Annotated in this window: 47 protein-coding genes; 20 read left to right on the top strand and 27 right to left on the bottom strand. The window is 56.2% G+C overall.

Annotated features, from left to right (window positions below; all coding sequences use genetic code 11):
• Nucleotides 1–358 precede the first annotated feature (358 nt).
• From VH413_08750 to VH413_08730, 5 genes are read right to left on the bottom strand one after another with little or no spacing between them, the layout of a single operon-like run.
• On the bottom strand, nt 359–622 hold the full coding sequence (locus VH413_08750) for an acyl carrier protein (GenBank protein ID HEX3798778.1): 264 nt from the start codon (nt 620–622) through the stop codon (nt 359–361).
• Nucleotides 622–1353, bottom strand: a complete 732-nt coding sequence (locus tag VH413_08745; GenBank protein HEX3798777.1) for an SDR family NAD(P)-dependent oxidoreductase — start codon at nt 1351–1353, stop codon at nt 622–624. The genes VH413_08750 and VH413_08745 overlap by 1 nt, the downstream gene beginning before the upstream one ends.
• A 3-nt stretch (nt 1354–1356) precedes the next feature.
• Entirely contained in the window at nt 1357–2388 is a 1032-nt protein-coding gene (locus tag VH413_08740; GenBank protein ID HEX3798776.1) for a hypothetical protein, read from the bottom strand.
• Nucleotides 2385–3623: a beta-ketoacyl-[acyl-carrier-protein] synthase family protein gene (locus VH413_08735; protein HEX3798775.1), complete on the bottom strand. Its 1239-nt coding sequence runs from the start codon at nt 3621–3623 to the stop codon at nt 2385–2387. Before VH413_08735 ends, VH413_08740 begins: the two co-directional genes overlap by 4 nt.
• A 13-nt stretch (nt 3624–3636) precedes the next feature.
• Nucleotides 3637–4701 carry a radical SAM protein gene (locus VH413_08730; GenBank protein HEX3798774.1) on the bottom strand — a complete coding sequence of 355 codons (1065 nt, stop codon included), beginning with the start codon at nt 4699–4701 and terminating at the stop codon, nt 3637–3639.
• A gap of 46 nt (nt 4702–4747) precedes the next feature.
• Here VH413_08730 and VH413_08725 point away from each other — a divergent pair, with 46 nt between their 5' ends.
• Nucleotides 4748–5494, top strand: coding sequence for a glycosyltransferase family 2 protein (locus VH413_08725; GenBank protein HEX3798773.1), 747 nt, complete (start codon nt 4748–4750; stop codon nt 5492–5494).
• Between the two features lie 2 nt (nt 5495–5496).
• Nucleotides 5497–5892 carry a hypothetical protein gene (locus VH413_08720; GenBank protein ID HEX3798772.1) on the top strand — a complete coding sequence of 132 codons (396 nt, stop codon included), beginning with the start codon at nt 5497–5499 and terminating at the stop codon, nt 5890–5892.
• A gap of 7 nt (nt 5893–5899) precedes the next feature.
• Here VH413_08720 and VH413_08715 read toward each other — a convergent pair whose 3' ends face one another.
• On the bottom strand, nt 5900–6667 hold the full coding sequence (locus tag VH413_08715) for a hypothetical protein (GenBank protein ID HEX3798771.1): 768 nt from the start codon (nt 6665–6667) through the stop codon (nt 5900–5902).
• Nucleotides 6668–6736: 69 nt separating this feature from the next.
• Between VH413_08715 and VH413_08710 the strand changes: the two genes are divergently transcribed.
• Nucleotides 6737–7990 (top strand): fatty acid--CoA ligase family protein, encoded by a 1254-nt coding sequence (locus VH413_08710; GenBank protein ID HEX3798770.1) that lies wholly within the window; start codon nt 6737–6739, stop codon nt 7988–7990.
• Here the strand turns inward: VH413_08710 and VH413_08705 are convergent.
• The 5 genes from VH413_08705 to VH413_08685 form a co-directional block, all read right to left on the bottom strand.
• Nucleotides 7969–8433: a 3-hydroxyacyl-ACP dehydratase FabZ family protein gene (locus tag VH413_08705; protein ID HEX3798769.1), complete on the bottom strand. Its 465-nt coding sequence runs from the start codon at nt 8431–8433 to the stop codon at nt 7969–7971. The two genes, VH413_08710 and VH413_08705, sit on opposite strands and share 22 nt — an antisense overlap.
• Nucleotides 8430–9098, bottom strand: a complete 669-nt coding sequence (locus tag VH413_08700; protein ID HEX3798768.1) for an outer membrane lipoprotein carrier protein LolA — start codon at nt 9096–9098, stop codon at nt 8430–8432. The genes VH413_08705 and VH413_08700 overlap by 4 nt, the downstream gene beginning before the upstream one ends.
• Before the next feature lies 1 nt (nt 9099).
• Nucleotides 9100–12420, bottom strand: a complete 3321-nt coding sequence (locus VH413_08695; protein HEX3798767.1) for an MMPL family transporter — start codon at nt 12418–12420, stop codon at nt 9100–9102.
• Nucleotides 12417–12842, bottom strand: coding sequence for a hypothetical protein (locus VH413_08690; GenBank protein ID HEX3798766.1), 426 nt, complete (start codon nt 12840–12842; stop codon nt 12417–12419). Before VH413_08690 ends, VH413_08695 begins: the two co-directional genes overlap by 4 nt.
• Before the next feature lie 83 nt (nt 12843–12925).
• The gene (locus tag VH413_08685; protein ID HEX3798765.1) at nt 12926–14233 is read right to left on the bottom strand and encodes an NAD(P)/FAD-dependent oxidoreductase; all 1308 of its coding nucleotides are present in this window, start codon (nt 14231–14233) and stop codon (nt 12926–12928) included.
• 346 nt (nt 14234–14579) lie between these two features.
• On the opposite strand from VH413_08685, the gene VH413_08680 reads away from it, so the two are divergent.
• Both VH413_08680 and VH413_08675 read left to right on the top strand, forming a co-directional pair.
• Nucleotides 14580–15353: a class I SAM-dependent methyltransferase gene (locus VH413_08680; GenBank protein ID HEX3798764.1), complete on the top strand. Its 774-nt coding sequence runs from the start codon at nt 14580–14582 to the stop codon at nt 15351–15353.
• Nucleotides 15354–15576: 223 nt separating this feature from the next.
• A complete protein-coding gene (locus tag VH413_08675) occupies nt 15577–16488 on the top strand; it encodes a glycosyltransferase (protein HEX3798763.1) in 912 nt (303 codons plus the stop codon).
• Between the two features lie 61 nt (nt 16489–16549).
• On the opposite strand, the gene VH413_08670 is transcribed toward VH413_08675, so the two are convergent.
• Nucleotides 16550–18013, bottom strand: coding sequence for a hypothetical protein (locus tag VH413_08670; protein ID HEX3798762.1), 1464 nt, complete (start codon nt 18011–18013; stop codon nt 16550–16552).
• A 211-nt stretch (nt 18014–18224) separates the two neighbouring features.
• Entirely contained in the window at nt 18225–18911 is a 687-nt protein-coding gene (locus VH413_08665; protein HEX3798761.1) for a PEP-CTERM sorting domain-containing protein, read from the bottom strand.
• 557 nt (nt 18912–19468) lie between these two features.
• On the opposite strand from VH413_08665, the gene VH413_08660 reads away from it, so the two are divergent.
• Complete coding sequence (locus tag VH413_08660; protein HEX3798760.1) at nt 19469–19984, top strand: glutathione peroxidase; 516 nt, start codon at nt 19469–19471, stop codon at nt 19982–19984.
• Between the two features lie 168 nt (nt 19985–20152).
• Here the strand turns inward: VH413_08660 and VH413_08655 are convergent, their stop codons facing one another.
• Nucleotides 20153–21139 carry a DUF362 domain-containing protein gene (locus tag VH413_08655; protein ID HEX3798759.1) on the bottom strand — a complete coding sequence of 329 codons (987 nt, stop codon included), beginning with the start codon at nt 21137–21139 and terminating at the stop codon, nt 20153–20155.
• A gap of 124 nt (nt 21140–21263) precedes the next feature.
• Here VH413_08655 and VH413_08650 point away from each other — a divergent pair, with 124 nt between their 5' ends.
• From VH413_08650 to dnaG, 3 genes are all read left to right on the top strand, one after another.
• The gene (locus VH413_08650) at nt 21264–23066 is read left to right on the top strand and encodes a tetratricopeptide repeat protein (GenBank protein ID HEX3798758.1); all 1803 of its coding nucleotides are present in this window, start codon (nt 21264–21266) and stop codon (nt 23064–23066) included.
• Nucleotides 23067–23199: 133 nt separating this feature from the next.
• Nucleotides 23200–23811 (top strand): CvpA family protein, encoded by a 612-nt coding sequence (locus VH413_08645; protein HEX3798757.1) that lies wholly within the window; start codon nt 23200–23202, stop codon nt 23809–23811.
• Nucleotides 23812–23866: 55 nt separating this feature from the next.
• The gene (dnaG, locus tag VH413_08640; protein HEX3798756.1) at nt 23867–25717 is read left to right on the top strand and encodes a DNA primase; all 1851 of its coding nucleotides are present in this window, start codon (nt 23867–23869) and stop codon (nt 25715–25717) included.
• A 69-nt stretch (nt 25718–25786) separates the two neighbouring features.
• On the opposite strand, the gene VH413_08635 is transcribed toward dnaG, so the two are convergent.
• From VH413_08635 to VH413_08620, 4 genes are all read right to left on the bottom strand, one after another.
• Nucleotides 25787–26218 (bottom strand): c-type cytochrome domain-containing protein, encoded by a 432-nt coding sequence (locus tag VH413_08635; GenBank protein HEX3798755.1) that lies wholly within the window; start codon nt 26216–26218, stop codon nt 25787–25789.
• A 107-nt stretch (nt 26219–26325) separates the two neighbouring features.
• Nucleotides 26326–27471: a Gfo/Idh/MocA family oxidoreductase gene (locus tag VH413_08630; GenBank protein ID HEX3798754.1), complete on the bottom strand. Its 1146-nt coding sequence runs from the start codon at nt 27469–27471 to the stop codon at nt 26326–26328.
• Between the two features lie 43 nt (nt 27472–27514).
• Nucleotides 27515–28561: a TIM barrel protein gene (locus VH413_08625; protein ID HEX3798753.1), complete on the bottom strand. Its 1047-nt coding sequence runs from the start codon at nt 28559–28561 to the stop codon at nt 27515–27517.
• A gap of 91 nt (nt 28562–28652) precedes the next feature.
• Nucleotides 28653–29651 (bottom strand): dihydrodipicolinate reductase, encoded by a 999-nt coding sequence (locus tag VH413_08620; protein HEX3798752.1) that lies wholly within the window; start codon nt 29649–29651, stop codon nt 28653–28655.
• Nucleotides 29652–29819: 168 nt separating this feature from the next.
• Between VH413_08620 and ggt the strand changes: the two genes are divergently transcribed.
• The 3 genes from ggt to VH413_08605 all read left to right on the top strand — a co-directional run bounded on the left by ggt (nt 29820) and on the right by VH413_08605 (nt 35367).
• The gene (gene ggt, locus VH413_08615) at nt 29820–31547 is read left to right on the top strand and encodes a gamma-glutamyltransferase (GenBank protein HEX3798751.1); all 1728 of its coding nucleotides are present in this window, start codon (nt 29820–29822) and stop codon (nt 31545–31547) included.
• Between the two features lie 21 nt (nt 31548–31568).
• Complete coding sequence (locus VH413_08610; protein ID HEX3798750.1) at nt 31569–32855, top strand: PQQ-binding-like beta-propeller repeat protein; 1287 nt, start codon at nt 31569–31571, stop codon at nt 32853–32855.
• Nucleotides 32856–33003: 148 nt separating this feature from the next.
• On the top strand, nt 33004–35367 hold the full coding sequence (locus VH413_08605) for an exo-beta-N-acetylmuramidase NamZ domain-containing protein (protein HEX3798749.1): 2364 nt from the start codon (nt 33004–33006) through the stop codon (nt 35365–35367).
• On the opposite strand, the gene VH413_08600 is transcribed toward VH413_08605, so the two are convergent.
• The 5 genes from VH413_08600 to VH413_08580 all read right to left on the bottom strand — a co-directional run bounded on the left by VH413_08600 (nt 35333) and on the right by VH413_08580 (nt 41556).
• Nucleotides 35333–35785 carry a hypothetical protein gene (locus VH413_08600; protein HEX3798748.1) on the bottom strand — a complete coding sequence of 151 codons (453 nt, stop codon included), beginning with the start codon at nt 35783–35785 and terminating at the stop codon, nt 35333–35335. The two genes, VH413_08605 and VH413_08600, sit on opposite strands and share 35 nt — an antisense overlap.
• A 78-nt stretch (nt 35786–35863) precedes the next feature.
• Nucleotides 35864–36112 (bottom strand): hypothetical protein, encoded by a 249-nt coding sequence (locus VH413_08595; GenBank protein HEX3798747.1) that lies wholly within the window; start codon nt 36110–36112, stop codon nt 35864–35866.
• 158 nt (nt 36113–36270) lie between these two features.
• Nucleotides 36271–39477 carry an excinuclease ABC subunit UvrA gene (uvrA, locus tag VH413_08590; protein ID HEX3798746.1) on the bottom strand — a complete coding sequence of 1069 codons (3207 nt, stop codon included), beginning with the start codon at nt 39475–39477 and terminating at the stop codon, nt 36271–36273.
• A 132-nt stretch (nt 39478–39609) separates the two neighbouring features.
• The gene (locus tag VH413_08585; GenBank protein ID HEX3798745.1) at nt 39610–40830 is read right to left on the bottom strand and encodes a hypothetical protein; all 1221 of its coding nucleotides are present in this window, start codon (nt 40828–40830) and stop codon (nt 39610–39612) included.
• Between the two features lie 159 nt (nt 40831–40989).
• Nucleotides 40990–41556, bottom strand: a complete 567-nt coding sequence (locus VH413_08580) for a DUF1543 domain-containing protein (GenBank protein ID HEX3798744.1) — start codon at nt 41554–41556, stop codon at nt 40990–40992.
• A gap of 227 nt (nt 41557–41783) precedes the next feature.
• Here VH413_08580 and VH413_08575 point away from each other — a divergent pair, with 227 nt between their 5' ends.
• The 4 genes from VH413_08575 to can all read left to right on the top strand — a co-directional run bounded on the left by VH413_08575 (nt 41784) and on the right by can (nt 45879).
• Entirely contained in the window at nt 41784–43529 is a 1746-nt protein-coding gene (locus tag VH413_08575; GenBank protein ID HEX3798743.1) for a PQQ-dependent sugar dehydrogenase, read from the top strand.
• A gap of 57 nt (nt 43530–43586) precedes the next feature.
• A complete protein-coding gene (locus tag VH413_08570; GenBank protein HEX3798742.1) occupies nt 43587–44102 on the top strand; it encodes a hypothetical protein in 516 nt (171 codons plus the stop codon).
• Between the two features lie 25 nt (nt 44103–44127).
• Nucleotides 44128–45078, top strand: a complete 951-nt coding sequence (locus VH413_08565; GenBank protein ID HEX3798741.1) for an aldo/keto reductase — start codon at nt 44128–44130, stop codon at nt 45076–45078.
• A gap of 156 nt (nt 45079–45234) precedes the next feature.
• Nucleotides 45235–45879 carry a carbonate dehydratase gene (gene can / locus VH413_08560; protein ID HEX3798740.1) on the top strand — a complete coding sequence of 215 codons (645 nt, stop codon included), beginning with the start codon at nt 45235–45237 and terminating at the stop codon, nt 45877–45879.
• Between the two features lie 134 nt (nt 45880–46013).
• Here can and VH413_08555 read toward each other — a convergent pair whose 3' ends face one another.
• The 3 genes from VH413_08555 to VH413_08545 form a co-directional block, all read right to left on the bottom strand.
• A complete protein-coding gene (locus tag VH413_08555; GenBank protein ID HEX3798739.1) occupies nt 46014–46910 on the bottom strand; it encodes a PEP-CTERM sorting domain-containing protein in 897 nt (298 codons plus the stop codon).
• 463 nt (nt 46911–47373) lie between these two features.
• Nucleotides 47374–48147, bottom strand: coding sequence for a hypothetical protein (locus VH413_08550; GenBank protein HEX3798738.1), 774 nt, complete (start codon nt 48145–48147; stop codon nt 47374–47376).
• 192 nt (nt 48148–48339) lie between these two features.
• Nucleotides 48340–49656: a DNA methyltransferase gene (locus tag VH413_08545; GenBank protein ID HEX3798737.1), complete on the bottom strand. Its 1317-nt coding sequence runs from the start codon at nt 49654–49656 to the stop codon at nt 48340–48342.
• 317 nt (nt 49657–49973) lie between these two features.
• On the opposite strand from VH413_08545, the gene VH413_08540 reads away from it, so the two are divergent.
• A complete protein-coding gene (locus VH413_08540) occupies nt 49974–51572 on the top strand; it encodes a redoxin family protein (GenBank protein ID HEX3798736.1) in 1599 nt (532 codons plus the stop codon).
• Nucleotides 51573–51577: 5 nt separating this feature from the next.
• Complete coding sequence (locus VH413_08535) at nt 51578–52351, top strand: prepilin-type N-terminal cleavage/methylation domain-containing protein (protein ID HEX3798735.1); 774 nt, start codon at nt 51578–51580, stop codon at nt 52349–52351.
• Between the two features lie 6 nt (nt 52352–52357).
• On the opposite strand, the gene VH413_08530 is transcribed toward VH413_08535, so the two are convergent.
• A complete protein-coding gene (locus VH413_08530; protein ID HEX3798734.1) occupies nt 52358–52663 on the bottom strand; it encodes a hypothetical protein in 306 nt (101 codons plus the stop codon).
• Between the two features lie 30 nt (nt 52664–52693).
• Between VH413_08530 and rpsP the strand changes: the two genes are divergently transcribed.
• Both rpsP and VH413_08520 read left to right on the top strand, forming a co-directional pair.
• A complete protein-coding gene (rpsP, locus tag VH413_08525) occupies nt 52694–52966 on the top strand; it encodes a 30S ribosomal protein S16 (GenBank protein HEX3798733.1) in 273 nt (90 codons plus the stop codon).
• Between the two features lie 17 nt (nt 52967–52983).
• Complete coding sequence (locus VH413_08520; protein ID HEX3798732.1) at nt 52984–53229, top strand: KH domain-containing protein; 246 nt, start codon at nt 52984–52986, stop codon at nt 53227–53229.
• The last annotated feature ends 23 nt before the right edge of the window (nt 53230–53252 follow it).

Genomic DNA, 53252 nt, shown 5'->3' with positions numbered 1-53252 from the left:
GGAATGGGGGAAAAAGCCCAAAATTTTCAACTCAAACTCCATGTCGGTAACAGCCCCCACCTTCAGCTTGCCCGCATAAAATATGAAGATTATGACCACCCTTTCAATTATAGCTGGACACGAGTGCGCTGCCGCGCAGCCCTACCAGGTTAGAGTAAGGGGTGGAGCGGCGCGGTCGCGCCACGGTGGTTCCGCCTTACCATACCCTAGATTGATTGTCAGTTGTCCTGCGGGACTTTGGATGGCCTGAAAATTTCCGACTCGACGCAGAGGTTCATGGCGTTGTTTGCCACGCATCCGCCGATGGAGGAACGCATCGCGGCGCTGGAACGGCTGCGGGTGAATTAAACTCTTTGCGCTATTTGCGCAGGTCGGCAACGGCGGTGGCCATCGTATTGACGTTGTGGAGAATTTGTTTGGCGGCGGCGGGGTCGGGGACTTTCAGGCCAAAATTTTTATCGAGCGCGACCACGAGTTGCAGCGCATCCACGGAATCGAGGCCGAGGCTGTTCGGGCCGAACAGCGGCTGGTCGTCCTGGATATCAGCGGCGGTCATTTGCAGCATGAGGTTTTCCACCATCATGGTTTTGATCTGGTCTTTCAGTTCTTTGAGTTCGTCCATTAGAGAATTCCTCCGTCAACTTTCAAAATCGAGCCGGTTACGTAGCTGGCGCCGGCACTCGCGAGAAACAGCACCGCCGACGTGACTTCCTCCGGGCGGCCAAAACGGCGCATCGGTATTTTTGCCTGGATGGCTTTGCGTTCCTCGGCGTTCAAACTGGCAAACGCGGCGGTGTCCACATAGCCGGGGCACACTGCGTTTACAGTAATGCCGATGCGCGCGACTTCCTTTGCGAGTGATTGGGTCAAGGCCACTACGCCGGCCTTGGCGGCGGCATAGTTCGTCTGGCCCGGCGGCGCGAGCAGGGCGCTGAGCGAGGAAATATTCACGATGCGTCCGGCGCGTTGATTGATCATGGCCGGCAAGACTGCCTGACAACCGTGAAAAACACCATCCAGATTGACGTTCATCACGTCGCGCCAGGATTCTGGCGACATCTGCGCGAGGAGAACGTCGTCGTGCTTTCCCGCGTTGTTCACGAGCACGTCCACGCGCTGATCTTTAGTTAAAATTTGTTTGATTGCTTCGGCCCATGCGGCGGCATCGGCGACATCCAACGGCAACACGCGGCAGCGATCGGCATGCGCGGTGGCGAGTTCATCGGCCCGAGTACGGTCATTACGGATGGCGAGCCAGATAATATTTCCCGGCGATTCTTCAAGGAAGGCGCGGCCAAAGGCGAGACCCAGTCCACCGTTCGCGCCCGTGATGAGGATGACCCGTGAGTTCATCGCCTAAAAAGCCGTCCGCGCGAATCGCGCGCCGATGGCCTGTTGATTGACGCCGAGCACGCTCACGTTTGCGGCGGAGAAAGCAGCGCATTGGATGGCATCGCACGCGGCGACGCATTGCCACGCGGCGGATGCGGCGAAAGCCTGGCCGAGAACCGTGCGGGTCAGGCGGCGCGGACCTTGCCAATCGAGCCACGCATGGTGTTCGGGCGCATCCAATTTGGAAATTCCCTGCGTGCTCGGACAAAGCACTTCGCGCAAGACGCACGACGGAAGTTGCGCGCGCATATTTCGTGCGGCATCAGCGCGGCTTTGATCGGCGGTAAATAAAAATGAATCGGTGACGCAATTTAATTTTGCGAGCGTCGGTTCGCCCGGCGTGGCCGTTAGATAAAGCGCGCCCGCACCCGCGCCGTGAATAGTCTGTGGATGAAACAGGCGCAAGGCGTCAGCGACGATCCAATCCATTTCCTCCGCGCCAATGACAACGGCGGAATCCACCTGGCCATTCGCAATCCAATCCGCCCCGAGCGCGACACCTTGTAGAAAAGTTCCGTCGTCGCCGACAATGGTGTGCGTGGCCTGGGTGGAATTGAGGCAAGCGGCGAGGTGGCTGGCAGGCGCGTTGAAAACGGTTTCGGGAAAAATCATCGGGCTGGCGCTGGCCGGGTCGCGCAAAGTTTCTTCATAAAATCGCCGCGAGTAGGCGACGTTGCCGGCCATCAGGCAAACGATAATGCCGATGCGAATTTTGCCGGCTTGAATTTTGGCGGCATCTTCGCCCATCGCTTCAAAAGCGGAAGCGACCACATGATGGGTCAGCGCGCCGGTGCGGCGCAAGCGCGGGTAGGACAGGCAAGCGGGGCGAGTGGTGCAGGGCGGGACAGGACGATTGAGCAGGGGTTGAGTCCAGCCGGGGCGCACGATCGGTTGAGTGGGAAGGGCAATTTCTTTTTCGAGCGCATCACGCAAGGCGGGTACGCCCCAGCCAGCGGGAGACACGGCGCCGATTCCGCGAATCAAAATGGCGCTCATGACCACCTCCGCAGAAGGAGTGAGGCGTTAGCGCCACCGAAGCCGAAGGAATTGGTCAGGGCAACATTGATGCGGGCGTCTTTTGGCTCGCGCACGAGGGAGAAAGCGCAGGCGGGGTCGGCAGTTCCCGTTCCAATTTGCGGCGGGAGCCATTGTTCGCGCAACGCCATCAAGCAAACGGCGGCTTCGACTGCGCCCGCGCCGCCGAGCAAATGGCCGATGCTCGCTTTAGTGGAACTTACCGGCAAAGTCGCCGCGCATGCACCGGCCCAGCGGCTGATGGCGAGCGCCTCGGGGCCGTCGTTTTGCACGGTGGCGGTGCCGTGCGCATTGACATAATCCACTTGTTCGGGAGTGGTCGCGGCAGCAGCGCAGGCGGCGGTCATGGCGGCGAAGGCGGCATCGCCCGCGGGATGCGGTTGCGTGAGATGATGGATGTCCGTGGAAGCGCCGTAGCCGGTGATCTCGCCAAGAATTTCGGCGTTGCGGCGGCGCGCGGAATCGAGAGTTTCGAGCGCGAACATCGCCGCGCCTTCGCCGAGTGTGAGGCCGTTGCGATGAGCGTCAAAGGGACGGCAAGGATCTGCCGAAAGGGCTTGCAAGGAATCAAAACCGGAAAAGGTGAGCTGGCAGAGGGCGTCGTATCCACCGGCGAAAACGCGTTCGACGCGTCCACTGCGCAATAATTCCCACGCGTGGCCGAGGGCATTCGCGCCCGAAGCGCAGGCATTGGCGATGATGGTGATGGGGCCGGAAAAACCAAAGGCGTCGCAGACGTTCAAGGCTTCACGCTGGATTTGATAATGGATGACGCGCGTTGGCTGGCGGCGTTTGGAGCGTGGTGATTCCATCGCCTGGCGAAGATAGGCTTCGCCGAGGGACATCGCGCCGCTGGTTGTGCCGAGCATGAGCGGAAGATTTTCGCCGGGTTGCCAACCGGATTGAGTCCAGGCTTCGTGCGCGGCGAACAAAAGCATGCTCGCGGACGGAGAGAGCCGAGCGCGGGCGCTACGTGACAGGCGGGTGGAAGGCGGGTTGGGCGGCAGATCCACCTCGGCGGCGATTTGCGCGCGCTGGCGTGAAACATCAAAGCGCGTGACTTTGCGGAAGGCATTGCGACCGGCGCGAAAACCATCGGCATTCGTTCGCCAGCCGAGGCCAAGCCCGGTGACAATGCCGGCGCCCGTGATGACGACGCGGCAAGGCGAACCTTTTTTTGCGAGGGGAAAAAGCACGAGTTGATTTAATTCAATTCGGCACGGCGGCGGTTTCGACGGACGGAGCGGAGTTGCGGTAATGATCAGCCAGGCTGCGCGAGGAGGGCGACAGTCCCTCGGCGGCGATGGCGTCGAGTACGCGATTTTCCGTCATGATGAAACGGTCGCGTTTATAGATGACATAATCGCCCCGCATATCGTCGGGCGTAAGGTTGATGGTCGTGAGGTTCGCGCCCGCGCGCAGACCGCGACGATAGCCATTTTTCTCGGCGAGATTCAACGCGCTCACGGCGGGAATCACCCAATGCGGACGCATCAGGCGCATGGCGGCCATACAATTAAAAGTCCAATCGGGATTCGAGCGAGCGCTGCCGCTGAGGGGCGTGCTTTCGCCGGGGATGAACGGGCTGACACTGCAACCTTCGAGCGGCAATGCGCGGGCAAGATCCAGCGCGGCGATGAGTTCATCGGTTTCCTGGCCGGGCAATCCCGCGATGAAACCGGAACTGACTTTCCAGCCGGAGTTCACGAGGAGACGGATGTGTTCGAGCCGTTCTTCGAGCCGTCCGGGCGCGTGCATCTGGCGGTAACGCGGTTCGAGGGCGCACTCGAATTTCATGATGTAGATTGAGGCGCCCGCGGAACGCAATTCGCGATAGAGTTCGGGCGTCAAAGTGCCGAGGCAAACGCTGATGCCGAGCGAAGTGGATTGTTGGAGCGTCTTGATGAGCGGCAAAACGACTTCGCGGATCGCGACCGGGTCTTCGCCGGCTTGAATATTGATGTCGGTCACGCTGGCGGGGCGATGATGGATGAGCAATTCGGCGAGTTGCTCGTGGTGCGCGCGAAAACGGTGGAGATTGCGGTTGTCGCGGCGCATTCCGCAATACGCGCAATTCTCGCGGCAGAAATTGGAGACTTCAACGACGGCGCGGACGAAAATTTCCCGGCCAAATTGCGCGCGAGTGGCGGCGGCGGCAGTTTCATGCCAGGCGATTTGGGCGTCGCCGGTCAGCGTGAGGTCGGACGGCGACGGAAAAGAAGGTGGAAATTCAAGCATGGATTCCTCAGTCCCGGCGAGCGCAGGTGGAACCATGCAGTTTTTGCTTTGGCACTCGTAGCCCATTCCGTATCATCGCTACATGGACTGGGTCTGTCAATGCGCGGCGGTGATTCCGTGTTTCAATGAAGAGACGCAAATTGCAAGAGTGGTTGCGGCGGTTCGCGCGCATTTGCCCCACGTGATCGTGGTGGATGACGGTTCGACCGATGCCACGGCGCGGGCGGCGGCGGCGGCGGGGGCGAGGGTGGTGAGGCATAAAGAAAATCGCGGCAAAGGCGCGGCGTTGCAGACGGGTTGGCGAACTGCGCGCGAATGCGGGCTTTCGTGGGCGATTGTGGTGGACGGAGATGGGCAGCACGCGGCGGGGGACATCCCGGGGTTCTTCCGTTGCGCGGAAATGAGCGGGGCGAAATTGGTGGTGGGAAATCGTCTGGGCAATTCGGCGGGGATGCCGTGGGTGCGGCGGTGGGTGAATCGCTGGATGACGCGGAGACTTTCGCGGTTGACGGGGCAAAGGATTGAAGACTCACAATGCGGATTTCGGCTGGTGCATTTGGAGACGCTGGCGCAAGTGCAAATTTCCACGAACCATTTCGAGATCGAATCGGAGATGCTGGTGTCGTTTCTGGCGGCGGGTTGCGCGGTGGAGTTTGTGCCGGTGCAGGTGATTTATAATTCCGGCGGCAGCAAAATACATCCGGTGCGCGACAGCGTGCGGTGGTTTCGCTGGTGGCTGGCGCAGGGGCGACGTTCGCATGTGAAACAGGCGTCGAGTGGCAATCGTGCTGGTGCGTTGCCGAAAAAAACCGCCGGTGTGGTTAGTTGAATATGGCTGAGGACTCAGCAAAAGCATCGGCGTTATGGCGGCGATTGCCCTGGGGTAAGGCGATTAAATTTATTCTGGTCACGGTGTTGTTCGGCTGGTTTTACGGATGGGCTTCGCCGCATTGCTTTCCAGAAAAACAACGGGTCGGATTCTGCTGGGGCATGTTGCACGGCGCGCTGATGCCGATGGCATTGCCGACGCTGGTGATGGACAAGGACGTGGAAATTTTCGATTCCAATAACGACGGACGGTTTTACAAGATCGGTTACATCGTCGGTATTAATTTATGCGGGTTGATATTTTTTGGCTCGATTTTTTGGAACCCGGCAAAGAAAACTTTTGTGCAGGTGGAAGATAATTCGAGCAGCGCGGATGTGAAGGAGCTAAAGGAAGAATAGCGGCGATTTAAAACCACCAGTTGCGGTAAATCTCCAGGGCTTCGAGTTTGCCACCCGGCCAATAGCGGGTCGCGGGGAGAGTGAAAGTTTTTTCGGCGCGATTGAATGAGAGCCACGTGGGCCGCGCGGGATCGTTGGGGTCGTAAGCTTCAAAGGAAGGGCCGGTGGCGGTTTCAATCGCGTTGAAAAGAATCATGCCGTGATTCATCGTGAGCGCGGGAAAACGAAAAAGATGGACGATGGCCGTGGTGCGTTCGCGAATGGATTTGACGAGTCGCGCGGCAGTCTCCACTTGATGATTTCGCGTGATGGGAAAAACCATCCGCCAATGGCTGCGCAAAACGTACGAGCGCCACGCACCGCCGCATTCCGCTTTGAGCAAATGTTCATGCGCGTGGCTGAAATTCCGCAAACCGGTATAGCCAGGAAAAATAATTTGTCTGTCGGGCGAAGAAAATATGCGCGGCTCGCGGGCCAACACTTCGCGGATCAGGCTGCGATATATTTCAGCGCTGGCTTCGCGCTGGTTGGGCTCGAAGCGGGCGTGATTAAAAAATTGCCGCACGGCGCGCGTCACGACGAAGCAGCGGTGGGTGTAATCCGGTTTGGGTTGGCGCGGCGAAAAAGTCGTCTTGCCGGTTGTGGCATCGAACATGTATTCCCAGACCAATTCATTCGCGAAAGCAAACGTATCGCGCTCGAAAATAAATTTGCGGGCGCTGTTGGCGGGCGGCGTGACGCCAGCGGATTGGCCGGGCTTTGGTGCGGTTAACATTTCGTGCGGCTGCGACATTCGACAAATGACACTTGCGCCTGATACTAGGCGTGCGCTACCAATCTGACAATGCTTTACAAACGCTGGTGCGCCGTCGTGGCGGAACGTCCGGGGGAAATCGCCATACGCGATTCCGCCAGCGGCATGCGCTGGACATTTACCCAACTGCGAGCCGCCGCTGAGGCGATTTCGCTGTCTGACGAAAAAATCATTTTTCCGCGCACGACGCTTCCAGAATTTCTGATGGATGTTCTCGCAGGCTGGCGTCACGGGAAAGTTGTTTGTCCGCTTGAGCCGGGAACCATGCGCCCGGATGTGCCCGCGCCGCCGCCAAATATTGCGCATCTGAAACTCACGTCAGCGACGACGGGGCCGTCGCGGTGCGTGGCGTTCACTGCGGCGCAGTTGGAGGCGGACGTTCAGAACATCATCGCGACGATGGGATTGCGGGTTGAATGGCCAAATCTCGCGGTGATTTCGATGGCGCATTCGTACGGGTTTTCAAATCTCGTGCTGCCGCTCTTGTTGCATGGCATTCCCTTGATTCATGTGTCTCATCCGCTGCCGGAAATGGTGCGGCGCGCGGCGGAAGGGGAGATAGCGCTAACCGTGGCGGGAGTGCCGGCGTTATGGCGCGCGTGGCATGAGGCACAGGCATTGCCGGCGAATGTGCGGCTGGCGATTTCCGCGGGCGCACCGTTGCCCATGAATCTTGAGGCGGAAATTTTCAAGAGCACCGGCGTTAAGGTGCATAATTTTTATGGCGCGAGCGAGTGCGGCGGGATTGCTTACGATGCCGCCATCACACCACGCACGGATGATTCGTGTGTTGGCCAGCCGATGCGCAATGTGAAACTGGAATTGAATTCGCGCGGCTGCTTGGTTGTGCGAAGCGCAGCGGCGGGGGAAAGGTATTGGCCAATTTCTGACGATGCGCTCGGCAACGGAAGTTTTCAGACCAGTGATTTGGCTGAGTTGAAGGACGGCGCCGTTTATTTGCGCGGGCGCGCGTCCGACTTGATCAATGTGGCCGGCCGCAAAGTGGGGCCGGAGGTGATTGAGCGGGTGTTGCGATTGAACCTCGCGGTGCGCGATTGCCTGGTGTTCGGCGCGCCGAGCGAAGACGCGGGACGCACTGATGTCATCGTGGCAGTCGTGGTGGCGCAGTCGAACGAAAATGAATTGAAAGCATTTTTGCAGCAGAACCTTCCGGCGTGGCAGGTGCCGCGCAAATGGCTGTTCGTTGAATCGCTGCCGGTCAATGAACGGGGAAAAATTTCGCGCGCGGCGTGGCGTCAGCGTTATGTGGATGGGTTGCGGTGAGCATCGGCAGGGGCGTCGCCGCTCAAGGTGAGTTCGCCGCTCATCACGGTATTTCCCATGACAAAAATTTGCGCGCTCGCCTGCACGAGATTGCCGAGGCGACCGGTGATTTGCGCCTGAAGTTGAAGGGTTTCGCCGGGGTGCGCGCTGCCGAGAATTTTAACGGCGCGCATCGCCGTCAGTTTGAGATTCGCCAGCGGAGGAATTGTGGGATCGCTTTGCGCGATGACCCCGGCAAGCTGCGCGGCGGCTTCAATGAGCAGCACGCCGGGAAATAACGGCTCGCCGGGAAAATGACCGCGCAAAAAATGTTCATCACCGAGCACACGGTATTCGCCTTCACCCTGGCGGCCCGGTTCGAGATAAGTCACGCGATCCACAAAACGAAATTCCGCGCCATGCGGCAGGCGGCGCAAGGCGGCGGCGAGTTGATCGGCGTTCATTTGGAGAAAGGCTCGGTGACTTTGTAATCGGCAGGCGGTTGCCAATCGAACAGGCCATCGCGAAATTTTGAATTCATCACGCCGTTGGTGAAATCATTTCGCATGCGCGAGCCATCAATAAAAACCAGCTCGGTGCTGGTGAGCGAAAAATCGTTGGTGGCCAGCCCGACGCGAATATCGGTGAGCATTTTCTTCACGAACGCGCTATTGGGCAGTAATTCGAGTTGATAAGCGCCGTTGGTTTCGGTAAGCGCGCCGATGTGAAAATGCGAATCGAGGTCGGCGCGGGTGCGCGGGAATCCGGCTTCAAGCAGCGACAACGCCTCGCGCCATTCGCCGGGGACGCTGGCGTTGATGGGATAACGCTCGGCACGCTTGAGTTGGGGATAGATGACATACATGTCGTCGGCCTGCCGCAAGGCGATGGTGTGTGAGGGCTTCAGAAGTTCCCAGCGAAATTGGTTCGGCGCTTGAAACCAGAGATGGCCGGTCGAAGTCAGTGGTTGTGTGAGCGTCTTGAGCGAGCGCGTCTGTGTGAAATCGGCGGTCCAATTTTGCAAGTTGGTTTGCGCGCCGAGCCAGGCGTTGACGATGGCGTTGGTGTCCGCGGCGCGAGCGGAAAGGGCGCCGCAAAAAAAGGCCGCGAGCAAAAATATTTTTTTCATTTTACGGTTGTTTGGGCCAGATGGGAACGAAGTGATACCATTGAGTGAGATGCTGCCGGATGGCCGGTTCAAAGGCACGGAGAATTTCCTGCGTGAGACGGATGCGTGCCGCGCGATTTCCCAGCGCCGCGCGGTCGTAAATAATTTCCGGCAAAATTTGCGCGGCATAATTATTTTCCTTGCGCACAATGTAACCGGGAATGATCGCGCTGCCCGCGGCGCGCGCGAGTTCCGCCGCGGCCAGTGAGGCGAGAAAGGGGCGGCCAAATAATTCCACCTCAGCGGCGTTGGAAGGGGGCGGGCGATCAATCAGGAGCGCAACCGTCGCACCCGCTTGAAGCAGTTTGATAATTTCGACGATGGCGAACGGGTTTTCGCCGATGACGAGCGTCTTGATGCCCTTGCGCGCACGCGAGGCTTCGCGCAGTTTGGTAAGGCTCGCCTCAGGTTCGGGCTGGGTGAGCACGAGGAGATCAATGTTATGCCGGACGAGAAACGCGCCGCCAAACTCCCAATTTCCCAAATGCGGCGTGATGAGCAAAACGCCTTTGCCACGAGCGTGGGCAGCTAAAAATCTGTCCCAGCCGAGCCAATCGCCAAGCCAATGATCAATCGAGCCGCCGGCCTCGAAGTGCCAGAGGTCGGCGAGCTTGAGCGAAAATTGCCGGAAGAGTTCATTGGTGGCGCGGCGGGCGGCGGTTTCGTCATGGTTCACCAGCGGAAGAAGATTTTGGAAAACGATTTCACGGCGTTGCGCCGCAAACGTCCGGTAAAGCACGGCGAACATTGGGGCGATGATCGCACAAACACGCGTGGGAATGATTTTTGCGACTTTGAGTCCAAGCGACCAGAGACCGGTGCGATAGAGCGACGAAGGTTGCGACGTTGAAGAATCCGGCGGGGTTGAATTTGTTTTATGCGTTAGACGCCACCACACGGGCAACAGCAGAACCGAGATGAGCATGTTGCCGGCGATGCCGACGGCGCACACCTGGCCGAGACTGGACATGCCGGCATTGCTTGACAGCGCCAGCGAGCCGAAACCAGCGACGGCGGTGGCTCCGCAGAGCAGCAAGGCGCGACCGACGGAAATATGCGCGAGATGCAAATCGCCGTGGTGGCGTCGCAGCGCGAGTTGCATGAAGATGCTGTAGTCCACGCCGGTACCGAGGATGAGCGGCAGCGCCATGAGGTTGAGCAAATTCCACGACCAACCCATGAACTTCATCGTGGTCAATAAAATCAAGCCGCTTAAAAAAAGAATGGCGAGGCTGAAAAAGATTTCCGTGAAGCGACGAAACGCGAGCCAGAGGGAAAGCAAAACCAGAAAGACCATGGGCGCGACGAGCTTCCATAAATTTTTCCTCACGACACCGAGCAGATTGCCGCCGACCAATTCCCAGCCTGAGAGCCAGACGCCATCGTGTGGAAGCTGCGATTCGAGTTCGTTAAGCGGATGCGGATGCGCAACGGTGTCGGGCGAGGGAAACATAAAACCCGCCGCGTAAAATTCGCCGGGTGCGCGCGCGGTAAGTTTTTCGAAAATCCATTGCGAGAGCTGATTGGTCGGCCAGAAGACATTCGTGGTGGCGACGGCATTTTGCCAGGTGTTGAGAATGCTATCGGTCAAGCCCAGCGCCTCGGCGCTGAAACCACCGGCAAGGGCGTTCGTGTGGAAAATGGAACGCTCAGCGACGAGTTGTTGAATCGTCGCGCGGTTGGCGGCTTGAGCTTCGGGATTCGGCCAAAGCATGGTTGGCAAAGTGAAGCCGGTAAGTAAATGATTGGTGACGGCGGTTTGCAAAATCGGTTCGACTTCGTTGAGACGGCGGCTGACTTCGCTTTCGTTTTTGCCTTCGACGACAAACCAGAGCGGCTCGCGTTGCTGATTGAGATTGGTCTTGATGGTGTCGAGTGTCGCGTATGCCTGGCTGTTGCGAGGCTGAAGCGAGTTGGCGGTGGGATCTAATTTTGGCAGGCCGGTGAATAAGCTGAGAGAGCAAACGGCGATGATCGCGGCGGTAGTGGCGAGAACAAGATTAGCGCGAATGCGATTGAGTGGTGGCGTGGCAATGTTGGCGGCGAGTGGCGGCGATGAATTGACCGGACGTTTTTTTCTGCGTTCGGGAAACAGTGGCGGCAGAAAGGCGAAGATCATCACGCACGCCGAGAGGGCGACGCCGATGCCGACGAGCGAGCCGAGTTGCGCGAGGCCGGGCAAGCCTCCGAAGTTGAGCATGACGAAGGCGGTGATGGTGGTGACGGCCGCCCAAAAGATACTGGGCGCAATCGCTCCGCGCACTTCAGGGATGGATAGATCGGGATGCGCGAGGGCCTCCTGATAATGCACGACGGCGTAATCCACCGCGAGGCCGAGCAGGATTCCCGCGAAGCCCATGCTGACGACATTGATAGTACCGAAGATGAGTCCGCCGATCGCCAATGTGCCGGCCAAGATCAACGCGAGCAAAATCAGCAGCCACAACATCGGTTTCACGCGGCGATGCGCGAGCCAAAATAATATCGCGATGAACAGCGACGTGCCGCCGATGGAAAGCGTCATGTCATGCTGCATGCTCGAAGAAATTTCCGCGACGAAAGCCGGACGACCGGTGTAACCGATTTTTAAAAATTGTCGCGCGGTGGCTTCGGAGGGTGGGACGGCGGTGTTGACGCAATCCTTGATGCGATTGAGCCAGTCGTTGCATTGGCGATAGTCTTTGAGTTCAGTCGCGGCCTTGATGAAGAGCAGATGAAACGTGCCGTTCGCCGAGGCGAACAACTGCTGGCCCTGGCCGAAACCTGCGGCGGCGCCCATGACATTTTCGGGCAGGCGCGTGAAGCCAAATGGATCGTAACTCAACTGCGCGAGGTCGGTGGGCGAAAGCGTGGTGGCGAGTTGCTCGCGCGTGGCGGTGAGCACGGCGGGAAGATTGGTCTCGGCGAGGCGTTCGGCGAATTGGCGAAGGACTTCGGGCGGTTGATTAAGCCAGAGATGCGCGATCAATTCGGAGGTTTGCTCGGGATGTTCAAGCCACGGTGCCTGCCAGGTGACCTGGGCGACGAGATTGGTTTGCGCGCGAAGTTTTTCGGCGATGGATTGCGCAGCGCTTTCGGAAGTGGCGGCATCCGGGCAAGTGACGGTGATGAGCAGTTCGCGGGAATTGGCAAATTCCTGCTGATACAATTTGAGGCCGTGAACTGAAGGGAGATCGCCGGGCAGAAGGTCGAGGACTTCGACGTCAAAGCGCAGCCGCGCGAAGCCGATGACGATCAACACCAGCGCCGGAACCCACCACCATCGCCAGAGACGCGACTTCACGGCGAGAGAAAACCTTCCAGCATTTCCCCGCTGCGGATGTTCGACAATTTCCAGTTGGTGTCGGACGTGCGCTCAAAATGCCAGGGTGGAGAAAGTTTCGCGCCGCCGAGCGCGGGCGCGAGTTTGAACCAGCCAAAATGTTCGGAGGGCTGGCCGATGCCGCCGAAAGAATAATCGCCCGAACCGAATTCGATGTGCCAGCGTTTCTGCGAAGTCTGCGCGGTCACGAGCGCGAAAGGACTTTTGGAAAATTGAATGAAGGAATCGCCGTCGTCATTGGTGGCGAAAAGCAATTCGCCGGAAAGTTCGGGACGCGCGCCGGGCGGTTTCCAGACGGCTTGCCCCTGGCGCACATGCCAGCCCGGTTGCAAAAGATTGACGGGAGCGAGCGGGGCAATAGTGCGGCAGGAAGTTGCGGACAAGGCGAGAAAACAAAAAAGGAGCAGCATGCCGGCGAGGCGGCACGACGAAAAATGTGTTCCCGTGGGTGGAGCGTGGTGGCGTTTCAAACGGTGGTGGTGGCGCGCGGCGCGCAGGATTTTTTCATCGGCGCGACGGGAGCGAAAGAAATGTGCGGGACGAGCGGCCAGCGTTTTTGCAATTTGACGAGCAGGAAAAAATATTCGAGCCGCCAGCGCAAGGCGAAACCGCCTTCCAATTCGCCCGCGAGGACGGCGCTCACCGCCGAAGGCAGGTCGAAGTGGTTGCGCGGTTGCAGGAAAAGTTCCATGAACGGCGTGGTGTAATAATTTTCCACGACGCGCCAATAAAAACGCAACCCGCGCTTCACGCGTTTTTCATAGGCTGTAAAGGCCCGCCCGCCCGGCGCTCCGTTCTTGAGCTTCTTTGTCAAGATCTCAGCGGAGATCTTGCCGGACCACATTGCGAGAAAAATACCGGCGGAAAAAATCGGGTCCATGAAACCGGCGGCATCGCCTACGCGCAACCAGCGCGGCCCGGTGAGGCTTCGGTTGTGATAGCTGAAGTCGCTGGTCGTTTTCATGCTGTCAATCAATTCCGCATTGGCCATGCGTTCGGCAATGACGGGGCTGGATGCGATCCATTGCTTGAAAATTTCCTCGGGCGTGCCGGACGTGCGGCTGAATTCATCTTTGTCAATGACGAGGCCGACGCTGGTTTTGTCCGACGAAACGGGAATGATCCAAAACCATTTATTCTCCAAACGCACGATGATGGTATCGCCACCGGCGCTGCCTTCATCCAGGCGGACATTGTGGAAGTGCCCAAACAGGGCGAGCTTTTTCAATTTGGGATCAATCTCGCGCGTGCCTTCCTGATTGCCGGTGACATTGCCGCGCCCGCTGGAATCAATTAGATATTTCGCCGTGAATTTTTGCGGCTGGCCGTCGGGCGAATTGGCCTCGACCGTCACTGAGTCCTCGGCGGGAGTGAAACGCGTGACTTGCCAGCCTTCGCGGATTTCTGCGCCGCAGGAACGCGCGTGCTTGAGGAGGATGTGATCGAAGCGCGCACGTTCGACCTGGAAGGTTTCCGGTTCGCGGTTGAACTTGCCGTCGCCGAAAATAAAACGGGTGTTGATCGTGCCGTTGCCGAGGCAAAATTGCGCGCCGAACTTGCGGGGGAAATCGGATTTTTGAAGTTCGGGGAGCACGCCCATTTCGCGGAGAATGGTTTGGTTGCAGGGCAGGAGGGATTCGCCGATGTGGAAGCGCGGGAAAATTTCCTTTTCGAGGACGAGGACGCGCCGCCCTGCGCGGGCGAGAAAAGTGGCCGCACTGCTGCCGCCGGGGCCACAACCAATGATGATGACATCGTAGTCGGTGCTGCTCATTGAAAGCAATATAGGCAGGGTGACTTAAAAGGCAAGTTTTGGGATGGGAGGCGCATATTGCCGTATCGGACAAAGCCGGGAGTTAATGAGAAGATTTGCGCGAGTGGGTGGGCACTGGTTTCATGCGGGAATTTCTTTCGTCCCTGCGTGACTTGGATTGAAACGCGAATTCAACCCAGCAATAAATTGCTGGGCTAAGGTCTGCCGTCCCTGCGGGACTTGGGAAGTCCCCAGCTCCGCCTACCACGTCCTGGATTGTCGGTCGTCCTGGAGGACTTATGTGTGGTGGAAAAATTGAGGGCGGGGGTGGAACAAAAAGTTTGTAAATGCGGGTCGGAAGATTAGCATGGCGCGAGCCTTGACGGCACCCATCAACGTGCAACGAATTGACACAACAAACGAGTTCACGATCGAGGCCGACCCTTTTTTCGCGCAGGACCTCCGGCAGATGGCGAAGGCTGTCAACTATCGCCAGTGGCAATTCAAAATGATTTCGCCGTATCTCGGCCGAAAAGTGTTGGAGGTGGGCGGAGGCATCGGAAATTTCACGCCGGATTTGGCGCGGGTGGCGGATTCGGTGGTGAGCGTGGAACCGAATAATTATTGTTACGCGCAACTGGCCGAGAAGACTCGCGGGATGCCGAACGTGAAGGTTTATAATATCACGGCGGAATCGTTGGACCGGTTCATGGGCGCGGATTATCAGGCGGATACAGTGGTGTGCATGAATGTGCTCGAACATCTGGAGGATGACGAACTGGCGGTGAATACGTTCAGCAAACGGCTCGCGCCGGGCGGGTTGCTGGTATTGCTGATTCCGGCGGTTCCGTGGTTGTTCGGCGAGATTGACCGGCGGTTGGGGCATTACCGGCGTTATTCAAAAGGCTCGGCGGCGGCGTTGATGCGGAAGACCGGGATGACGATGGTGCGGATGCGGTATTTTAATTTCATCGGCGTGTGGGGGTGGTTGTGGAATGCGCGCGTGGCGAAGAGCCTTACGCAGAGCGATGGGCAGATACACTTTTTTGATAATTATATTGTCCCGTGGGAATCGCGGCTGGAGAAGGTAATCGCGCCGCCGGTGGGGCAGTCGTTGTTGGTGGTGGCCAGGAAAGGATGATTAACCGCGGAGGCGCGGAGGCGCGGAGAGGGGACTGAGAGAGTTAAGGGAATTGAAGATAGTGGGCGTTGGGGTGGCAAACCGTTAAAACGGTTTGTGGTGGGCGCTCGTGTTTTATTCCCCCAGCTTAAGCTGGGGGTTAATGAGAAGGTTTGGGTTTGCGGACGTGGCTAGACAGTTTGATTTTAGATTTTTATTTGGGTAATTCGATATGGCGAATGATTTGAAACCGAAGATTGCGGTGTTGATTCCTTGTTATCAGGAGGAAAAGACTATTGCGAAGGTGGTGCGGGATTTTCGCGCGGCGCTGCCGGAGGCGGAGGTTTATGTGTTTGATAATAATTGCACGGACCGTACGGCGGAGTTCGCGCGGGAAGCGGGTGCGATTGTGCGGCGCGAGAAACGGCAGGGGAAGGGTTACGTGGTGGCCTCGATGTTCGAGCAGGTCGAGGCGGATATTTATGTGATGGTGGATGGCGACGGGACTTATGACGCGAGCCGAGTGGAGGTTTTGCTGGGGCCGATCCGCAACGGCGACGCGGACATGACGGTGGCGAGCCGGTTGTTTGAATTCAAGGACAAGTCGTTTCGCAATTTTCACATCCTCGGCAACCGGCTCGTGTGCGGCATCATCAACTGGATGTTCAAGTCGGACATCAACGATATTTTTTCGGGGTATCGCGCGTTTACGCGGGAAGCGGCGAAATTGATTCCAATCACGGCGCGCGGGTTTGACGTGGAGACGGAGCTGACGTTGCAGGCGTTGTATCGCGGGTTGGTGATCAAAGAGGTTGAGGCGCCGTACGGCGAACGGCCCGAAGGCAGCGAATCGAAATTGAAGACGGGCTCGGACGGCATCCGCGTGCTGATGAAATTATTTTTGATGATCCGTTCGTACAAGCCGCTGACTTTTTTTGGCGGGCTGGGTCTGGTGTTGTTCATCGCAGGAATGCTGGTGAGCATCTGGCCGGTGGAGGAATTTTTGATCGAGCATTTTGTCCGCAGCGTGCCGAGCGCGGTGCTGGCGGCCGCGCTGGTGATTTTATCGGCGTTCAGCGTGGGGCTGGGGCTGGTGTTGAATAGTATCAATCTGCGGTTGCTGGAAGTGGAGAAGTTGATTCGGAAGTGGCGGTGAGGGAATTGTGGAGGGGAAAAGATGGGGCTCGCGAGTACGCTCGCCGTGCCGTAGTTGAATTTTATCTGGGTTTGCGGCCGATCCAGAGGTTTCCGACGGCGTTGTGCCATTGGAGCGCGGGGAGATTGGGTTCGCCGGCGCTGTAGAGGGCAAGGCGGTCGGCGGGTTGCATTTTTTTGATCCACGGCTCGTAGGCGGGCAGGGCGAATTTGTTGAATTGAATGGTGCGGAAGGTGTGGAGGTCTTCATCGGGCATCAGCGCGGGCTCGAGCCCAAGGATGTAACGCCAATCGCCTTGCGGGTTTTTGTAAAAGGTGTTGTAGAACAGTTCCATTTGCGCGCTATAAAAGATGCCGTTTTTGTCCGGGAACCAGCCGGCGAGCGCGGGGTCGGAGGCATCAAGAAATGGTTCGCTGAGGTTGATGGTGTAGCGGCGGTCAAGGTCGTTGGTGGCGTGGAGGAAAAGCGGAATCGCAATCAGGCCGCAGAGAACGAGGCGTCGCGGTGCGCCGGCGAAGGTGAGCGTGGGGAGCAATTCTTCGAATTGAAACGTGAGCCACACGAGGACGGCGGGCACGCCCCAATCCGCCCAGAAACGGTCGGCCTTGAAGCCGAGAATCCAGCAGGCGATGATGAGGCAAAAAACCGGCTGGTCGAGCAGGGCGGTTTGCGGACGGTTTTGCAAGCGTCGCCAGAGGGCGACGAGGGCGATGAGCGCGAGGGTATCGAATTCGCCGTAGCTGGGGCGAAGTTCGCCGACGAGAAGCCACGAGGGCAGGTGTTCGCGGGAAATGTCGGCGACGATCAGTAGCGCCTGGCGAAGGAATTCGATGGGTTTGCCAGTGAAAAGCGCGCCAGCGAAAACGCCCACGGCAATGCAGACGGCCAGCCACATCGCCGTTCGCCAAGCGCGCGCGAGGCAGAAACCAAAGAGCGGCACGGCCCACAGATACCAGGCGCCATGGATCCAAACGGACAGAGCGATGCCGAGGGTGGTTAGAGTGAGTTTGAGGTAGGAAGGTTTTTGAACTTCGGACTTTGACCACGCGAAAAGGATGGCGATGAGCACGCCTTCGGTGAACAGCAGCGGCCGGGCCTGGGTGAGGCGCATCATGACTTCGGGGATGGCGATCATTTGCGCGAGGAGCGCGGCGAGCCAGGCTTCGGGGCGTCGCAGCCACGGCAACGGCGCGCAGAAAACGCAGAGCATCAAACCGGCGACGGAAACAACGACGAGGGCATTGAGGTCCAAGCCGCCAGTGACGTGCAGATGGCGGAGGATTTTTTCCCAGCCGGGGCTGTGGTCCATCGTGTAATCGGAGCGCAGCAATAATATTTCGGTGTAGGGCTTGTCGGTGAAGGCTTTGGCCACGTGGCGGCGGGCATCGCCACCGGGCAGAAAGCCGTAGCTGAGGATGCGAAACGGAATGACGACGAGCGTGACAATGACGACGAGCCAAACCGCCAGCGGGATATAGCGCTGGAATTGAGAGGAGTTGGAGATGTCGTCCGGCGCTGGGTTCACGGCGAGGATTTTTCGTGATGCATGCGGAGTGAGATTACGGGGAAGCGGTGAGCTTGTCTATCTTTTGGGGAAAGAGGAAGATTAAACGCGGAGACGCGGAGGTGGGGAAGAGAAGTGGTGGTGGAGGGAGGATTTTTCTGCGAAAGGAAACAAAAAAAACTCCTTTGCTCGTTTCCGAGGCAAAGGAGTTTTTGAAATTATAAGCGCGATATTATTTCTTGCGGCGCCACGCGAAAGCGGGAATGCCGAGCAGCGACAGGCCGAGCAGGGTCAAGGTTCCGGGTTCAGGAGCTTGAACCAGCGTGAGAGTCAAATCGTCGAAATAAACCGCAGTGGGATCCTGATCCAGCACGAGGGTGAATGCTTCGAGTGACACAGCGCCAACCGGCGCCTGGGCGATGCCGGTGTCGAGCGGAATCCATTGACCCACGGGACTGCTGGAGTTGACGGGATTGGAAAGCTGGGCATTATTGGCTCCAGTGGCAATGCCGCCGTTGGAGATGTCAATACTGCCAAGATTATTTCCGGTAGCATTCGGGCCGCTCCAAAAAGTGATTTGCAATATGCCATTATCGGTGTCTCCGTTGGCCGGAATTGCGCTGGAAATTAATCCGAAACCTGTCAATTGATATTCTACGCCAGGACCGGTTGGCAATACTTCATCACTGCCAGGGACACTGAAACCACCAGCCCCAGTATCCAACATGGACATGGTGCCAGTGTGAGCCTGAGCCGAGGAAAAGGCAGCGCCATTGAACAGGTTCCAGCCGCCATTTGCCGCGGGTGTTTGATTTTCAAAACCTGGATCCGTTAGCAGGTTTTGCGCTTGAAGAGCGGTCACGCCGAGCGAAGCCACTGCGACACAAACCGCCGTTTTGAGGAGCTTAGAGGTAGTCATATCAATTTTAGGATTGGTACTGCTGAGACTGTAGTAGTTAGTACTACGTGTGCCGGGAGGAGTCAATAGGTTTTTTTTGGGGTTTCTGAAACGGGCGGATGGGAGAAATAAGACGGATGGGACGGGTGGGTAGATGGGGAGTTTGTGCGAGTGAGGTCATGTGGCGCGAGGATGAGTTTGTAACGTTTGTAACCTATGGAAGGGTGGAATGTATTTGAGGACTGCGGTATGGTGGGGACGGTTCTTTGAAATGGAGAATATGGAAGTTGAGATCTGGTTTGGCGATTGCCGCAGGGTTTGAAGGCAAAGGTGGATAAAAAACGACAGTTTTGAGTGGTTTGGCTCGCCTAAGTTCGCCTTGGCTCGGATAAGTTCGGATAAGTTCGCTTAACGGGGGAAAAAAATATATGGACCAACGGTGATATGGGCGCGGCGGCGTCCTGCCGGGGGGGAGGCAGGTTTGCCATCAGAATTGTCACCTTTGAGGGGATTGACTTTTTTAGGGTGTCTTTTATGGTGAGCGGGTGAAAACGATTATTCTGCTTCTCGCTTTGCTTATGGCGCAAATTGTTTCGGCTCAAACTAATGTTTCGTTATACGATATTCCGCTCAAGGATATTGATGGCAAGGACACTTCGCTGCGGGCATATCAGGGCAAGGTGCTGCTGATTGTCAATGTGGCATCAAAGTGCGGGTTCACGCCGCAATACGAGGGGCTGGAAGCGTTGCAGAAAAAATACGAGGGCCAGGGTTTCACGGTGCTTGGTTTTCCGTGCAATGATTTCATGGGCCAGGAGCCGGGAACCGCCGCGGAGATCAAGACATTTTGTTCGTCGAAATATAATGTGACGTTTCCGCTGTTCGAGAAATTGCATGTGAAAGGCGGCGAGCAACACCCGCTTTACGCCGAGTTGACGGGTAAGAGTTCGCCATTCCCGGGGGGCATCACGTGGAACTTCAATAAGTTCGTGGTGAGTCGCGATGGGAAAATTGTGGATCGCTTCGGTTCGATGGACAAACCGGAATCGCCGAAGGTCACGGCGGCGATTGATGCGGCGGTGGCGAAGAAGTAATGAGGAGCGAGAGTGGCTCCGAGCGGATCGCGGTTCTGTGATCCGCAGCAAGATTCATTCGGTCAAGCCACCCTGGAATCAGTCTTGAGCGGCAATCTTACTTGCATATTGCTGCGGGTCATAGACCCGCGGTCCGTAATGGAGTCGCTGACTTCCGGGAGTTTTCAGTTAATGGATTTTCACGACTTGAATGTGCTGCGGGTCGCTGATGCCGATTTCGAGGAGTGAGGCGTTTGAGTAAAGGTCGGTGTTGGTCTTGCCAGTGGAGGGGACATCCGCGAGTTCACGCTGATGGTTGATCTCTTCCAGCGAAAGGACGTCAAGCGCGACAGGGTCGCGGCTGAAACGGAGTTGATTCAAGGTCGCGGAATAATGGAGCAAGCCACTGTTCTGGCCGTCGTATTGGCAAATGAGGGCGTCAACGATGTTCAATGCGACACGATCACCGAGGATGGGCAGCGCATAAATTTCCGGGACAGCGCGCGCGAGGTCTTCGGCATTGCCCTCAAAACGAGCCGTGTTGTCCACGCTGCCGAGCGCGAGGCTGAAGAGATTTCCCGACACGCCGACGATATTATGATGCAACAGCGGCGTGAGGTTGATGATTTTGGTCATGCCATGCGAAACAATTTTCGAGACGTAAGATTTGCGGCCGATGCCTTGCCCTTTGCGACCGAATTCCAGGTCGCTATAGATGAGCGTGCCCAGCAGCGGCATTTCGTAGAATTGGGAATCGTCGTAACCGGCCTCGACGCTTCCTTCCACGCGAATGCCGTAGCGCCGTTGCAATTCGTAGAAACCGGCGAGCCGCAATTCGAGCGAATGCCGGTCCCACACGATGATATTCGTCGCGGGCAAACCGGCAGCGAGCAAATCTTTGACGACGGCTTCGACGACCGGAACGCGCGTGCCGCTGTTCGGCCCGGGCGCGGAAAGAACTTTGAGGCCGACGACGTCCTTGGAGGAGACGAAGGATTTCCAGGCGTCGTTGACGTTCGTTTTATTGGCGAGCGTCGTGATGGCGTGATCCACCATGCTCTGGATTTTGTCCGGGACGGGTTGCAGGTCGAACGTGGCGCCGGGATCTTCCACGATCACCACGCGCGCGTCCGGGGCGTTGGTCGTCGCGGCGGGGCGGGCGGAATCGGCGCGCAACGAGGATGTGATTTGAAGAAAAATGAAAAATGAAAACCACCACCGGCAAATGCGGCGTGGACGAAGTTGGTTATGCTGTGCGTATCTTGACACTTATGGCGGCGAATGCTACCACCACGGAGGAATGGTGACCAAGAAAAAGCGGTTGCGGCATTGGATTCAGTATTTGCTGATGACCGTGGCGGCAGTGTGGCTTGCGGGATGCACGCCGGCCGGGCCGCGGGCATTGCTGCGGGGTAAACGCCTGCTCGACGAGGGGAAGACGTCCGAAGCGATTGAGGAACTGAAGGTCGCCACTTCGGTCCTGGCGACGAATGCGCAGGCGTGGAATTACCTCGGCCTGGCTTATCATCACGCGGGCAAGGCGGCCGAGGCGGCGGATGCCTATCAGCGCGCCCTCGCTCTGAATCATGATTTGCTCGCGGTGCATTATAATTATGGCTGCCTGTTGCTCGAACAGGACCGGCCAGACACTCTGGAAGCGGCCAAGAATGAATTGACTGCGTTTACCGTTCGCGAAGGAAATGTCTTGAACGGTTGGCTGAAGCTGGGAACCGCGCAGTTGCGGTTGGGCGAAGCTACTGCGGCGGATGCGAGTTTTCGCGAAGCTTTGCGCTTGAGCCCGGGAAATGCCGAGGCCCTCAATGACCTGGGCATGGTGCAGCTTCAGCGCCGGCGGTTGCGGGATGCCGTCACCGATTTCAACAGCGCGCTCAAGGCGCAACCGAATTACGGGCCGGCTTTGCTGAATCTTGGAATCGCGGAAATTTATTTGGGCAATCGCGCGCTCGCGCTGGAAAAGTACAAACAATATCTCACGCAAAACGCGCAGGCGGCAAATTGGGATTCCGTGAATGCCGCGGCGCAACAACTCGAACTTGAACTCAACCCACCGCCAAAACCAGTGGCGACAAATGTCGTTGCGGCGATAAATCCGGCAACGAACAATGTTGTTCGCCCTCCGGCTACGAACGTCTCCAATATTATCCCGCCGGAGAACTTGACCGCGGTTACCCGTCCTCCGGCAACTGTCGCGCAAAATCCGCGTCCGTCTCCGCCAGTCCAACTCAACACAAAACCGGAAGTGGTGCAGTTGTCTGAGGGACCTGCGATCAAGACGGCCGATGCGAATTCGGCGATCGCTACGACCAACATGGACGACGACACGGCTGAACCCCCGGCGGTGGTCGCGAAAACCAAAACCGAGAAGCGCGGATTTTTTTCACGCCTCAACCCAATGGGATTATTTCGTCATCAGAGCAAACCGGCGACGGCTTCACCCGCGCCGCCGCCGTCGCGCACGACTCCGTTACCGGATGAATCTGCGCCGGGCAATACGACGAACACCCTGGCGCAAAATACGACTCCCACACCGGCGCCGGTTCACGCGGTCACGCTGGCGCGCTACCCGTATCTCTCACCGACCAAACCGGAACCGGGAAATCGCACTGAAGCGGAACGCCTGCTCGGCAAAGGCGGCGATGCGCAACGCGATCATCGCCTCGAAGACGCCGTGGCGTGGTATCGTTCGGCGACGCAAGCGGACCCGAGTGATTTTGATGCACAGGTAGATTTGGGTTTGGCGGCGTTGGATTCGGGTGGACTGGCGGAATCATTGCGGGCGTTTGAACTGGCGCTGGCGATCAATCCCGAATCGTTCAACGCGCGTTTTTATTTTGGGCTCGCGCTGAAGAAGGCGAATTATTTTTACGACGCCGCGCAGGAATTGGAAAAACTTTTGGCGAACAATTCCTCGCAAGCCTCTCCGGCGAATCTGGCGCTGGCGCATCTCACGCTGGGAAATTTATATGCCGAACAATTCCACAAACCGGCGGCGGCGCGGGCGCACTATTTGAAAGTGCTGGAATTGGACCCGCGCAATGCGCAGGCGACAGCGATCCGTTATTGGCTTCAGAATAATCCTTAGCCCTAATTACGGCTCGCGGGTACGCTCGCCGTCCCCGTTAGTTGATTAGTTCTTTTCCATACTTGGCGAGGAAATTGCTTCTCAATGACTCAATTATTGAAACACCTGAAAAGTGTCCAAAAATTGAGCAATTATGCACGCCAATCACATGTTGATAAACTGGTTTGATGTCCTGGTGCTGATCACGGTGCTGTTCGGAATGAATCGCGGTCGCAAGCACGGGATGTCGGAAGAAATCATGGTGACGTTCCAATGGGTGGCTATCATCCTGGCGGGCGCATTTCTTTATAAACCCGTCGGCGACATGCTGGCGATGAGTTCGCCGGTGAGCCATTTGTTCTGTTACATCGCTATTTATATCGCGGCGGCAATCGTGACGAAGATCGCGTTTTCGATGCTTAAAAAAGCGATGGGAGGGAAATTGATCGGCAGCGATGTTTTCGGCGGCGGGGAATATTATTTGGGAATGATCGCGGGCGGCATACGCTTTAGTTGCATGTTGATCGCTGGGTTGGCGTTGTTGAACGCGCCTTATTACAGCGCCCAGGACATCACCGCGGCGCGCGCGTATCAGAATGACGTTTTCGGCAGCAATTTCTTCCCGGAACTTTCCACCATTCAACAGGATGTTTTCCGTGATTCCCTCCTCGGCAACCTGGTCAAACAACGTGCGGGAATCCTGTTGATCGCTTCCACAAAATCCGAAGTCGTTAAGGTCAAGCGGGCAAAAGACGATTTGCCATAAGCGCGGCGACAGGATAAAACAAGCTACGGTGCCGGACTGTGTTTCGCGCCGTCGCATGGCTGAATTTTTTTCGGATAATACGCGTGAGCGCATACGGTCCGCGAGTGACATCGTGGACATCATCGGTTCGTACGTGCCGTTAAAACGCGCGGGCGCAAACTTCGTCGCGCTGTGCCCGTTCCACAAGGAAAAGAGCCCGAGCTTCAACGTCAATCCGCAGCGGCAAATTTTTCATTGCTTCGGCTGCCACAAGGGCGGAGATGTCTTTACCTTTGTTCAGGAGTACGAGAACATTCCTTTTCCCGATGCGGTTCGGCGACTTGCCGAGCGAGCAAAGATTCCGCTGGAAACCGAAAACAATCCCGCCCAGCAACAGACCCGCCACATCAAAGACAGCCTGCTGCAAATCCACGAGCAGATTGCGCAACGCTGGCAGAACGCGCTCGCGACTGAAGCCGGTGGACAAATCGCGCGCGACTATTTGGCGAAGCGCGGCGTATCGGAAGAAGCGATTAAAATTTTTCGGCTCGGTTATGCGCCGGATGCGTGGGACGACACGGTGAATTGGGCGAAAAGCAAAGGCCACGAGCTGGCGCTGGTGGAGCAGGGCGGCTTGATTTTGGCCAAGGATGGAGGCGGCCATTACGACCGGTTTCGCGGGCGGCTGATGTTTCCCATTTGCGATGAGCAAGCGCGAATCATCGGTTTCAGCGGACGTGTTTTGTCCGGCGACCAGAAAACGGCGAAGTATGTAAACTCACCAGAGACGCCGATTTTTACGAAGGGAAAAGTTTTCTTCGGTTTGGATAAATCGAAGCGCGCTTTGCTGGATGCGCAATCGGCGATCGTGTGCGAAGGGCAGTTGGACCTCATCGCGTGTTTCATGTCGGGTGTGCAAAATATCGTCGCGCCGCAAGGCACGGCGCTGACGGCGGACCATGCGCGAATATTGAAGCGTTACGTGGATGAAGTCGTGTTGTGTTTCGATTCGGACAATGCGGGACAGAATGCGGCGGTACGTTCGCTGGATAGTTTGCTGGCATCGGGTCTGGCGATTCGCGTGGCGTTGGTTCCTGCGCCGCATGACCCGGACAGTTTCATCAAGGAATTCGGCGGTGAAGCGTTCAAACAATTAATCGAAAAGGCGGATGGATTTTTTGATTATTATTTGAATCGCTTGTGCGCGACCAATGATCTCGCAACGGACAAAGGCCGATTAGCGGTGTTGGAAGCGATGGCCGAGGCGGTGCATAAAACTGGCAACGTAGTCCTCGTTGATAAATATGCGCAAAAGACCGCGCTGCGGTTGAGCGTTTCACCCGAGGCGGTGCGAACTGAATTTAAAAAAGCTTCGCGTCTCAAACGCGGGCCGACGGCGATTGAGCAGGAAAATGCGGCGGCGGAAGCTTCGCTTTCAGCGGAGGCCGGCTCGACCGCGGTTCCAGAAATTAAACCAACGCCGCTCGAATATTATCTGCTAAAAATTTTGCTGTTGCATGAAGACACGGTGGAATGGATTCACACGCATTTTGATCCTCAATGGGTGCTGCATCATCGCGTGCGGGAAATTTTGTTGATCCGCCTAAGCATGCGCGAAGCTGGGACGTGGCAGGGAGTCGCTGCCTTATTGACCCAATGTGAAGCGGTGGAATTGCGGCGGATGATCACGGAAGCGACCGCTGAAGACCGCCCGATTCCAAACACGATGCAGCAACTGACCGACATCGTTTTGCGGTTGCGCAATCAGTTTGTTGACCGGCAACTCACCGCCCTGACTCATCGCGCCGCGCAGCCCGAACTTGGCGATGACGAACGCCTGGAAGTAATGCAGCGCCAGCAAAGTTTACGCCAGTTGAAACGGCAGCCGCTCGCGCCGCTCGATGGCCGCGGCGAAGAGCCGTTTTGATTTTCATGTGTACAAATAAAAACCGCTTTCGCCGTTGCCAGCCAAAGCGGTGTGAAAAGAGTTCGCCGCTTATTTACAGCCTTGATCAATCCACGCGCGAATGAGGCCGACCTGTTCAGGAGTGAGCGGCGTCAGGGTTGTGCCGTCTTTCATCTTCTTGGTGGGCGGCATGAAATCATCGTCATCGCCGATGTGCGCTACAGCATAAACCAGCGGGCTATCGCCGCTCTTGCCGGAGATGATGTCCGGGCCTTCTTTGCCGCCTTTGATCGCGCCTTCCATCGTGTCCAGGTGCAGTTTCGCGTGGGCCTTTTCGCCGTGATGGCACTTCACGCAATTTTTATCAAAGATGGGTTTGATATCTTTGTCGTAGGTGACGCCGGTCATGGTGGACGCCGGTGGCAGCTTGCTCGCGTCGAGCTTTTTGTCTTCGGCGGAAGCCGTCAACAGGCTGAGCGCGAGAGTGGCAGTAAGGGCAACAGTAAGGGTTTTGTAGTTCATCGGATTAGTTAATTTTCATGTTCGATGGTCAGGGAATCATTGGGCAAAAATATGCCGTAGTCAAAGGGATTCGCATGAATTAATTCTCACTCGGGCAATCTTGCGCACTACTTTTTATTTGAGGGGACGTTTTGCCATTTGCCGGTTTTTGCGGATTTGAGGACGGCATCGCAGACATATTGGGTTTCCAGTGCATCGCGGAAATTGGGATGTGCGGGTTTTCTGGTTTCCAATCCCTCGAGGAAATCAGCGACCTGGTGGATGAAAGTATGTTCGTAGCCGATTTGCAAACCGGGAACCCACCAATGTTTCATGTAAGGCTGGTCGCCGTCGGTGATGTGGATGGAACGCCAGCCGCGCAGGCGGCTTTCGTCACGATGATCGAAATATTGCAGTCGGTGAAGATCATGCAAGTCCCAGGCGATGGACGCGTGTTCGCCGTTGATCTCGAAAGTGTAGAGCGCCTTGTGCCCGCGCGCGTAACGGGTGGACTCGAAAGTAGCTAGCGAACCATTTGCGAAGCGCGCGAGAAAAGCGCACGCGTCATCAATGCTTACCTTCTCGACTTTGCCGGTGAGATTATGTTTGCGCTGCTTAACGAAGGTTTCGGTCATGGCCGTGACGGAATCAATGCTGCCGTTTAGCCAAAGCGCGGTGTCAATGCAGTGCGCGAGCAAGTCGCCGGTCACGCCGCTGCCCGCGGCTTTGACATCAAGCCGCCACAAGCCCGTGCCGCCTTGCGGCAAATCTTTCGAGATAGTCCAGTCCTGTAAAAACTTCGCGCGATAATGGAAGATGCGCCCAAGCCTGCCTTCGTCAATCAACTGCTTGGCCATGGTCACGGCGGGGACGCGGCGATAATTGTACCAAACCATGTTCGGCACGCCGGCGCGCTCGATGACCTCGGTCATTTTTTTTCCCTGGCGTCCGTCCATCGAAAGCGGTTTTTCGCACAAAATCATTTTGCCCGCCTTGGCGGCGGCGATGGCGATTTCCGCGTGCGAATCGTTCGGCGTGACGATGTCAATGAGGTCAATATCCGCGCGTTCGATCAATCGCCGCCAATCCGTCTCAACGCTTTCGTAACCCCATTTCCTGGCGAAGGCCGAAGTCTTTTCCGCGTCGCGTCCGCAGACGGCTTTCAACACCGGCTGATATTCGAGTTCGAAGAAATTATTTACTTTGCGGAAGGCGTTGGAGTGGGTCCGGCCCATGAAACCGTAACCGACCAATCCGATGTTCAGTTTTTTCATAATGATTCGGCGGCATAGACCGCTGCCGCAAAGAAAGGATTTTTTACCAGCCGTGATTTTCGCGGACTTGAATCATCGCGGCGAGAATGTTGTTCCAGGTTTCGGGTTTCATCATGACATCGTTCGGGAACATGCAACCGTCCCAGCAGATGTGCTTGAATTTTTTGGTGACTTTGCCGGCGCCATCGCGCAGCCAATAACCGGCATCGCGCGCGATATTTAATTTTCCGTTGGGATCGGTGGCCAAACAATGACGCCCGGTTTTGTCGTGAGAGCCGGAACCTTTGACGGTGGCATCGTTTTGCGCGACGTGAAAATCAATCGTCCAGGGACGCAATGCCTTCGTCATTTTTTTCATCGCTTCGTGGAACGCGCCGGGTTCCCAATGAAAATTCTTCGGCACGATGCGGTGTTCGGGAGCGTTATAGCCGAGCGTGTAGAGAAGCGTGTGCGCCATGTCCGCTTGAAAACCGACTACCTTGGGCATATCCACCGCTTCGAGGAGTTGCAGCATATATTTCCACGAGTGCATGCCGCCCCAGCAAATTTCACCCTCGACGGCAAGCCTTTCGCCGTGATCTTTCGCAACCTTCGCGGCTTCGCGAAACGTGGCTGCAATTTTTTTCGTGTTGCCCTTGCGGTCGTTTTCCCATTCACCGACGCCGCAGGCGGAATCTATGCGCACCACGCCGTACGGGCGGACGCCCAATTCTCGAAGCCGCTCGGCGATGCCACAGGCCTTGCGCACTTGTTGGACAAATTTTTTGCGCTCGTCGGCGCTGCCCATCGCCGAGCCGCCGCCGGTCGGCGGCCAAACCGGCGCGACCACCGAACCGACGGTAAAATTCTTTGCGCGAATTTTATCGGCAATTTTTTTCACGCCGTCCGCGGTGGAATCAATGCTCACATGCGGGTCGAACAGAAATAAATCCACGCCATCAAATTTGACACCGTTGACTTCGGCAGCGGCGGTGAGATCCAGCATGGTATCGAGACTGATGCAGGGTTCCGCGCCGGGGCTGCCTTTGCCGACGAGACCCGGCCACATGGCATTGTGCAGTTTGGGAAAAGTATTTTTGTTCGCGCTCATGGTTGGTGTGGAAGTATTGAATGCTGCAACACCGCGAGGGCGCAAGATTTTTTCCTTCGAGCTGACAATTTACCCACTTGGGAATAAGCCCTTACGACCAGCAAGGCAGGGAAATGTCGCTCATCAATAGCAGGCCCGGGCGGGCGGAGAGAATCCGGCGGGCGGTGTTGACGAGGGCGGCCACGGTGGCGTGATCTCCTGCGACGCCGCCATTGATGACCACGTCCAGCGAAGGATCGCCTTCGATCTGGATGGCATCGTGCGGATTTGGGGCGTCGAGATACATTTTGATGTCGAGCACGAGTTTCGCGCCGCTGCTGATCTTCGCTGTCGCATGCTGATGCAGGCCGCAGGTGAGTCCCTTTTTCACTTCGAGAAATTTCGTTTTGATGTCGTGATCGGCGATGACCGGTTCGCCGGTTTCAGTGATGTCCGTGGCTTGCCAGCCCAGGCAATGCGCGATCAGTGCCAGCGATTCCTTCAAGCCGGCGTGACCGGCGCGGCCTTCCTTGAACAAGCGGCGAAACTCCTCGGGAATCCAGCCGCTGCCGATTTTTTTCTGAAGCGGTTCGCGGCGGGTGGAAGCATTGACGACGCGCTGGATATGAATGGCGCGGACGTCGCGGCTGACGCCGGTAAGGCAGATGGGAAGCACATCCATGACGAACCCGGGATTGACGCCGGTGCCGATGATGCGTGAGCCGCCGGCCTGGCAGGTTTGGTCGAGCATCGCGGCGAGTTCCGGTTCCATCAGTTGCGGAAAAAGCAATTCTTCACAGGACGAAACGACGCTGATGCCCGCGCGCGCGAGTGGTTCGAGTTGCGGGAAAGCGTTTTTAAATTTGGAAACGGTCGTGTGCAGGACGACGTCGGGCTTGGCATGCGCGAGCAATTTTTCAAGCGAATCATAGACCACGCGGCCCTTGAGCGAAGCCAGGCCAGTGAGTTCGCCGAGGTCTTTGCCAACTTTGGCAGGGTCAATGTCAATGCCGCCGACAATCTCCACCCAGGGCTTGGACGCGGCGAGCTTGAGGGATTCGATGCCGATGGGGCCAAGGCCGTATTGCGCGATGCTGATGGTATGACTCATGCGGGCGAAGTGTTGCTTAGGAAAAGGGCAGTTTCAAGTTTTCAGTGTTCATAAGTTTAATATAAAATGATGAGTTAGTGAGTAAGTCGGTAAGTTTGAAAAGGAAGCTTTTGTTTGCACAAGAAGCTCTTTATAAAGAGTGCGAATGGTGACCGCGCATCCAACTGAATGAAGCCGCAACTTGGAATCATCAGCAAATTTATCTTCATCGCGTGCTTTTGGTTTGGCGTCATAACGGCGACTCGCGGGGCAGATACAAATTCATCACCAGCCTGGCCGCCATTAGTCGCTTATGGAGAACACGGGATGGTGGCCACAGTTGCTCCGCTGGCGACGGAGGCGGGCGTAAAAGTTTTGAAAGACGGAGGCAATGCGATTGATGCCGCGGTCGCCGTGGGATTGACGCTGGGCGTGGTGGATGGGGCGAATTCGGGAATTGGCGGCGGCTGTTTCATGCTGATTCGCCGCGCGGATGGTTCGATTGTGGCGCTGGATGGACGTGAAATGGCGCCGGGGGCGGCGACGCGGGACATGTTCATTCGCAATGGAAAAGCCGACCCGGAGTTGAGCCAAACGGGCGCGCTGGCGAGCGGCGTGCCGGGGTCGCTGGCCGTGTATGATTATGCGGAAACGCATTTTGGGAAAAAAAATCTCAAGGAATTGATTTTGCCGGCGGCGGAAATTGCGGACAGAGGTTTTGTCGTTAGTGCGGGCTATGCGAGGAGACTAAAAGCGTCGGCAAAAGACTTATGGGAGTTTGGGGCATCGAGAGAAATTTATTTCAAGAATTCCCGGCAGACTTACGGCGCGGGTGACACCTTGCGGCAAAAAGATCTGGCGGCGAGTTATCGGCATATTGCGGAGGAAGGCGTGGATTGGTTTTATCGCGGGGCATTTGGCGCGGCGGTGGAAACCTGGATGAAGAAAAACGGCGGCATCGTGACGGCGCAGGATTTTCGCGATTACCATATTCTCTTGCGCGAGCCGGTAAGCACAATGTATCGCGGTTATGAAGTGGTATCGTTTCCTCCGCCGAGTTCAGGCGGCGTGCATGTGGTGGAGATGCTGAATATTCTCGAACCGTTCGATCTGAAAAAAATGGACGAGGTGACTCGCCTGCACGTGATTGCGGAAGCAATGAAACTGGCATTTGCGGATCGCGCGTATTGGCTGGGCGACCCGGATTTCGCGAATGTGCCGCGCGGATTGGTGGAAAAAAAATACGGCGCGGAGTTAGCGAAGAAAATCAATCCGGAGCATACGACTGTTGTGCCGGGACACGGATTGCCGCCGGGTTGGGACAAGGAATTTTTCAAGCAGCACACGACACATTTTTCCGTCGCGGACGCGGAAGGGAATTGGGTGGCGTGCACGGCGACGGTGAACACGAGCTTTGGCTCCAAGGTGGTGATTCCTGGCACTGGAATCGTGATGAATAATCAAATGGACGATTTTTCGGCGCAGCCGGGCGCGACGAATTATTTCAAACTGATCGGCGCGGAAGCCAATTCGGTAGGGCCGGGAAAGCGTCCGCTGTCGAGCATGTCTCCGACGATTGTATTGAAAGATCACCAGCCGATTCTGGCGCTGGGCGCGGCGGGCGGCCCGACGATTATTTCGCAGGTACTCTATGCGTTGGTAAATATTTTGGACATGGGAATGAGCCCGGAGGATGCGATGTTGCAGCCGCGATTGCATCATCAATGGTCGCCGGATGAATTGATGGTGGAAAAAACCATGCCGCTGAAATTGCGCGCGGCGTTGGCGGCGCGCGGTCGTGCGGTTGGAGTCACGAGCGCGATCGGCGCGACTCAAATCGTGGGGCGAACGAAGGACGGAAAAGAATTCGTCGGCGTGGCGGACCCGCGGGCCTCGGGCGAAGCAAAAGGATGGTAAAACCGAATGCGCAATAGCCATATGAAAAATCGTCAATGGAGCAAAATTTTTAAGGCGTGTATTTTTTTTGGGTTGCTCGCGATGGGAATTTCCGCGAGAGCGAGCGATTGGCCGCAATGGCGCGGGCTGGAGCGGGACGGACATGTTCCGGCGGATGCACAGGTGCCGGTATCGGTTTCGACGGAGCCCAAGGTGGACTGGAAATTGCAGATCGGCGGAGGATTTTCATCGCCGGTGGTCGCGGGAGGGAAACTGGTTTATCTCGATGCGCAGGACGGGAAAGAAATTGCGCACATGCTGGATGCGAAAACCGGCAAGGAAATCTGGCGCGCAACGCTGACCGATTCATTCGAGGATGAATGGGGGCCGGGGCCGCGCAGCACGCCGATCATGGATGGCGACCGAGTTTACACGCAGTCATGCAACGGCGAATTTCGCTGCCTGAATGCGGCGGATGGAAAAGTGATTTGGGGGACAAGTTTCGCGAAAGATTTTGGGGTGACATTTTTGGGCGGCAAGGCGAATGAGGGCACCGCGAGCCGGAGGGGGAACAATGGCTGCGGCGTGATTGATGGGGAGCATATTATTCTGCCGGTCGGCAGCAAGGCGGGTGCGAGCGCGGTCTGTTTTGACAAGCGGAACGGTAAAGTTTTATGGAAAACGGGCAACGATGAGGCGGCGTATTCTTCACTGTTGGTTGAGAACTTCGCGGGGACAAAACAGATTATTTATTTCACGTCAGAGGCGTTGATGGGCATGGGCGCGGACGACGGCAGGATTTTGTGGCGAGTGCCCTTGCGGACGGATGCGAAACGCCACGCGATGACGCCGGTGATCTTTGGCGACACTATCAGCGTGAACTCGCAAACGATTGGGCTGGTGTGTTTCAAAATTACGAAAGAAGGAGACGCTTTCAAGGCGGAGCGGTCCTGGACGGACAAGGACTTGAAAATCAATCTCGCGACGCCGGTGCTGGTTGACCATTATTTATATTGCCAGGGCGCTGGAAAAAATTATGTGTGCGTGGACGCGTTGAACGGAAAGAAGATGTGGGACCAGGAAGGGTTCGGCGACAAGGTGTCCGTGAGCATCGTTATGGGGAAAAATATTCTGGTGACGACGGACAAGGGAGATTTGTTTTTCATCGCGGCGAACCCGGAAAAATACACGGAACTGGCGCACACGCAGGTTTGTGGAAAGAGTTGGAGTTCGCCAGCGTATGCGGATGGGAAATTGTTTGTGCGCGAGGGGTTGGATCGTGGATGGAAGATAACTTGTTTTGATTTGATGGCGGGAAATAGAGAATGAGTTTCAAGTTTTCAGTATTTGACTGTGGTGTGAGCCGGGGGCGGCAATTTTGTATTGAGTTGCTGCGAGTCATAGACCCGCGGTCCGTCCGGATTGAAGACGGCGGTCATAGACCGCCGCTACAGGTTGAGTGATTGCTTTTTAATTTATGAAATATTTTCGAGCGTTGGTTTTGTGGGTAGCGTTGACTGTTGTTGGCTTGCGGGCGTCGGGCGCGGATTTGGATACGAAAACGCTGCATAAGATGGATGATGCGATCAATCAGGCGATTGATGATCAAAAGTGTCCGGGAGGGGTGCTGCTGGTGGAGCATGGCAAGTCCAAATATTTGAAGGCTTACGGTGATCGGGCATTGGTGCCGGAAATCGAACCGATGACGACGGACACGATTTTTGATTTGGCCTCGCTGACGAAAGTCATCGCGGGCACGCCGGCGATCATGATTCTCGTGGAGCGCGGGCAGGTGAAATTAGACGAGCCGGTGCATACTTATATCCCAGAGTTTACCGGCGGGGACAAGGACCTGGTGACGGTGCGGGAATTGTTGACGCACACATCGGGCCTCGTGCCGGACATCGAAACGAGGACGGATTGGCAGGGGCGCGATACGGCGGTGGCGATGGCGTGCAAGGAGAAATTGCGGTCGAAGCCGGGAACGGTCTTCCGGTACAGCGATGTGAATTTGTTTTTGGTGGGAGCCATTGTCGAGCGTGTGAGCGGGATGAAGCTGGAGGATTTTGTGCAGAAGGAAATTTATGTGCCGTTGAAAATGGTGGATACGGGATACCTGCCGCCGACGAATAAAATTCCGCGCATCGCGCCGACGGAGTTCGATCCCATTCATACGAACGTGATGTTGCGCGGCGTGGTGCATGATCCGACTTCGCGGCACATGGGCGGCGTGGCGGGGCACGCGGGACTGTTTTCGACGGCGTCGGATCTGGCGCGGTATGCGCAGATGATGTTGAACGAGGGCGAACTGGACGGCGTGCGGATTTTTAAACCGGAAACGGTGCGGTTGATGACCAGCGTGCAAACGCCGCCCGGCATACGGGACCGGCGCGGGCTGGGCTGGGACATAGATTCGGGATTCAGCCGTCCGCGGGGAACGAAATTTCCGCGTGGGTCGTACGGGCACACCGGCTGGACGGGAACATGTTTGTGGATTGATCCGTTCTCAAAAACCTTCTTCATTTTTTTATCCAATCGAAATCATCCCGACGGGAGTGGCAGTGTGGTTCCGCTTTACGGGACGCTGGGAACGCTGGCGGCGGAGGCGGTGACGAATTTTGATTTCAATTTTGTGCCGGATCAACTGCCGCCGCTGCCGCCGGAAAAATTGAGCGCGACGGAATTGGCCGAGTTGAATTCGCTGAACAATGATGTGCTGGGCGTGCTCAATGGCATTGATGTTTTGAAACGCGACCATTTTGCCGCGTTGAAAGGGATGCGCGTGGGGCTCATCACGAATCACACTGGGACGGACCGGCAGCGGTACGCGACGATTCATTTGTTGAAGAACGCGCCGGACGTTGAGTTGGTGGCGTTGTTCAGTCCCGAGCATGGGTTGTATGGGATCGCCGACGAAGCGGTGGGTGACAGTGTGGATGCGGTGACGGGTTTGCCAGTTTATAGTTTGTACGGGACAAATTATGCGCCGACGCTGAAGCAGATGAGAGGATTGGACGCGCTGGTTTTCGATGTGCAGGACGTGGGCTGCCGGTTTTATACTTATATCTCGACGATGGGGCTGGCGATGGAAGCGGCGGAAAAGGCGGGGATAAAATATTTTGTGCTCGATCGCGTGAACCCGATTGATGGCGTGACGATTGACGGGCCGCTGCTGACGGGTAAGACCAGCTTCGTGGGGTATCATCCGATTCCGGTGCGTTATGGGATGACGATCGGGGAACTCGCGGAGATGTACAAGGACGAACGCCATTTCAAGACGGATTTGACGGTGATCAAAGTCGAGGGTTGGAAGCGCGAGGAACTTTATGACGAGACGGGGCTGCCGTGGCGGAATTTTTCGCCAAACATGCGCAGCGAGACGGAGGCAATTTTGTACCCGGGCGTCGGTCTGCTGGAGCGCACGGCGGTGTCGGTCGGCCGGGGAACGGGCACGCCATGGGAAGTGGTCGGCGCGCCCTACATTCACGACATTAAACTGGCGTATGAATTGAATCGCGCGAATTTGCCGGGCGTAAAATTTTTGCCCGTGCGATTTACGCCGACGGAAAGTGTTTACAGCGGGCAATCGTGCGGAGGCGTGAATATCGTGCTGACCGACCGGGCGCATTGCAACGTCGTGGACATCGGACTGACCATCGCGGAAGTGCTTAATCGTTTTTACCCGGAGCAATTCAAGGTTGAGAAAATGGATGTGCTGATGGGCAACGCGGCGACGTTGAAAGCGGTGAAAGAAAACAAACCGGTGGCGGAGATTCGCGAACTTTGGACGGGCGACTTGGAAAAATTCAAGGCGCGGCGGGCGAAGTATTTGCTTTATTGAGCGTGACGGTGGTGTGGGATTGCCAAGTGTATTCGCGGCGGTCCAGCGTCAGCACGCGCGGGAGAAGCTGGACTTCGTGGCCGAAAAATTTGAATACCAGTGTGCCGGGCAGAAAGGTGGTGTCTTCAAAAATGCATTGGCCGAAGGGAACGTCGAAGGGCCATTCCTGGGGTTGCGCGAAATCGAGGGAGGCGGAGTTGGTGGAGATTTCACCCGGGAAAATAATTTTTTGATCGGCGATGTTTAACTGCGGCTCGTTGATGATAAGCGTGGGGATATTGGATTCGTTGGTGAAGGTGAGTTGCCAGGGGCCGTGACGCGTGCGGCGATGCTCGATGCCGTAGTAGAAGGCGACGTACACGGCGACGGCGATGAGAAATGCGGCGGCGAAATGTTTTAACGTGTTCGGCTGCTTCATGTCGCCGGAAGCGTTGGGGACGGAGCGCAGGATGTCAAGAGCCGGTGGCGCAGGAAAAGATTGGCGCGACAGGAGGAATTAAAAGTCGAAGGCGGCGGCGTTTAGTTGCTGGCAAAGACGTTCGCGCTGCCAGTTGCGGACTTTGATGGAGTAATCCATGTCCTCGAAATAATAATGGACGCTGAGGCCGGAGAACTTTTCGCGTCGAAGAATCGAACGCGCGTAGGAGCTGTAACGGAAATCCTTTGCCTGGCTGGGAAGTGAGGTCAGGGTCCCGTTCGCGGCGAGATATTTCCCGCTTTTGAAATCTTGTATCAGGACTTTCATGATACAAAAAATAAGGTCGAGCCCACGAGCGTGGTAGTCGGTTAATGAGGAGAAAAAATCGGCAGAAAATCCTACAGCAAATTGCGAGGGATTACGGCGGTGTAGTCACTGTCAACGCGGCGTTTGCACAGGACCGCTACACACGAAATGAAGCGGAATTATGCGGTGACAGGGACGAGCGAAAATATTTCTCGAAGCGCGTTGCCAGTGTGACTTGATTCACAGGAGGCGACTTGTTCGGGGGTGCCGGTGGCGACGATTTGGCCGCCGTCATCGCCGGCGTCGGGGCCGAGGTCAATGACCCAATCGGCGGATTTGATGACGTCAAGATTGTGCTCGATGATGAGGACGGAATGGCCGGCGTTGACGAGGCGTTGAAAAACTTCGAGCAGGACGCGGACGTCGTCGAAGTGCAGGCCGGTCGTGGGTTCGTCGAACAGAAAAAGAGTGGGTTTGGTGTCTTCGGCGCTGGCCTGGGCAAAGTCAGCGAGGTGCCGGACGAGTTTGAGGCGCTGGCTTTCGCCGCCGGAAAGGGTGTTGATGGGTTGGCCAAGTTGAAGGTAGCCAAGGCCGACTTCCTGAAGGAGACGAAGACTGGTGATGGCGCGTTGCGCCGGGCGCGAAGCGGGAAAACCGGCGAGGAATTCGAGCGCTTCGTCCACGGTGGATTCCAAGAGATCGGCGATGGAAAGGGGCGTGGAATTTTTGCCGGTGTCGGGACGGATTTTCACTTCGAGAATGTGCGGGCGGTAGCGGCGGCCATCGCATTCGGGGCAGCGGATGAAAACGTCGCTGAGGAATTGCATCTCGATTTTTTCGAAGCCGGCGCCGCGGCATTTTTCGCATTGGCCCTGGCCGGAATTGAAGCTGAACGCGCTGGCGTTGAGACCGCGGCGTTTGGCGAGGTCGGATTGGGCGAAGAGTTCGCGCAGGTCTTCAAAGGCGCCGATGTACACGGCGGGATTTGAGCGCGGGGTTTTGCCAAGGCTGGATTGGTCAACGAGGACGACGCGGCCCAGGGACTCCCAATGGGAAAGTGCGGAGTGCGGAGTGCGGAGTGCGGAATTGTCGGAAGGATTGTCTTGCGATTCGGAGGAGTCGGTGGCGTCGGGGTCTTCGGGGCGCGATAGTTGTGGGGAAAATTTGGAGTTTAACAAGGGCAATAAAATTTCGCGGGCGAAGGTGGTTTTGCCAGAGCCGCTGACGCCGGTGAGGCAGACAAATCGGCGCAGCGGAATTTCCACGGTAAGGTCGCGGAGGTTGTGAAACGTGGCGTGGGAAACGGTGAGCATTTCCGTGGTGGAATCAACGGGGCGGCGTTGGGGAATCTCGACCTGGCGGCGACCGCTTAAATATTGGCCGGTGAGAGAATTTTTATTTTTTAAGATGTCTCGGTATGGCCCTTGAAAAACGACGTGGCCACCGGCAGCGCCGTGGCCGGGGCCGATGTCTACAATCTGATCGGCGGCGCGCATGACGCTGGATTCGTGCTCGACGACGACGACGGTGTTGCCGGCATCGCGAAGTTGTTCGAGGATGCGGACGAGCCGGGTGGTATCGCGCGGGTGGAGGCCGACGCTCGGTTCGTCAAGGACGAAGAGTGTATTGACGAGCCGCGTGCCGAGGCAGGTGGTGAGATTGACGCGCTCGGTTTCGCCACCGGAGAGCGAGCGGGTGCTGCGATCCAAGGTGAGATAGGCGAGGCCGACGTCGTTGAGATAGCCAAGGCGGGCGCGAACTTCCTGGAAGATCAGATAGAGCGGGTCGTTGGGCTTGAGCTGGCGTTTGGACGCGAGATGTTCGATGAAGGCGAGGGCGTCGCGGATGGAAAGCTGGTAGAAGGCGGACAATGTCAATGCGGAGTGCGGAGTGCGGAGTGGTCCTTGCGGACGGCCACCGGGAATGGTGGCGTTGACCAAATATAATAATGTGTCGGGTTGGAAGCGGTGGCCTTGGCACTCGGGGCAGGTGATGTAGGAGCGGTAGCGCGAAAGCAAGACGCGGACGTGCATTTTGTAGCTCTTGGATTCGAGCCAGCGGAAATAGCCTTTGATGCCGTACCAGGCGCGCGGCCATTCGTGGGCGGAATCTTTGCCGTACTCGGGATCGCCGTTGAGCACCCAGTCCTGCCACTTTTGCGGAAGTTCGTGGAAGGGAACATCAATGGGGACTTTGCGGATGCGGCAAAATTTCATCATGTCGTCCTGGCACTCGGCGCTTTGGCCGCCTTGCCACGGCTTGACGACGCCTTGCGCCAGGGTCCTGGACTTGTCGGGCAGCGCAAGGTTGTAATCAATGGTTATGATGCGTCCAAAACCGCGACAGGCGGGGCACGCGCCGACGGGGTGGTTGAAGCTGAAGAGGGCGGGCGTGGGTTCGCGGTATTCGATGTCGCAATGGGCGCAGTGGAGGCGATTCGAGAATGCGGAGTGCGGAGCGGGATCAATGCGGAGTGCGGAGTGCGGAGTGCGGAGTGGTCCTTGCGGACGGCCACCATCGGGAGACGGAGAGGGCATTTCGACTATGGCTAATTTTCCTTTGCCGAAATGGTAGGCTTGTTCGCAGGCTTCGATGAAGCGGGGGCGGTTGTTGGTGGTGATTTTTACGCGGTCTTGAATGATCGTGAGCGCGGCGGGTTTGATTTCGCGAAGGCGCGGGATGGCTTCTTCGAGGCGCAAAATTTCGTTGTCCAGCAACAGGCGTTGATAGCCCTGCTTGTTGATGAGGGCGATGGATTCGTCGAGGGAAAGTTTTTCAGAAATCGGGAGAGTGAAAGTGATCAGCACTTCGAACGGTGTCGAGGGCGTTTCCGATTTGGTTGTGGCGGTGGTTTTGGAAAGTTCGATGTGGATGGAGTCGTTCAGGACATCGGTTTCGACGCGTGTCTCGGTGGCATAGGTTACGTCGCGCGGGGCGGCGACGGATTGCCGGAGGCTTTCCCAGATTTGTTGGGGAGAATCTTTGCGCACGGGGCGGTGGCATTGGCGGCAATGAAGCCGGGCGACCTGCGGCCACAGGAGTTTCATATAGTCGCAAATCTCGGTCATGGTGCCCACGGTCGAGCGGGTGGACTTGACGGAGTTACGTTGCTCAATGGCGATGGCGGGCGGGATGCCTTCGATGGCATCCACCTGCGGCTTGTCCATGCGGTCGAAAAACTGGCGCGCGTAAGGCGAAAAGGTCTCGATGTAACGGCGCTGGCCCTCGGCGAACAGAGTGTCGAAGGCGAGGGAGCTTTTGCCGGAGCCGCTGAGGCCGGTGACGACGATGAGCCGTTTGAGCGGCAGATCGAGGTCGAAATTTTTTAGGTTGTTATGCCGGACTCCGCGAAGGCGGATGACGGGCACGGCGGACTTTTTTGACACGAGCGCAATTTAAATGGGATGTGGGAAGTGTCAACGGGTGAAACTGATTTTGTCGCGGATTTTGAACCGCGGAGACGCGGAGGCGCGGAGGTCCTTACGGACGGCCAATGGGAAAAGGATTTTATTGCTAAGTTAATTTTCTGGCGGGGGGAAGAGGCGGGTTTTTTGGGAGTTGTCGAGTTTGGCGGTCCAGAGTTCGTTGGAGTAATTGTAGATGAGGTTGTCGCGGTAGAAGCGCGGGATGGCATAGGCTCTGATGGCATCGTTCGGCGGGAGGATGGTAATGGTATTGGAGTGGGCGAGGTCGCAGAGGTAAACGCCGGCGTTGCCGCCACGACCGGGTGAGCCGGGTTCGCTGGGGTAGGCATAATATTTTTGAGAGGAATCGAAAACGCCGAGCCAGTGGAAGTTAAAGTTTGTGTCGCTGACTTTGAGGACGGAGGCGGTGTGTTCCAACTGGATGAGGAAATGGCCGTTGGTGTAGAGCGACATATCTGGTTTGGGGATGAGGAAAAAATTGTAGTTGCTGCCGGTCCAGATGTTTTGGGTGGCGACATTGGAAACGGCGTCGTTAATGCCCGTCTGTTGGAACAGTGCCGCTATGGCTTCGTGTGGGACGAGAGAAGAAGTTTTTTCGGTGAGGACATCATAGAGGAGGAAGTCGCCGGGCGGGCGGCTGACGAGGATTTCGTGATCGCTCCACCAGCCGCGAATGCTGCCAGCGAGATAAATTTTTTTGAAGGTTTCGCGGTCAAGATCGCAGAGGAAAAAGGAAGTGCCTTCTTCTTCGTTGTTGGGGACGTTGTAGCCGAAGCGGAAGCCGGGCGCGGGTTTCCAGTAGCTGCCAGTGCCGCGCCATTGGGTGACATCGCCAAGCCGTTTGGCGGAATTGTTGCGAAGGTCAAGGACCCAGAAGGACTCGATGGTATCAGTGTTGAAACGCAATCGGCCGAAGGTGATGCGCATGAGCAGGGCGAGAAAATTTCCCTTGAGCGAGTTGTCGAAAGAATCCCAGCCTTCGCAGAGAATTTTGGTTTCGGTGGCATTGGCGAAGATGGGACTGCCGTTGGTCATTTCGCCCAAAACTTTTCGGCTTTCCAAGTCAAAAAGAAAAATATGGTTGTTGGTGCGGTAAAGGGAAGTGCGGATCCACGTCTTTCCATATTCAAAAGGGATTGGAGTTCCCCACATGTAAGTGACATTTCCGAATGGGCCTTTTGGCTGGGCGGTGGCGGGGATGAAGCGCAGGGTGTTTGCGCCGTGATGCCGGGTGGTCAGGAGATAGGCGGAAACCAGGATGAAAATCAGCAGGACGGGGACAAATATTTTTTTGGGCTTCACCTTTGTGTTCATTTAAGGGAGCGGCGCGCGGGGTTTCAAGGCTGGAATTTTTTTGGGCTCGACGGACCGGTTTTTTTTGGCCACGGATGGAACACGGACTGAACACGGATTATTTGGAGGGGGGGAACTGACTTCGTCACCAGAGAGGCGTAAAATTGAGCAGGAGCGGCTTTAGACGGCTTCGGGTGGGAGCAGTTGCCGCTGCTTCGCGTAGGTAGCAACGATTTCTGGGGGGATGATGTGGTAGCCGTTTTGTGGGTTGAGGACGGCGGCTTCGGAAGTTGGTTCCAGTTGGATGTGCAATCCGCTGACTTCAGCAATTTCCAGGCAATCGTCCACGTCATAGAGGTCGTCGGTATGCACGGAAAGCGCGCCGCGCAACAGGTGTGATTTCGCTCGTTGCTTCGCTTCGGTCGCGGAGGATGCAACGAGGAAGGCATTGGCGTGAAGCTCGGTAAATTCGCCGGGCTGATATGCTCCGAGGTTGATGAAATAAAGTTTTTTTTCGCTCGCGCCCGGATTGGCAGTCAAAGAGATGCGATGCTCATCCACGAGGTTCAATTCCATCCAGGAGTCAATATGCAGTCGGAGTGGATCGCCAAACCATTGGTCCATTAATTGGTGGTAGGTGGCTTCGATGCTTTCACCGACGACAAAAACGACGTCGTGCAATTCAGTGTTGCAACGGTCAGCGCGACCTCCGAGATAGACTGCCAAAAGTTTTTTCTTCATCGGCATGTTGAGAATAAATCAGGCTGCGAAAGTACGGCTCCAGCACAAACGAGTCAAACTTTGACGGTGAATGCGTTTCCCCGGAAACCCGTTTTATCGCTTGACCTTCATCTATCAGCTATTCAATTTCAGATCTCGTAAATGGGCCTGCAGAGCGAAGGCGGTCCGTGGGAAGCGCGGAAAGTGACGGTCGAAGCGTTGCAATGATTTTGTAACTTAATAACTAGATGATTATGGCCGAGAAATTTCTTTCACCCGTTTCGTGGATTTCGGTTTCCGGCATGTTGCTCACGGCAGGAGCGCCGATCGCCTCGGCCCAAAATACGCCGGTTGGCAATGCGGAGCACGGCCAGCAGTTTTTCCAGTCCACTTGCGCGATCTGTCATAGCGCCAATCTCGGACCGGGCAATACACTCATTATCAAACAAGGCCCGACCTTGTTGGGCGTGATGGGGCGCAAGGCGGGAAGCAGTCCGCACTTCAACTACACTCAGGCATTGAAAGATTCTGGATTTGTCTGGGATGCAGCGAGCCTAAATCACTTTTTGACTGATCCTGCGAAAGCCGTTCCGGGCACGACCATGCCGATTCCGCTTTCGGATGCGGGCCTGCGGGCGGATGTGATTGCTTATTTGGCGACGCTCAAAGTGCCGGAGGGAGTTACTTTGGAAACGGCGGGCTTCTCGGTGGTGGCTGCGACGGGCGGCACGGATCCGAATGACTGGCAGCGGGCGGCGCCAGGAGTTGAACATCATTTTACGGTCGCCGATTTGCCGGCGCCGTTCGCCACGCAATCCGCAGGCAACGGGCCGAAGGTTGTGCCGGCCCCGGCGAACGCCACCTTGTCCGTGCCGGCCGGGTTCACGGTGAAACAATTTGTTTCGGGTTTGAACAATCCGCGACTGCTGCGGGTCGCACCCAATGGCGACATATTTATTTCAGAGACGGCGCGAAACCGGGTGCGCGTGTTGCGCGCCGCTGACGGCGCTGATGCGCCTTCGGAGAACGAGGTTTTTGCCGAGGGATTGGAGCGTCCGTTCGGCATTGCGTTTTATCCGCCGGGTGAGAATCCGCAGTGGATTTACGTCGCCAATAATAATTCCGTGGTGCGCTTTCCGTATCACAAAGGCGATTTGAAGGCTTCGGCTGCGGCGGAAGTCATTATTCCAAAACTGTGTGAACCGGGCGGTGGTCACACGACGCGCGATGTAGTGTTTTCCAAGGACGGCAAGCGGATGTTTATCTCGGTGGGTTCGGGATCGAATGTCGCGGAACAAATGAAGAAAAAAACGCCGGACGAAATCAAAGCGTGGGAGGCCGAACATGGTTTGGGTGCGACGTGGGGATCGGAGTCGAATCGCGCGAATATTTTGGTGACTGATCCCGAAGGACACGGGCCGTTGCGCATTTATGCGACGGGCATTCGCAATGGCGTGGGCATGGCCATCAATCCCATTTCGGGCGCTCTTTGGGTGTCCACCAACGAACGCGACGGGTTGGGGGACAACCTCGTGCCGGATTATGTCACGAGTGTGAAAGAAGGCGGTTACTACGGCTGGCCGTGGTATTACATGGGCAATTTTGAAGACCCGCGGCATGCGGGCGAACGACCGGACCTCGCAGGCAAGGCGATCGTGCCGGACGTAATGGAGCAATCGCATTCGGCTTCGCTGGAAATGACATTTTATACGGCGACCGCGGGTGTGGCGGCGTTCCCGGCGGAGTATCGGGGCGATGCGTTTGTCGCGCTGCATGGGTCGTGGAATCGTTCGACGCGCACGGGTTACAAGATTGCGCGCATTCGGTTAAAGGATGGCGTGGCGACGGGTGAATACGACGATTTCATGACGGGCTTTGTGGCCGATGAACAAAGTGTTTGGGGCCGGCCCGTGGGTGTGACCGTGGCGCATGACGGGGCGTTGCTGGTGACGGAAGACGGTCACGGGACGATTTGGCGGATTGTTTATATGGGGCATTGAGGAAGGTGCGTCGGAACACAAATTGCAAGTTGTTCGTGATGCAATTATGATAAAGGCATGCCAGTTGAACATGCGATGGAATGCCGCATGCAAACGAACCACAGCATTCGTCTTCGATCACTGAAACGCGCGGTTGGTTTCGGTCTGCTGCTTTGCAGTTTTTTGTTTTGCTTTGCGGCTTTTGGCGCGGGTGAAATTTCGCGGACGTATCAGTACAAAGGTTTTGATGCGGATGGAAAGCTGGTCGTGCAAGGAACCATTACTTTGCGCGTGGGTGAAACTGTAAAGGTCACGGGGGATTGGAAATTGCAAGTTCTCGACAAGGAGAATTTGAAGAAGCTGGGGCCGCAGGATGGCTCCGGGAAAATCGGCGGGGAATTAAAGGGTGGGCGGATTTTTTTGAATTTGAATCCGGACCCGCATGATTTTGGGGACAATATTTATTTGGATGGCGAGGTGACGCAAGGGGACATTTTCAAGATCACTGGGAAGTGGGGGCACTATGGTTATTATGCGGGCAAAATAGTCGAGGGGCGTTTTGAGATGGTGAGAAAAAGTGATGCGGCCAAATGAAATTGGGCTGGTTGGCAATAAATATATGATAACAAATTATCCTTCCGGTCTTCGGCTTGCGAAAATTCCCCTTAAATTTGGCACAGGCGCGATGCCGGCGCTCGGTTTCGGCACGTTGATTCCCGATCCGGCGGAAACTAGGAGTGCGACGGCGAACGCGTTGAAGGTTGGGTTTCGACATTTTGATTGCGCGGAACGGTATCGCAATGAGCGGGAGGTGGGGGAGGCATTGCAGACGGCGCTTGGGAGCGGGGTGGTTGCGCGCGAGGATTTGTTCCTCACGACGAAGTTGTGGAATAGCAATCACCGGCCGGAACGGGTTGGGCCGGCGTTCGACGGGAGTTGTGAGCGGCTTGGGATTCGTTACGCGGACCTTTATTTGATTCATACGCCGTTTGCGTTTCAGGCGGGGGACAACGTGGAACCGCGGGATGCGAGCGGCAATATTATTTATGATAAGGGCGTGACTTTGCTGGATACCTGGAAGGCGATGGAAAGTCTCGTGGATCAGGGCAAGTGCCGGGCGATTGGATTGTCGGATGTGGTTTTGGAAAATCTGGTGCCGGTCTATGAGGCGGCGCGGATCAAGCCGGCGGTGGTTCAGGTGGAGGCGCATCCGTATCATCCGCAGACGGAGTTGCTGGAATTTTGCAAGCAGAAGGGGATTGTGCTTTTGGCGTTTGCGCCGTTAGGTCATGGTGCGAAACCGGGTCCGCTGGAAGATGCGGCGGTATTGGCGATCGCGCGGCAAACTTCTTTGACGCCGGCGCAGGTGCTGTTGGCGTGGGGGATTCAACGGGGGACGGCGGTGCTCACGACGGCGAAGACTTTGGAGCGGGCCCGGGAGAATTATGAAATCGCGGAGATTCCGGAAGCGGCGGTTGAGAAGATCAGCCGGATTCAAACGCGGGTGCGGCTTAATTCGGTGACGCAGACGGGGGTTCCGGGTTTTATTCCGAAGGAGGGTAAGCGGTGAGGTGGCTGGATTTTTTTTCGCCACGGATGGAACACGGAGTTTAATACGGAATTTTGGATGGGGGAGATGTGAGTATGCTGGTGGACGGGGAATTCAACCGTGGGAATAAAACGCTAGGCTATTCGTGGGGCGGCTTTTATGATGATCTGAGTTTATATGCAAACTCTGAATCATCTTTTCGCGAGCAACAAAGAATGGGCCGAGCGCATTCGGCAGCAAGACCCGGAATTTTTTCTCAAGCTTTCAAAGCAGCAATCGCCGAATTATTTGTGGATCGGGTGCTCGGACAGCCGGGTTCCGGCGAATGAAATCGTGGGGCAGTTGCCGGGGGAAATATTCGTCCACCGCAACATTGCCAATCTCGTGGTTCATACGGACCTGAATTGTTTGTCGGTGATGCAGTTTGCGGTGGATCTGCTCAAGGTTCGGCACATCATCGTTTGCGGGCATTATGGTTGCAGCGGTGTCCGGGCAGCTTTTCGTCGCGACCGCCTTGGCTTGAGTGATAACTGGCTGCGGCATGTCCAGGATGTGCGGCAGAAGCATCAAACATTTTTAAGCGCCGCAGACAACGACACGGAGGCGGCCAACCGGCTTTGTGAATTGAATGTGATCGAGCAGGCGGCGAATGTTTGCCATACGAGTATCGCGCGCGACGCGTGGGAACGCGGGCAGGAATTGACGGTGCATAGTTGGATTTATGGTTTGAAGGATGGGTTGTTGCGCGACTTGAATTTCACGGTTGAGGCGTTTCAGGAAACGTCGTCGGCGTATGAGGCGGCGATTGCGGCGTTGGGGTGAGTGGTTTTTTGGCCACGGATGGAACACGGGGCCAACACGGATTTTCAGCCCTGACTCCTTTTTGATAATCAAAGCGAAACGGCCCGCCCTTGGTTACAGGGGCGGGCCGTTGTTGGGTGAAATCAAGAGAGATGTCAAATTTTACGACGGCGGGCGAGGAGGCCCATGAGGCCGAGGCCGCTAAAAATCAGGGTGTAGGTGGAGGGTTCGGGAACGGTTGAAATGTTGAATTCGCCGGCGGTGACGCTGGAATCGCGCATGGAGCCGGCGATGTAGTTGTTATCGGTGGAGGTCCAGTCAAAAGAAGCGGTGGCGATTTCGGTTCCGTTGAAGAAGGTGGTGAATTGCACGGTGGTGCCGGCATTAAAATCGGCAAAGCTGGTGAAATCGGTGGTCAGGGTTCCGCTGGTGGGCGATCCGGAAATCGGAACGGTGTCGAACAGCGTTCCGCCGGTAAAGATTTGAACCGCACCGGCCGAGTCCAAATCAACGTAATAGGCCGCCACGCCGGTAGTCCCGCCGCTAATGGAGCCGCGGGGACCCGCGCTGGTTAAGTTGTCATCGTTTAAGGCGTTGACCTGGGCGAGGCTCAATCCGACGCCGTAGCCGCAAAACCGATCGGCGGGCGTGCTGGCGTTGACGGGAACGGCGAGGATATTTTGGGTGATGCTGAATCCGCCCGCAGAAAGGATCGCGCTATCGGTAAAATTATTATTCAACGCCCAGATGCCTTCCTGGCCGGTGGCGCTTTTGAACAGGGTGCTATTTTGAATGTTTAAACTGTTGGGCGGGGTGGTGCTGCCGCCATTGATGAAGGTGGAATAGGTTATGCCGGAGCCGACATCAATTCCGGTTTGTCCGCCGAAATTGGGGGTGAGATTGCCGGCGGAATTCATGCCGTTCCGCGAATAGTTGTCGTCGAACAAGGTGGTTTGGGTCAAGCCAGTCGCCGCCGACAGGGCCAAGATGGCGGCGGGGGCCAAAATCCTGGCGCGTTCAAGGCGTTTGAATTTTGAGAGGGTGGAATTCATGGTGATTTTTATGGGTGACCGTCTGATTAGGTTGATTTATTGCCGCCCTCAAAGCGAAGCCAAGGATACGACGACACAGGCCTGGTCATTCGATAGATGGGACTTCGCGAGTTTATAGGCTGTTTTGCGGCAGATGTCATGTGGCATGAATTGGCCACAGACGTGGCTGCGGAAGGGCGTTTTTTTTGGCCACGGATGGAAGACGGTGTAAACACGGATTTTTGGAAAAATGAAATGTGAGCGTGCGAAAACGGGCGTTGGAAGGGAATTCAACCCCAGCAATGAATTGCTGGGCTAAGTTCGGTCGTTTCTGCGGGACTGCGGCGGCGGCGCACCGCCCTACCACGATGGCCTGCGGCAGGTGGGATAGCTGGAAGGAACGCGAGAAGTGGGTCGAGGGTTTTTCGGTCTGGCTGTCTGGTTGGGGTGTAATGAGGTCTTTGCGAAAAAAGAAAATATATGCTTATTCAGCGCTGCCCCCTTTCCTAACCCCTTGATATCCCTTCAGGTCCTCATTTGCTTTATTTTCCCAAACTTTTAATTCAGAATCACTTGCGTATTCTTGAATCAGGCTATAAAGCTTCGGTAATTTTTTATGGCTATCCCATTCTGATGGAAAGGAACTTTGTGCGCCGACAACATACCACCAGATAAAAATTTGACCAAAAAGTTCAACCGTCTCTCTCTCATCTATTAATTTACGAGCGGTGGAAAATTGTAATGTCTGGAAGAACCCCAAAACAATCGAAAGATCTGAGGATTCATCCGGGTGTTCATCATGCAATTCCTTTATTTTTGCCGTTGGATAATCTCGGATAAGTTTATCCGCCTTCCTGCGGCTCATATAGACCGCATTAGAATTCCACTCTTTATGCAATTCAAACAGTCGCCTAGATTTTTTGGCTTTCTCATTTTTTTCCTCTCTAAAAAAGACAATGTAAGCAACTAGCCCTTCAAGACCCAGAATGAAATCCAAAAGCAATTCTCCAGGTAAAAATCTATATTGATATTTATTGATCGCAAAAATGACCCAAACTGCTCTAGCCGATGCAATAGTGGCTCCTATCAATAAAATAAAAAGTAAGATTGCAAACACTCTAAATCCGAAGCGAGTGATTAATGAAAGTAAGCGAGAAATCTTGTAGAATGTCGAAGTCGAATCGTTAGTTGGATCGGGCGAGCCAGCGCTGCCGGCTGTTTGAGTCGAATCAGCAGACTGTGCCTTGAGTATGCTCATTAGTGAAATGTATAAAGCGATAGATTGTCTGTCGAGTATTATCATGAAAGGAGATTTAACTCGCACATTATTACCTTATTACCGGCCGGATAGACTTTGACGAGTTCTCCTCAAAGCTATGCCGGATGACACTTATAAAATGGTTTCTCGCGTTGAACTGCTCAAAAGCCGATCGGTCTGGTTTTTACTCAGCTAATTTTTTTTAAACAAGACGATGCGGTTTGTGTTGGTGCCTTTGTAGTTGTTGTCTATGCCCCAGCAGTTGGCGGTTTTGGTGAAGGTTTGGTCGTTGATGAGGATGAGTTCGGGTTGTAGGCCCGCTTGGGTGCCGGCGGGGAGGACGTAGTCTTCGAGTTTGATTTTTCCACCGCGGATTTCGCCGACTTCGAAGGCGATGTGGCCGCCGGAGCGCAGGATGCGGTGGAGTTCGCGGAAGGCTTCGGCCATGGCGGTTTGCCATTGGTCGAGTTTTTTTGTGAGTGGCATGGTGACGGTTTTGGGGTCGAGGCCGAGGAACCAGCAGCGGAGCCAGTTGTCGCCGGCGTAGTCCACGACGTCGAGGAAGGGCGGGGAGGTGACGATGAGGGTGACGGTGTTGCTTTTTATTTCGGGGGTGTGGGCGGCGAGGTGGTTTAGGAAAAGGGATTTTGGGGCGACGCGGGCGAGGGTTTCGCGGGTGGCATGGGTGCAGTCGCCCAGGAGTTGGCGGGTTTTTTTGTGGATGAGTTTGGGGACGGAGCGGCGCGGGGGTGTCTGGTTGCGTTTGGTGTTGATTTTTATTTGGGATTTGACGCTGACGGCCTGGTTGGGGGGCAGGGTATAGACGGAGAAGAATCCGGGTGAGTGGCCGGTGAGGCGGTTGAGGGCGACCATGCAGATCCAGTGGTCTATGTGGTCGAGGGATTGGTTGTGGCGTCGGTCGAGGAAATATTTTTTTAGGGCGGCGATTTCGCGGAGGGTTTCGGAGTGGTAGAAGGTGAGGAGTTCGTCGGGCGCGGGGTCGCTGTGGTAAAAATCCACCTGGGTCAAACGCGCGGCGACTTGGTCGGCGGTGGGTGGCTGAAGGCGCGGGGCGGTGAGGATGGCGCTGAGGGGATTGATGTCGCTGCCGTAGGCGACGCGACCGAGGAGGGCGGCTTCGACGGGGGTGGTTCCGCGGCCCATGAAGGGGTCGTAGACGATGTCGCCGGGCTGGGTGAGGCGTTCGATGAAGAAGCGGGGGAGTTGGGGCTTGAAGCAGGCGCGGTAGGAGATTTCGTGGAGGCTGTTGGCGGCGCGTTGTTTGGCGGTCCAGAATTCGTTGACGTAGGTGGGTACGTGGCGGGGAGTTTCGGCGTGGGTAAAGGTGGTGACGATTTCGCGGGTGGGGGTGCCGAATTCGTGGAAGGCGGCGAGGTCGGTGTGGAGTTTGGTGAGGGGGATGTGGCGCGGGGTGGCGGGGGCGGGGAAGGGGAGGTCGAGGGTGGTGGACGGAGTGGACATTTTGGACTTGGTGGATGGCTTAGGCACGGTGGATGTAGTTTAAAGTGTTCAGTTTCAAGTTTTCAGCAAGAGCAGGGAGGCTGAAACTCTCGTGTCATAGATGATTCAGATTATGGGTGATTAGGACAGCAATAATTTGGGGGGATGGCAAGTTTTAGAGGAGGGGAAAAGTGGAGAGGGTGTGGTAGGCGAAGGGCGCGTGAACTCGATTCAAGAGCAGTGATGAGATGCGCGCGAAAATCTTCCATTTAAAGGGTTGACTTCAGCCTGACAACTGGCTAACACACGGGGAGAAAGAGGACGGTCCGTGGGTACGTCAAGGGTTGTTTCCAATAACGAGACTGATGAAAACACGTACCAGCTATCTTCTGACGCTTTTAGCCGTCGCCGTTCTCCTTTTACAATCTGCCGAAGCCCAATCGGTGACGACGAATGCGGTAGGATTTATTTCCGACCCGGCGGGCGATGCATACTTTTCCGGTTTCGATCTAATTTCAGCCTCGGTTTACGTTTATTCGTCGGGCATAGCGACGTTTACGGCTACGTTCGCGCCCGGAGTTGACCTGGGTTCAGCGGAGATCGAATATACGTTGGACACGGACCAGAATCCCGCCACTGGTTACCCGGGCCGCGACGGCGCCAACAGCGACAGCGCTTTAATCGGGACGGATTACTTCATTGACATTCATGGCGCCAATTTCCAAAGCAATGCGGTGGTGAGTTCGAGTTCATTCGTCACGGAAGGAACTTTCCCGGTAATCTATTCTGGAAATACCGTTCAGGTGTCCGTACCACTTTCCGCGTTGGGAAACGATGATGGGTTGATGAACTTCGCATTGACCACATTCCAACAGTTGAGTTTGTATAGTTCCACTTCCATTTCCGATTATGCTCCCAATCGTGGACAAGCAGTAGGAGTGGTGGCACCGGTGGGAACGGTCGTGGGTTCGGGCACTGCGATCAGGAGCATGCCTCCCAGCTTCACTTCCGGCACGGCCTTCACAGTCTCGATCGCGGTGACGCCTGACATGAGCATCCATTCCAATACCGTTCAGGATTTGCCGCCCGCGGATTGGGCGGTCTCCAACATTAGCGATGGTGGAACCTATGATAGCACGAGCGGTATGATCCATTGGGGGCCGTTCACCGGGAGTACGTCCCGGACGTTGACATACGAGGTGACGCCAATGCCAACCCTCGGCCCCGCCGCGTCGTTTAGCGGTTCAGCGATGTTTGACACGCTCACAGTTCCAATCACCGGGCAAACGAGCATTGTCCCCGGCTCACCGATCAGTTCGGGTATCCCAGCGCCGCACTGGACTTTGCCAAGCATCACAGGGTCGAATATCAATTCCACAAATTATGCGGGCAAAGTAGTGCTGCTAAATTTTTGGGCGACCTGGTGCGGGCCGTGTGTCGCGGAGATTCCCGATCTTATCTCACTGCAGCAAAAATATAACTCTGATGGGTTAGAGGTGGTCGGCATCTCGGTTGATGACAATGGTTCCACGCCTCCAACAGCGCTCCTGCAATCATTTGTTTCCGCCAATCAGATCAATTACCCGATTGTCATGTCGCGTCCCAATGGCTTGAACGTAGAAAGCGCGTATGGAGGAATTTCCGCCATTCCGCAAACTTTCCTGATCGATCGCCAGAACCGTATCGTGCAGACGTTCATCGGCAGCCAAAGCTTTGCCACCTATGAGCAGGCAGCGCGGCCGTTGCTCTATGCGAATCTGGCTTTGAATGCGTCGGTTTCGCAGGGGTCGCTCCATCTTTACTGGCCGTTGACTCAAGCGCAATCAACGCTGGAGGCCACCAGCGATCCCCGCAGTGGAGTGTGGACGGTGGTTCAAACAAACTTCCAATCGGACAGCTCTCATATGTATATTGATTTACCCTCGAGGACGGTTAAACAATTCTTTCGGCTGAAATCCCATTAGCGCGCATGCAAACAGCATTCAGCCAGTTCAAACGATGGTCCAGGCGAGCATCTCTGCGTCCGGGATTCACTCTGATTGAATTGCTGACGGTGGTTGCCATCATTTCGATCCTGACGGCCCTGCTATTGCCTGCGCTGGCTGCTTCCAAAGAGAAGGCGCGCCGGATCACGTGCTCGAACAATCTGCATCAACTGGATATCGCTGTGGCAGTGTACGGCACGGACAACGACAGTCAGTTGCCGTTGCCCGAGCCATTCGACCAACACTGGCCGCAACGCTTACAGCCGATTTACAATCAAGCGCAAGTGTTGGTTTGTCCCGATGATTCAAGCGCAAGCGTTCAAGCATTGAACGCAGGAGTTACCAATGCGGATGTTGCGCCGCGAAGTTTCGTGTTCAATGGCTTCTCTGATTATTTTGGAGACTGGAAGAGTGCAGGCGGTACTTATGCGATTGGCAGCCAGCCTCCGCTTCCCAGGCCCATGACGGATTTGGCGATTGTTCATCCTTCCGATACCGTTATTTTTGGCGAAAAGGCGACGGGCTCGCTCGCTTATACGCTGGACCTTTTGGTGCCCAATGCCGGTTACCTGAGTGACCTGGCGGAAAATCGCCACAATAATCCTTTGCAATCAGCCGGGCGTGGCGGCGCGAATTTCGCCATGGCCGACGGGAGTATTCGCTATGTGCCGTGGGGAGATGCGACGTGCCCTTTCAATCTTTGGGCGGTTTCCGATCAGTCGCGACTCACACTGGCGATCTGCCGTCCCAAGGAATAGCTCTGATTATAAAAGGGCAGGTGTGGATTTCTTGGTGGAGAAATGATCTTCTTCATGACCGCTCTCGCTAAAGTCCTGGCGAAAAATAAAATTTTTGTTGTGCGCCACGACCTGTTTTCGATTAGTGAGCACCATTCGTGAAAAAGAATGGTAAAATGTCGTGGAGTGGAGGATGTTGTGATTGTGCGGGTTAGTGGGAGCTTTGGCAATGGTTGTAATTGTCAAATCAGTGCTTGCAAAGACTTGCGGGCATGCGTAGGCTCTCCACTCTTTTTTAGAGACGCCGGAAACGGCGGGCGGTTTATAAACCATGGTTCGCCGCCACCACAGTTAAAGTTATTTATGGCAGTCAAAATTCGGATGAAGCGGGTCGGGACTAAAAACACTCCGGTGTATCGTATCGTCGTGGCCGATGGCCGCAGCCCGCGTGACGGAAAATTCATCGAGGAGATCGGCACTTATCAGCCGTTGAAGAAGGACGAGAATTTTGTCCTGAACCTTGACCGGGCAAAGTATTGGGTGAGCAAGGGCGCGAAGCCGAGCGACACGGTGGCGAGTTTCATCAAGAAAGCCACGAAGGCCGCCGCTGCCGCTCCCGCACCTGCCGCGGCGTAAAAAATTTCCGCCAGGCGATGCAAGCCTTTTTGGAATACGTGGTGAAGGGGTTGGTGAGCCATCCCGATGACGTAACGATCACGCCGGTGCCGCGCGATGGCACGACGATTTATGAGTTGCGCATGCATCCGGAGGATGTGGGGAAGGTGATCGGCCGCCAAGGGATGACGATCAACGCGATCCGGTCGTTGTTGCTGGCGGGGAGCGCGAAGAAGGGTTTGCGTTGCAGCCTGGAGATTGTCGAGGAGCAGGCGGGGCGTTAGTGCGCGTGCCGGAGTGCGGGGGA

It is taken from the genome of Verrucomicrobiia bacterium (assembly GCA_036268055.1).
Classification (GTDB): Bacteria; Verrucomicrobiota; Verrucomicrobiia; order Limisphaerales; family Pedosphaeraceae; genus DATAUW01.
The sequence above is the reverse complement of the archived record's forward strand: the minus strand, read 5'-3'. Positions and strand labels throughout refer to the sequence as shown.

What these genes read in the sequence shown, in the direction of transcription:
- VH413_08650 (HEX3798758.1), top strand. Translation starts at nt 21,264, where the DNA reads ATGGTGACCAAGAAAAAGCGGTTGCGGCATTGGATTCAGTATTTGCTG.
- VH413_08745 (HEX3798777.1), bottom strand. Translation starts at nt 1,353, where the DNA reads ATGAACTCACGGGTCATCCTCATCACGGGCGCGAACGGTGGACTGGGT.
- VH413_08740 (HEX3798776.1), bottom strand. Translation starts at nt 2,388, where the DNA reads ATGAGCGCCATTTTGATTCGCGGAATCGGCGCCGTGTCTCCCGCTGGC.
- VH413_08540 (HEX3798736.1), top strand. Translation starts at nt 49,974, where the DNA reads ATGAAAACACGTACCAGCTATCTTCTGACGCTTTTAGCCGTCGCCGTT.
- VH413_08600 (HEX3798748.1), bottom strand. Translation starts at nt 35,785, where the DNA reads ATGAAGCAGCCGAACACGTTAAAACATTTCGCCGCCGCATTTCTCATC.
- VH413_08610 (HEX3798750.1), top strand. Translation starts at nt 31,569, where the DNA reads ATGAAAAATCGTCAATGGAGCAAAATTTTTAAGGCGTGTATTTTTTTT.
- VH413_08630 (HEX3798754.1), bottom strand. Translation starts at nt 27,471, where the DNA reads ATGAAAAAACTGAACATCGGATTGGTCGGTTACGGTTTCATGGGCCGG.
- VH413_08705 (HEX3798769.1), bottom strand. Translation starts at nt 8,433, where the DNA reads ATGAACGCCGATCAACTCGCCGCCGCCTTGCGCCGCCTGCCGCATGGC.
- VH413_08645 (HEX3798757.1), top strand. Translation starts at nt 23,200, where the DNA reads ATGCACGCCAATCACATGTTGATAAACTGGTTTGATGTCCTGGTGCTG.
- VH413_08530 (HEX3798734.1), bottom strand. Translation starts at nt 52,663, where the DNA reads ATGGTTTATAAACCGCCCGCCGTTTCCGGCGTCTCTAAAAAAGAGTGG.
- VH413_08720 (HEX3798772.1), top strand. Translation starts at nt 5,497, where the DNA reads ATGGCTGAGGACTCAGCAAAAGCATCGGCGTTATGGCGGCGATTGCCC.
- VH413_08520 (HEX3798732.1), top strand. Translation starts at nt 52,984, where the DNA reads ATGCAAGCCTTTTTGGAATACGTGGTGAAGGGGTTGGTGAGCCATCCC.
- rpsP (HEX3798733.1), top strand. Translation starts at nt 52,694, where the DNA reads ATGGCAGTCAAAATTCGGATGAAGCGGGTCGGGACTAAAAACACTCCG.
- VH413_08665 (HEX3798761.1), bottom strand. Translation starts at nt 18,911, where the DNA reads ATGACTACCTCTAAGCTCCTCAAAACGGCGGTTTGTGTCGCAGTGGCT.
- VH413_08570 (HEX3798742.1), top strand. Translation starts at nt 43,587, where the DNA reads ATGCCAGTTGAACATGCGATGGAATGCCGCATGCAAACGAACCACAGC.
- VH413_08595 (HEX3798747.1), bottom strand. Translation starts at nt 36,112, where the DNA reads ATGAAAGTCCTGATACAAGATTTCAAAAGCGGGAAATATCTCGCCGCG.
- VH413_08620 (HEX3798752.1), bottom strand. Translation starts at nt 29,651, where the DNA reads ATGAGTCATACCATCAGCATCGCGCAATACGGCCTTGGCCCCATCGGC.
- ggt (HEX3798751.1), top strand. Translation starts at nt 29,820, where the DNA reads ATGAAGCCGCAACTTGGAATCATCAGCAAATTTATCTTCATCGCGTGC.
- VH413_08605 (HEX3798749.1), top strand. Translation starts at nt 33,004, where the DNA reads ATGAAATATTTTCGAGCGTTGGTTTTGTGGGTAGCGTTGACTGTTGTT.
- VH413_08700 (HEX3798768.1), bottom strand. Translation starts at nt 9,098, where the DNA reads ATGAAAAAAATATTTTTGCTCGCGGCCTTTTTTTGCGGCGCCCTTTCC.
- VH413_08660 (HEX3798760.1), top strand. Translation starts at nt 19,469, where the DNA reads ATGGCGCAAATTGTTTCGGCTCAAACTAATGTTTCGTTATACGATATT.
- VH413_08635 (HEX3798755.1), bottom strand. Translation starts at nt 26,218, where the DNA reads ATGAACTACAAAACCCTTACTGTTGCCCTTACTGCCACTCTCGCGCTC.
- VH413_08585 (HEX3798745.1), bottom strand. Translation starts at nt 40,830, where the DNA reads ATGAACACAAAGGTGAAGCCCAAAAAAATATTTGTCCCCGTCCTGCTG.
- VH413_08710 (HEX3798770.1), top strand. Translation starts at nt 6,737, where the DNA reads ATGCTTTACAAACGCTGGTGCGCCGTCGTGGCGGAACGTCCGGGGGAA.
- VH413_08715 (HEX3798771.1), bottom strand. Translation starts at nt 6,667, where the DNA reads ATGTTAACCGCACCAAAGCCCGGCCAATCCGCTGGCGTCACGCCGCCC.
- VH413_08550 (HEX3798738.1), bottom strand. Translation starts at nt 48,147, where the DNA reads ATGAGCATACTCAAGGCACAGTCTGCTGATTCGACTCAAACAGCCGGC.
- VH413_08555 (HEX3798739.1), bottom strand. Translation starts at nt 46,910, where the DNA reads ATGAATTCCACCCTCTCAAAATTCAAACGCCTTGAACGCGCCAGGATT.
- VH413_08565 (HEX3798741.1), top strand. Translation starts at nt 44,128, where the DNA reads ATGATAACAAATTATCCTTCCGGTCTTCGGCTTGCGAAAATTCCCCTT.
- VH413_08580 (HEX3798744.1), bottom strand. Translation starts at nt 41,556, where the DNA reads ATGCCGATGAAGAAAAAACTTTTGGCAGTCTATCTCGGAGGTCGCGCT.
- VH413_08575 (HEX3798743.1), top strand. Translation starts at nt 41,784, where the DNA reads ATGGCCGAGAAATTTCTTTCACCCGTTTCGTGGATTTCGGTTTCCGGC.
- VH413_08750 (HEX3798778.1), bottom strand. Translation starts at nt 622, where the DNA reads ATGGACGAACTCAAAGAACTGAAAGACCAGATCAAAACCATGATGGTG.
- VH413_08625 (HEX3798753.1), bottom strand. Translation starts at nt 28,561, where the DNA reads ATGAGCGCGAACAAAAATACTTTTCCCAAACTGCACAATGCCATGTGG.
- VH413_08725 (HEX3798773.1), top strand. Translation starts at nt 4,748, where the DNA reads ATGGACTGGGTCTGTCAATGCGCGGCGGTGATTCCGTGTTTCAATGAA.
- VH413_08730 (HEX3798774.1), bottom strand. Translation starts at nt 4,701, where the DNA reads ATGGTTCCACCTGCGCTCGCCGGGACTGAGGAATCCATGCTTGAATTT.
- VH413_08685 (HEX3798765.1), bottom strand. Translation starts at nt 14,233, where the DNA reads ATGAGCAGCACCGACTACGATGTCATCATCATTGGTTGTGGCCCCGGC.
- can (HEX3798740.1), top strand. Translation starts at nt 45,235, where the DNA reads ATGCAAACTCTGAATCATCTTTTCGCGAGCAACAAAGAATGGGCCGAG.
- VH413_08680 (HEX3798764.1), top strand. Translation starts at nt 14,580, where the DNA reads ATGGCGCGAGCCTTGACGGCACCCATCAACGTGCAACGAATTGACACA.
- VH413_08535 (HEX3798735.1), top strand. Translation starts at nt 51,578, where the DNA reads ATGCAAACAGCATTCAGCCAGTTCAAACGATGGTCCAGGCGAGCATCT.
- dnaG (HEX3798756.1), top strand. Translation starts at nt 23,867, where the DNA reads ATGGCTGAATTTTTTTCGGATAATACGCGTGAGCGCATACGGTCCGCG.